The sequence below is a fragment of the Paenarthrobacter sp. AMU7 genome (genome assembly GCF_041200195.1).
GTDB lineage: Bacteria > Actinomycetota > Actinomycetes > Actinomycetales > Micrococcaceae > Arthrobacter.
Genome location: NZ_CP165735.1, coordinates 4744647 through 4787082, shown reverse-complemented (window position 1 = coordinate 4787082; position 42436 = coordinate 4744647). Strand labels below are relative to the sequence as shown.

The window sequence follows — 42436 nt, the reverse complement described above, 5'->3', positions numbered from 1 at the left end:
AGTTGCCTGTGGATAATTACACCGTTGTTGTTCCGGATTGTGGCCTGTGAGCCACTTCATCCACAGGCTGGGAACGAGGGTTGGGCACAGTTGTGGATAGCTCTGCAGCAGGCTCCCGGTTTGACTGTGGGTGCCTTTTTGCCCTAACGTTGTGAAGTCCTTTGTGTCCGCTTTTGAGATCAGTTGTAACTCCGTACGTTCACCGTGCGGAAGGCAACGGCGGCAGGCACATACAAAACTTAGCGTCGGCCAGTTCTTCCCCTTTTTTGATCGGGTGGGCGCACCTTTGATCCACTGGAGTAACTAACGTGAGCAAGCGGACTTTTCAGCCGAATAACCGCCGTCGGGCCAAGAAGCACGGCTTCCGCCTTCGTATGCGCACCCGTGCCGGCCGCGCCATCCTGGCTGCCCGTCGCGGCAAGGGCCGCGTCGAACTGTCGGCGTAAATAACTGACTTGTCGGTCAGGGTCTTTTTGCGGGTTCGAAGGTGCTAGCCACCCCTAACCGTCTGCGGACGTCTACCGACTTTTCAACAACTGTACGTTCCGGCGTCCGCAATGGACGCCGGAACTTAGTGTTATATACGGCCTCTATTGGGGCCGGGGAGCCGAGTCGAATCGGCTTCATTGTCTCCAAAGCCGTCGGGAACGCCGTGACCAGGAACCTCGTTAAGAGGAGACTGAGAGAAGCAGGCGCTCTTTCCTTGCACAAGCATGGAACGGGTCTGGCGGTGGTGGTCCGGGCGTTGCCCGCAGCTGCATCTGCCAGCTGGGAGCAACTGCTCTCGGACTACAACGCCGCACTGGCAGTGACGACGAAGCGATTGAGTGGCTCAGCTCCACGCAACGCTTCGACTGAACACAACGGCACCACAACGGAAGGGACACCGCGTGCATGACATAAGCACCGCCGTCGTTCCTTCCTCAAGCGACCCCTCCGGCAAGGTTCCCCCCAGGAATCTGCCGGCGGCGGTCGGCACGTTCCTCTGGGAGCTGCCCCGCAACATTCTTATCCTCTTGTTGAAGACGTACCGCAAGGTCATCTCGCCCCTGTACGGCCAGGTGTGCCGTTTCTTTCCCTCTTGCTCCGCGTACGCGCTGGAAGCAGTAACGGTGCATGGCGCCGTGAAGGGCAGCTGGCTCGCAGCCAAAAGGCTCGCCAAATGTCACCCTTGGAACGCTGGTGGAGTGGACCATGTCCCCGCCGGCCATCGTCATTGGCCTGAAGGCCGGACGCCCACAATTGTTGTACTGAACAATCCGGACCAGTTCCTGGCTGCTCAGGCTGATGAAGAAGGCCGCTCGGCGGCCTAACGAATAGGGATATCGTATGGACTTCTTTGAAACAATCATGTTTCCGTTCAAGTGGCTGGTGTCAATCATCATGGTTGGCTTCCACGAGGGACTGAGCTTCATTGGCCTGCCCGCCGCGAACGGCTGGACGTGGACTCTGTCCATCATCGGCCTCGTGTTGGTGATCCGTGCCGCCCTGATCCCGGTCTTCGTCAAGCAGATCAAAGCGCAGCGCGGCATGCAGCTGCTGCAGCCGGACCTGAAGAAGCTTCAGACCAAATACAAGGGCAAGACCGATCAGCTGTCCCGCCAGGCAATGGCGCAGGAACAGATGGCCCTGTACAAGAAGCACGGCACCAACCCGTTCTCGGCATGTTTGCCGATGCTGATTCAGATGCCGTTCTTCTTCGCGCTGTTCCAGGTGTTGTCGGGTATCACCGCAGCCCGTAACAGCGGCAAGGGCATTGGGGCCATGAGCGCCGACCAGGTTGTCCAGTTCGATGAATCCAGCATCTTCGGTGCGCCGCTGTCTGCTTCGCTGCTTCACGGTGGTGCCGGTGGCAACGAGGTTGCAGTCTGGATTCTCTCCATCGTGATGATCATTGCCATGACGGCCTCGCAGTTCATCACCCAGAAGCAAATCATGGCCAAGAACATGTCCGAAGAGGCCATGGCCAGCCCGTTCATGCGCCAGCAGAAAATGATGCTTTACATCCTGCCGCTCGTGTTCGGTATTGGTGGCATCAACTTCCCCATCGGTGTCCTCATCTACTGGACCACCACCAACCTGTGGACCATGGGCCAGCAGTTCTTCGTCATCCGCCGCATGCCTACGCCGGGTTCCCCTGCCGCCAAGGCACTGGAGGAGCGCCGTGCCGCCAAGGGCCTGCCGCCGCTGCTGGGTGGCAAGAAGACCGCGGACGCCGCCGCTGAAGCCGAAGCAGCTGCCGCGGCAGCGGCCGAGATCCGGGCACAGCGCGTCCAGCCACAACGTAAGAACAGGAAGAAGAAGTAATGTCTGCCGAGAGCACTGAAGAAGTTATCGCCGCTGTGACTGAAGACCAGGACGAGACCCAGGAAGAGACGCAGTCCAAGACGGCCAGTCGTCTTGAAGAAGAAGGCGACATTGCCGCCGACTACCTCGAGGAACTTCTGGATATTGCCGATATCGACGGCGATATCGACATCGAGGTCCGCAACGGACGCACGTACATCTCTATTGGTGCCGATGAAGAGTCGGCCGCATTGGACAGCCTTGTAGGACGTGACGGCGAGGTTCTGGAGGCCCTGCAGGAGCTGGCCCGCCTCTCGGTCCTTTCCGCTACCGAAAGCCGTTCACGCCTGGTGCTGGACATCAACGGCTACCGTAAGGAGCGCGCCGGCGTGCTTCAGCAGATCGCTGAAGACGCCGTGGCCAAGGTCAAGGCCGACGGCGGTACGGTGGCCCTTGAGCCGATGAGCGCTTACGAGCGAAAGATTGTCCACGACGCCGTCGCTGACCTCGGATTCGTTTCCGAGTCTGAAGGCGAAGGCGCCGGCCGCCACATCGTCGTTTCGGCTGACTAGCAGCTCATGGTCGAAATTACCGCAGCTGAACTTGAAGCGGCAGAGAAGATCTTTGGGGAGCGCTTGGATCTTGCCAAGCGCTACGTGGAACACCTCGCCACCTCCGGAACTGAGCGTGGGCTGATTGGCCCGCGTGAGATTCCGCGTTTGTGGAGTCGCCACGTACTGAACTGTGCAGTCATCGAAACTGCCATTGCCATGGACAGCCACGTCGCCGACGTTGGATCCGGTGCAGGCCTGCCGGGTCTTTGCCTGGCAATTGCACGCCCGGACCTTGAACTGACGTTGATTGAGCCGCTTGAGCGTCGTGTCATCTGGCTCCAGGAAGTCGTAGATGACCTGGGCCTGGACAACGTCACCATCATGAGGACGCGTGCTGAGCTGGCCGTTGGAATGGTGGACGCCGATGTTGTGACGGCGCGGGCTGTTTCTGCGCTCAGCAACCTGGCGGGCCTGACGATTCCCCTTTTGAACGGCCGCGGCGAAGTTGTGGCCATCAAGGGTCGCAGCGCTGCCGAAGAAATTGAGAAAGCCAAGAAGGTCATCCGCAAACTTGGCGGCGTGGAAACGTCGGTTGTGGTTTGTGGACAGGAGCTTTTGGAGGAACCCACCACTGTGGTGAGGATTATCGTCAACAAGCCCGGAAAGACGGCCTGAGACCCGCTCGGTTTCCCGCGTGTCGGCGGCTGAGCAGTTAGGCTAGAGAACGGCAGCAAGCGCCGAATGAGAGTGAGAGTGTGACCAGTGGGCAGTAGTGAAACCTCCACGCAGCGAATCCCCCCGTTTATGTCGTTGGGGTCAGCTCGGGCAATGGCTACACCCTCTGCGTCTCTTCAGTCTGCAATCGTGCGCACTAATTCGGTTGATAATGCCGCTGTTTCACGTGAAACCGTATCTGATGGAGTGCATAACGTGATGGATTCCATTGATGACTCGAGTCCCATCGCCCGTCAGTTGGCACACGAGACCCGTCGGCGTGAACGGCTGGTGGGCAGGGAACTGCCAAAGCCGGATAAAACCCGCATCTTCACGGTTTCCAATCAAAAAGGTGGGGTCGGTAAGACGACCACCACCGTGAACATCGCTGCCGCCCTGGCCTCCGCCGGCCTCAACGTCCTGGTGATTGATATTGATCCACAGGGCAACGCGTCAACGGCTCTGGGCATTGAGCACCACGCCGACGTTGACAGTATCTACGACGTCCTGATCAACGACCTTCCCCTGAAGGACGTTGTGGCCCCTTGCCCAGATATTCCCAACCTGATCTGCGCACCCGCCACCATCCATCTTGCCGGTGCTGAAATCGAGCTGGTTTCATTGGTTGCCCGGGAACAGAGGCTCCGGCGAGCCATCGACGTCTACGCCAAGGAGCGGGAGAAGAACGGCGAGAGCCGCTTGGACTTCATCTTTATTGACTGCCCGCCCAGCCTCGGGCTGCTGACGGTCAACGCCTTCTGTGCCGCAAGTGAAGTCCTAATTCCCATCCAGTGCGAGTACTACGCCTTGGAAGGATTGAGCCAGCTTCTCAAGAACATCGAAATGATCCAGAAGCACCTCAATGCTGACCTGGAGGTGTCCACGATCCTCCTGACCATGTACGACGGCCGAACGAACCTCGCCGCTCAGGTCGCATCCGAGGTACGCCAACACTTCCCCGAACAAGTTCTGGGAGCAGTGGTTCCGCGTTCTGTGCGTATCTCCGAAGCACCCAGCTACCAGCAGACGGTCATGACCTACGATCCTTCGTCGAGCGGCGCGCTCTCCTACATGGAAGCCGCCGCCGAAATCGCTGAACGCTAGAATTCTTGAAACACTGCAACAGCCTGAGCAGTTCCGTGCTCGGCCATTTCATCGGAGGGATGAATCAATGAGCGAAAAGCGAAGGGGCCTCGGTAGGGGTCTTGGGGCTCTCATTCCTAGCTCGGCCGCGGCCCAGGGAAACGGCGGGGCGCCTTCCCGTCCTGTGGATCTTTTCTTCCCGGAAGCCCGGAAGTCCGAAGAGCCGGCAGTAGAAGCTCCGATCCAGGACTCCGCTGCTGTGGAGCCGTCGAAGGAGTCGGCAGCGACGCCGGCCGCTGCCAAGGCTCCAGCGCCCAAAGCGGCAGCTTCCAAGGCGTCAACCAAGTCCGCCACCTCCAAGACATCTGCATCGAAGCCTGCCCCCAAGCGAGCGTCAGTGCCCTCTGATCACACGACGGATGAATCGGAGCCGGCAAAGGCCGCAACAAAGTCCACTACTCGCTCGACACCGGACGTGGAGCTGGTTGAAGTTCCTGGTGCTCGCTTTGCCGAGATTCCGGTCGGTGACATCCATCCGAACCGTAAACAGCCGCGTTCGGTCTTCGATGAAGATGACATGGCCGAGCTGGTTCACTCCGTTCGCGAAATCGGCGTCCTCCAGCCAATTGTTGTACGTACTTCAACCGAAAAGGGTGGAGAACCGTATGAATTGGTCATGGGTGAGCGTCGCTGGCGTGCGGTACAGGCCGCAGGGCTCGAAACCATCCCTGCGATCGTCCGCGATACCACTGATGACGACCTCCTTCGCGACGCTTTGCTGGAAAACCTCCACCGCAGCCAGCTGAACCCTCTGGAAGAGGCTGCTGCCTATCAGCAGCTCTTGGAAGACTTTGGGACCACTCACGAACAGCTTGCAGACCGCATAGGTCGCTCTCGGCCGCAGGTGTCCAACACACTCCGTTTGCTGAAGCTCCCGCCCCTGGTCCAGCGGCGTGTAGCAGCGAGTGTTTTGTCGGCCGGCCATGCGCGGGCACTCTTGGCCCTGCCGGACGCCGCTGCGATGGAACGCCTGGCTCAGAAGATTGTGGCCGAGGGGATGTCTGTGAGGGCAACAGAAGAGGCAGTGGCTCTCTATCAAGATCCTACTGCTCCCGCCAAGAGCAGTATCCCGAAACCCAATGCGCGCCACGAGCGTTTGGACTACTTGGCGTCGTCACTCTCGGACCGCCTGGACACCAATGTGAAGATTACTTTGGGTGCACGCAAAGGCCGAGTCAGCATTGAGTTCGCCAGCGTTGAGGATCTCAACCGCATCATGGATGTGCTTGGCCCCGGCACCGAAGGCTAAATTGTAGTGAACCAACTGAATGGGGCTTACTCGTCGAGTAGGCCCCATTTTGGTTTTCGATCATCCGCAGTTTTCGTACCTTCCCAGTTTTGCTCTACGTAGTGTGTCCAGATAGGCCTCTCCGAATTGGCTACGGGAGTCCTTGCGGAGGGCACTGATTGATTCAGCACCATAAACCAACCAGTCGCGTGGCATCCTCATGGCTTTTGCTACGGATTCCTAGGGCCGTATGAGTCGATTTGGCCTAAAGGGACTCTCTTGGTCGGTGGGTAGAAGCTGTGCTCGGCAAGGTCCTGGATACCGGGATTTGCGGACCTTACGCCTTCGTAGAGCGTTCGCCCCACCGTCAGTGGCTGGGATACGTTCTTCACTCAAGATTCCCCTACACTCACCGTGAAGCGAGACGGACGAAGCATGTTTCACGTGAAACATGCGAGAAGGACTTTTTGGGTGCGCACCTTGCCGGGCTGAGGGGTTCGAAGTGCGCGTGGAGCTGGGTCGAACGTTGGCACTCTGCAGGTCTCCCCGTGGCTTAGGAGGCGGCAGAGGGTGCGGGAGACGGCTTATGGCATACGGTGCCCGCCGCGTCCGATCGCCGTCGACGATTCGCAACGCTTTCCCGAATGCCGGTGGATTCGGGCGCGAAGGGTGCGAAGGGAACCCGCGTGGAGCACGCCCCCGTCAGTGAATTTTCACCACACATGAACACTTACCCCAGTTCTGCGCGGATCCCCAGGCTGCTCTTCTCTAGTAGCCGAGGGCACGCGCGTATCTGAACTTTCGGCGGAAGCTTCTGTTTCACGTGAAACACACTCTTAGTAGCTCGGTGGCATGCAATCGATCTTCGGCTAAGCACTGGTTCGGCGGTCGGCGCATTGGCATTGCGGTTTCTTGGAGATGGTGAAGTCTCATGCAATATCGGATATCCAGCGTCTAGAACCAGGGTTTGCATCTTTGGCATACGGGGGGGAATTGAGCCGGTTCCGGGCACGCTCCTCTCTGGCGCTGTTTCACGTGAAACAACTGAGTCTAAGGTTCGGTTATAAAACCGCAAAAGGTAAGGATTAGCTGGTAGGGACACCGAATCCAATTCGAAGGTATGTGATCTTCTTTCACAACCGACGGTTCAAGGGCGAGTCGACTAGATGGCCACAATTCTCACCGGGGTGCGGTTCTTCCGTCGACCATATCGCCCGAAGGTCGGGGCAAGGCTATTTGGCAGTACGCGGTGCAAGAGTTTGCGTCCCCATAATTGACGATCCTGAAACCAAGAATGCATCAATGCGGAACAGCTGATGCGTAGCTAGCTTGCCTCCTAGCCAAAGCCTGACGGTTCGCGGCCATTGGCTAATAGGCCAGCAGCAGACTCCTCCATGTCCTTAGGGGTTCCGCGTCGTCGCTCTCCAGGACAGCACATCGCGGCCTCTCCTGCTCGCGCTCGAGCCGGCAGTGGTTGCCGGAGGTGCTGCCACGACCACTGGCCTATCGCAGGCGTAACGGATTGCCAGGGCTGAGGCGTTGTGTTCAGCTTTACGCGCGCTACCAAATCCGCTCGGGCTGATGAGAGAGAGACATTGAGGTCTTCGAACAGACTGGCCCTCTCCCAGTGCGGAGCCGGTGAGTCCTTGGCAGCTATATCAGGTAGGCACCCTTCCTTCGGCGTCAATGGGCTTTGGAACCTAGGCTAACCGCCAGGAACTTGGGCAGCTGGTTCCTCCGCAGCGTCGCGAGGAACTTCACATCTGTGGCCCTTGAGCCCGTGTGTCCGGCGCTAACAGGCACCAACGGGCTAATATTGCGTACAGCAGCAGGTGTTGGCGAATCTGGCATGCCTGTCGAAGCTTGTCCCATCCTTAGCTTCGTAGACGGGGGCTGTCGCTGTGCCGGTACCGCCAATGTGGCCGTCGAGCAGACGGAAATAGTCCCCCGACTAATGCCTATGCCCCTCTGTTACAGCATTGACCCTCCAAGTTGGAGTACGGATCCGTCAGGCAACGTTCGGGCGGGAGGCTTTCCGTAATGTCAGAGGATGGTCGTATTCCCCCGGAACGTGTACATGTACCTAACCCCTGGACGCGTTGATGAGACGCTGTGAACCGGATTGGTCAGATGTCGCCCGGGCCGGCGCGTGCTCGTCTCTTTTCATCCTTGTCCTCTTCAGGGAAGACTCCGCTGAGAGTGTCGAGAACTAGACGTGAGCCCTTGGCGACCTATGCTGCTTGCTCCCCCACCGAACATCAACGACTCGTGTTTCACGTGAAACAGGACGTCGACTGGAGCGTCTACACATAGTCGGGAACCTTTAGTTACCTGTGTATATCGTGGTGGATATCATTGTGGATAAGTCTGGGGATAACCTGAGCCGAGCTGCAGTCCCTCTTGAGGCCCAGAGTGTGTTGAGGTGCCGAGGAGTCCTCCTTCCTTCTTTGGTGCTCCTTCTTCAAAAGGGCCCTATCCATGGCGGATTTATCCACCGGCGGCCATAGTCGTAATTCTTCGTGTTTGGCCCCTCGATTCATTGATTTTCCGTATGTACACTCGCGGTGCGTGCCCACTTTTACCTGGTAGGCAGAGAGTAGAAGACTCGACCCTCCTTGGCGGGGTCCCGCCCACTACGGTTCGGCGAAATGATGCCTTGTGAATAATCTCATGTGCGGTGGATAAGCCTGTGGATAAAGCTGTGCACAACTTGCCCCTGTGCGTCGTCCACCGGTGGACAACTGTACCGGGTGAAGCTGCTCCATGACCTCAGCAAGTGCGTCCTGATGCTCTGATGCTTAGCAGTGAATGCCGTACCGGATCGCGCATGAAGAGCGTCAACGAGCCGGGGATCCTACGTCGTCGTAGTTTGCCATGGCACCTAAGCTTTGGGATCAATGGGGCGGTCCAGCTGACCGTCCTACTACGCACCGGAGGCCGTTGACTCCCGGCGATTCATCCGATGTCTTAAGTACGACACTCCGCGTGCTCCCACGCGCTGGCTTATGTGATTGAGTGACCCGCATTCTCCAAGGGACTGAGCCTATACGTGTAGGCGGACGCCGCGGGCGTGGGCTGACCCGAACGGCCTAATCCCCTGGACCCGTCCGCCTCTATGCTGGGGCACAACGGTCACAGACACAAGATCGAGCGGTAAAGGGCTGCTCGCCTTGTGGCGGAATATGAACTGCTCCCAGGAGCCCTGGACCTGTAAGAGTCAGAGCCTGCTGGAGACGACGTCGTCTTATGATCCATGGAGGATCACTGTTATTCAGGCCGGGACTATACGGCGTTTCACGTGAAACATCGCGGCGCCGACGGCTGATTGCCTTTGCCGGCCGCATGTTTGTATTTCCCGACGGTGGACATGTTTCGAGTAGTTGGCACGTCTGTTGGCGTCCTGCAATTCGGCAATCGCAGGACACCTCCGGCCGTCGGTTAGACGACCATCTCTGGACAGCCTGTCTCTTCATTCAGTTCTTTCGATTCATGGTGTCTATTCCCCTAGGGGTCCCCTAGGCCCGACCGTAGGCCGTCCTAGGCTTCGCGCTTTCCCAATGAGGTCGGTCAGTCCCGAACGGCGCGTCGCAGTCGGTGGTGACGGACAACCCTGGACATCGTTGCATTGCAGGTTCACTAGTGCTGGAAAGTTCAGCTCGCCACGACCTGCATTTGATCCATAGCGGGTTTGAGTGTGCTGAAGTACTAAGCCCCTCCGGGAAACCGAGATCAGCACTGAGGTGGCATCTTCTTCCTGCTGCGACAAGTTTAGAGTCGCAGACCAAGAACGCATCTGCGCATGCTTATGGACGCCTCTTTGCCGGTCAAGCCGCTACATCATGGCAAAGCATTCTTGGCATGTGGTCGTGGCCGGGCTGACGTGTTTCACGTGAAACATGCCGTGGTTCAGTGCGCGCATTGTTCCACGTGCTTGTTCCTCATAGACACGTGGCGGCAGCACATTCAACGTGCATTGGCCCAGAGCTTGTTTGTGGAAAGGCACCGGCGAGCAGAGGGTCCCCGCGTGGATCTGATCCATTGAGCGTGCACGCACCCCAATCATGCAGGCCGGCGCCCTAGCTTTGCCGGATAGTCGCGGTAGCCCCTTTCATCGCCCAAGTCATAATGCATCTATAGGGTGATTGCAGAACCGCTGGCGGCCTGGATGCACCTTACTCAGAGTGTTCTCGATGTTTTTGTGGCCACTGGACCCCCAATAGTCGTTGCATCTGTGTATCAAGGGGAGGGTCTCAGGGCACCGATCTGAACAGTCTCAAAGGCGTTTCAGTTTAGGGTAGGTACCCCACTCTTCGTGGTTCTTATGAGGACGTGAGGGTGTGCGATTGGGCGTTGCACGGCTGATGTCCTTCGCAAGGCCCATTCTTCCTCCCTGCTTTGCCGCGCAATGCTCCTCAACAGCGACGTAGGCCCGTCGGAGCGAGGCGCCCACCCACGAGCTGCCCTGACGCGTTCTTCTGTCAGAAAGGCTCAGTGCGATGACCAAGGACTCCGGGGATCGCCGAAACTGACAAGAGTAGCCGGAGGATCCTGCGGTTTATACTCGTCGAGAGCATCTCAATGGCGGGCTTTCGCCACTATTCAGCCGTCACGCCTGGTCGGCCGGTGCCAGAGCCGACCGGCCGGCGCACAATTCATGCGGCCATAACCGAACAATAGAAGCATGTTTCACGTGAAACCTGCGCAAGGTCAATGGACTATGCGCCTAAGGAGGACTAACCGTCGACGTTTCACGCGAAACGACGGATACGAATCACATTCTGCATCCGTGGGAAGAGCGTGCTGCAGTGAACGTATTTACGAACCGGGAGTTCCGGCAGTCGCTGGGTTATGAAGCCAGGCTCGGGCGTAGGAATTGGCCTGGTAGTCAGTTCAACTGAATCTGGGGATAGCCGGACAAGACTCCGTGGAGCAATCAGCATCCCCTTTGCTTCGAGCCTCTTTCTGAGCTCTTCACGCTGATGGGTTGCCCTGGTCGGGCCGGGGGCACAACGACACGCGTTGTGGTGACCTGTACTGCGGGTAGCATCATGCCGAAAACGGACGATCCCACACGCCTACCCCTCAGGCGATATTGAGCTATTTGCCTGATAGGACGAAGCTGCGGCTACTAGTTTCATTCCCGATTCCCGGGTCCTGGCATCGCACGTCTAAGATCCATAGGGCTTTGTTCAAGGGTGCATCCACTTCAGGATGGTGCATTCAGAAACTGAAGTTCTCCAAAGTCTCCGATCACACAGTCCCGACTAATCACTTCGGATCAGCATGTTACCTCGCAGAACGACGGCCCGAGTGGGTGTGAGAGAGGGTGGGGTTCATGGGCGTGGGATGTGAGAGAGGGTGGGGTTCATGGGCGTGGGATGTGAGAGAGGGTCAAAGTTTTGCCTACCCCAGGTAGGGAGAAGTGAAAAGCGCCCCTCGAGCAGACTGCAGGCCCACTACGGTAACGGGACCAGGAAAAGTAAACGGATATGGTTCATAACCCAATAACGACAAAAAAACCGACGGCTCCCGCTCTGTGAAGAGCAGCAACCGCCGGCTTTATTGGATTAAGGTGAGGAATCGACCCTAGGACAGGACGTCCGCGAATTCCTTCTCGAAGAACTGCTTCGGCTTGGCACCGATGACAGTGCTCTTCACTTCTCCCCCACTGAACAGGTACACAGCCGGGATGGACGTGATGCCGTACTCGGCGGCGATGGCAGGGTTGTCGTCGACGTTGAGCTTCACAACATCAACTTTGTCACCGTACTCGACGGAGATCTCGTCAAGGATGGGACCGAGCTTGCGGCAAGGGCCACACCACTCTGCCCAGAAGTCCACGATGACCGGCTTCTCAGAAGCCAGGACATCAGTGCTGAAGCTTGCGTCAGTTACGTCTTTTGCGTTGCTCATAACTTTTCCCTTCGTATGGTTGCTTGGTTGCAGCTTAGGAGTGCAAGTCTGCGAGGTAGTGCTCAACATCGAGGGCCGCTACACAACCGGAGCCCGAAGCCGTGATGGCCTGGCGGTAGGTGGGGTCGATGACGTCGCCCGCGGCGAAGACACCCTTGATGTTGGTCCGGGAGCTGCGGCCTTCCACGGCGATGGTTCCCTCGGGGGTCAGATCAACTTTGCCCTTGATGAGGTCCGTGCGGGGATCGTTGCCGATAGCGACGAAGACTCCGGTGACGGCGAGCTCGGATTCGGTGCCATCCACAAGGTTCTTCAGTTTCAGACCAGTGACCTTGTCTTCACCCAGAACGTCCTCCACCGCGGTGTTCCACACGAAATTGATCTTCTCGTGGGCCTGAGCGCGATCGCCCATGATCTTCGAAGCCTTGAGTGTGTCGCGTCGGTGGACCACCGTGACAGACTTTGCGAATTTGGTGAGGAACAGTGCTTCCTCCATGGCCGAGTCGCCACCACCGATTACAGCGATGTCCTGATCCTTGAAGAAGAAACCATCGCAGGTTGCACACCAGCTAACGCCGTGGCCTGAGAGGCGCTTTTCGTTCGCCAAGCCGAGCTCGCGGTAGGCCGAACCGGTGGACAGGATGATGGCCTTCGCCTGGAAGGTCTCACCCGTACCGATAGTCACGGTCTTGATGTCGCCGTCGAGGTCCAATTCGGTGACGTCCTCGAACTGGATTTCGGTACCGAAACGCGCGGCCTGCTTTTCGAAGTTCTCCATAAGGTCCGGGCCCATGATGCCGTCGGGGAAGCCCGGGTAGTTTTCCACGTCTGTGGTGTTCATGAGTTCGCCACCAGCGGTGACGGAACCGGCAATGAGCAGAGGCTTCATGTTGGCACGGGCGGTGTAAACAGCGGCTGTGTAGCCGGCGGGGCCTGAACCTACGATGATGACGTCACGCACCTGCGATGCGCTGTTTTCTGCAATGCTCACGTGGCGTGAACCTCTTCCTTAGTCGATGCTGCGGCTTTCGGGGCAGCCACCTGACTCAACCCCGGTTGCACCCCAAATATTCCGTTGGGGATGGGGACCCTGAAAGCCACCATTGTTAAGGGTACCGTCTGCGCGCATGCCGATAATAAGCGGTGACGCCACTACGGATGAAAGTAGAGGCCGTTCTGACGAGTCACAACGGCCTCTACTACTACTTGGTTGGGTGGGGCTACTGGACCGTGACCTCTGCCAAACGCAGGCCGAATCCGAAACGGGTCTTCGGTGCAGCCAGCTTGGGCAAGGCCTTGATGTCCACAATGACGTACTGGGTCTGCGTCGGCGCCGCCAAGGGCATGGTCAGCTCCGGGGACGTGAAGCTGTTGGTGCCTACCAGCTTGGCTCCGTCCATGGCAGGGCGGTCGTTGGTGTAAACGCTGATGCTGCCGCCGGATCCACCCAACTGGTTCAGCACGATGGACTTAACCTCAGTCTTTTCCTTGAGCTCGATCACCAGCGGCATGTTGGTGACGAGTCCACCCCAGTCGGCTGTGGCGAATTCCATGTCTGACCAGTAGCTTGCCGCGTTGCCGTCGAAGGCCCTGGCGAGGTCTTTGTCGTACGTGGCCGCGAAGGGGAAGTCACCGAGACGGGAAATGCCCTCGATGGCAGGCGGTGTGGCCGGTGGCGCCGTCTCCGTAGGAGTTGGCTCCTCGGATTGCTGCGTGCTGCTGGTTTGAGGTGCAGAGGTGCTCTGCGTGGCCGCAGGGGCACCGCTGGGAAGGAGGCTGCCCAGGTTGGTGACGGCAAGGACAAGTCCCACGATCAACACAGCAGCAAGCAACCCACCGACGAGCCAACGGAGGGAACGTGGCTCCTTCTCCGGAGCGTCGTCCTCGTACACTTCCTCGTCGTCGTAGTCTTCCTGCACAGCGGCCGACGCCGGGAAGCTGCTGGGGGCACGGTCGTAAGAGGAGTCTGCGGTGCCTCGTGCAGCGGCTGCGGTACCAGCCGCGGCGCCGCCAGCGGCAGCACCTCCAGCAAAGCCGTAGTCCTCTTCGGACCACAACGAAACCTTGGGTTCGACCGGTTCACGCGTTGGTGCCGGCTGGGCATTGACTGCCTGTGTTCGCGGCTGTGTTGGCGGTTGCGCCGGGGCTGCCGGCGGAGCCTGAGGAGGTGTTGGCTGTGATGTCACGGCCTGCGTTGGCGGCTGAGCCGATGCACCCGACCCCGCAGCACCCGATGAAGAAGCGCTTGAAGCAGCGGCACCGGAGCCGGAGTCAGTGGCACTATTGCCGGCGACAGCACCACTGTCGGCGGCAGCACCGGCGTCGTGGTTCTTGGATCCCGAGTTCTTCCACGCGGCCAAACCGGCGGCACCAGCGCCGGCGGCGGCAGCAGCCAGTTTGCCGGCGATGCCGCTCTTGGATGATGACGGGCTGGAAGCTGGTCTCGGAGGCACGTTGCTGCCCTGGGGAGCGGCAGCAGGATCGGCATCGCCCTCACGGTGAATCGGGTAGCCGTTTTCGTCGTACTGGATGTACTCGGCGTCGTGTTCGTCGTCTTCGTACAAGCCGTCGTAGGTCTCAGGCTCATAGGTCCGTGGCTGGCCGAAGATCTCGCTTCCGAGCGTCTCAGTGAAGAACGGCTCGATGTACGGCGGGTTGGTCGCGACCACCAGGTCCAGCAAATCGGGAGCGCTGCTGTGGTTGGTGATGAGGTAGGTGGTGTTGTCGCTGACGCCGAGGTCCAGGATCTGGACATGGCCGGGGCGTTCCCCCGTGGCGACTTCACGGGCGCTCTGGGCAACCTGCTCAGCGTTTCCGGGGCCGGCGACAAGGATGCTCACGGGACGGTTGAGGACCTGGTCCACGCCGTCGAGCACCTGATCTTGGTCATGCGAGGTCAACACATTGGCTGTGACCTTGTAGCGGCCGCCAAGTACTGATCCGACGTCGATCGGGTGGGACACGTGTTCCTCCTAGGCTGTCCGGGAGTTGCGGGCCCTGCACGCGGCCGGCCCGGCGAGCCGGTTCAACCGCTTTTGCAACTACCTGTATTCATTTTCTAGCCTAGCCGATTGATGCCCTGCGCCCACGTTGGCGCCACCGGCTCACTTCCGGTGGTTTCCGCGGGTTGGGAAGTAGGGATTGCGCCCGGCATCGCCTTGGTAGGTGCGTCGGCCTGGCAACGGCACCTGTGGGCGGAACCTGCTGCCCCGGGCTGTGCTCGGGGCGTCCTCTTCCGGAAGGTAGGTTTTGGGGGCGTCCGGAACGTCAGGGGTGGGCTGGGCAGCAATGCGTTCCACAGCTGGGCCTGCACGGTAGGACGCGGCGTCGAACTCTCCCGAGATGCGCGGAATCAAACCGGTATCGTCCGAAACAGTGGCGCGTGCCGCCGTCGTGGGTTCCGCAACGGCGCCGGTCACCGGCGCGGGGGCGCCGCGTCCGAAGCGTCCCATGAGCGGCCGCATGAGGTCGCGGAGTTCGGTGACATGGAAGACGCGGAGCAGGACCAGGTAGGCGAGCAGCATGACGGGCCCGACGACGGCCACCGTCACCAGGGCGGCCGGGCGGCTGCTCCACGCAAAACCGTCGGCACGGTAGCTGCCGAGCAGCCACAGGGCGCCGGCGCCCGCAAGCGCGGAACCGAGGCCGGCGTAGCCCATGCGGATGTACGAATTGGCGATGCGCGGGCCGTCGAGGTGCCCCAGCATCCGGCGCAGGAACATAACGCTGATCACCACGGACAGAATGTTGCCCAATGTGTACAGGATGGCGATCGCGTAAATGATCTGCCCGACAGGGAGGAACTGGATGAAGAACGCGCCCACCACGTAGATCACGGCCAGCCACAGCTGGACGTACAGGGGTGTGCGGGCGTCCTCATTGGCGTAGAAGACGCGGGACATCATGAAATTCGCGCTGAGGAACGGGGTGCTCAGGGCGAGGATGGTGAGTGTTTGGGCCAGCATGACACCGTCCTGCGGCTCGCCACCGGAGAAGAACATGCCCAGCGGACCAGCCAAGGCGAACAGCGCCAGGGCACCGAAAACCGTAGCAACGGCCATAGTGCGGAGGCCGTGGGAAAGGGCGTCGCGGAGTTCGGCTTTGTTGCCGTCCTGCGAAGCGCGTGTCATGCGGTTAAAGAGGACGGTGGCCAAGGACAAAGCGATGATCGAGTGCGGCAGCAGATACAGCTGGCTCGCGACTTCCAGGACGGCGTTACCGGGCAGGACAGCCGCGGCGGCCTTGTCCCCTGCATTGTCCAACCGAAGGCGCTCAGCACCGGGAATGGTGGCGATCCTCATGACGTAAAGGAAGGCCAACTGCCCGACGGCGGCCGTCGCCAGCGTCCAGACGCTCAGCTTGGCTGCCTGGCCCAGTCCAACGCCGCGCCAGCCGAAACGAGGCCGCAGGCCCAGGCGCAACCGGAAGACGGGAATGAGCAGGATAGCCGTCTGCGCGACTACGCCGAAAGTAGAGAAACCGGCAATCAGGAGCGTCTGGGTGGGCCCCCAATTGTCCAGAGTGTGGGGGTTATAAACGTTCTCGCCAAGGATCCAGATGAACATGCCCAAGCCGGCAATGGCCACCAGGTTATTAAGGATGGGGGCCCACATTGCGGGCCCGAATGCTCCATGGGCGTTCAGCACCTGGGTGAGGAGGGCGTAGAGCCCGTAGAAGAAGATCTGAGGCAGGCACCAGAACGCGAACGTGACTGCGAGGGCCTTTTGCTGCTCGGAGTAGCCCTGGGTGGTGAGGTCAATGACCAGCGGCGCCGCGAGGGTGACCAACGCCGTCAACGCCAAAAGGACCAGTACCGCCAGGGTCAGGAGGCGGCTGATGTAGTCCGCGCCGCGGTCCGGGGCCTTGCTGGCTTTGATGATTTGCGGAACCAGGACGGCATTGAAAACGCCGCCGGCAACCAACAGGAAGATCAGGTTGGGCAGGTTGTTGGCGTTGATAAAGGTGTCATTGACCGTGGAACCCAGGCCGAGTGCTGCGCCCAGCATCCATGTTTTGGCGAAGCCAAGGAACCGGGAAACCAGCGTCCCTGCAGCCATGATGGCGCTGGAACGGGCTTCTCCGGACTGAACGGACTGGGTGGTTTTGGCTTCAGACATCGCCTTTATCGTCCCACGTACCGGGCTCAGAGGTGTTCCGGCAGCACTTCCCGTGCCAGGTCGGCGATGCGGCGTTCGTTAGGGAAGGACAGTTTGCGTGCCAGTTCCTGGATGGGAACCCACGCAGCGTCCACGGCTTCCTGATCGGGATCATTCTCGATGGTCAGTTCGCCACCCGTTGCCCGGAGCAGGAAATGGTGCACTGTTTTGTGAACCCGGTGGCCGCTCACAGTGAACCAGTAGTCGATGCTGCCCAAGGGCGCCAGGATGCTGCCTTCGATGCCGGTTTCCTCGGCAATCTCACGGACAGCAGCTTCCTCATTGTTCTCGCGGCCTTCAGGGTGGCCCTTCGGCAGGCACCACTCCAGCCGGCCACCCCTATTAAGGCGGGCAATAATCGCAACCCGGAGTTCGCCATCGGACGTGTCTACTACAACACCGCCCGCTGACACTTCCTCCACAGTGGGAAGGGAGGCCTGGACCGGGTGCTGCTGGGCAGGCGCGACGTGCGCGCCGATTGCCGACGGCAACGGTGCGTTTGTCCTCCTGCCAGGAGCGCTCGGGATCGGGTTGGCCATGAGGTCCACTCTAACGACTCTTGCCCTCGAGTGATGACCGGGACATGGCCACAAGATGGACTGCAGGAGATGCTCCGCGGACACATGCCTGATTTCGCATGGAACAGTGGCCCAATGCCGAGCAAAAATCTGCCAAGCTTAAGGAACTATGGCGCACGTATTGGACAGCTCTTCAGTTAACTTCACCATCGATCCGGTGGTGCTCGACCTCGGGCAGCGCTTTGTCGATGCCGGCTTTGAGCTGTCCCTGGTGGGTGGACCTGTGCGCGACCTCTTCCTGGGGAGGACATCCCCGGACCTCGACTTCACCACCGATGCCACGCCGGACCAGACAATCGCCGTCATCAAGAAGTGGGCAGACAACTTCTGGGAAATCGGACGCGCCTTCGGCACCATCGGGATGAAGAAGAGCGGCTTCCAGATCGAGATCACCACCTACCGCGCGGAGGCTTACGACCCCGATTCACGCAAGCCGGTGGTGGCGTTCGGCAACTCCCTGACCGATGACCTGCTGCGGCGCGACTTCACCATCAATGCCATGGCACTGCGGTTGCCCAGCCTGGAACTCGTGGACCCGTTTGGCGGTGTCCGCGACCTCCACGCCTCCGAGCTCGCCACACCCGGTGCGCCCGAGGCATCCTTCTCCGACGATCCCCTGCGCATGATGCGTGCGGCACGTTTCGCGTCCCAGCTGGGCGTGTCGGTCCACGACGACGTCCGTCTGGCGATGTCACAAATGGCCGACCGTATCAAGATCATCTCCGCCGAGCGCGTCCGTGAAGAGCTGGTCAAGCTCATCAACGGAGCGCACCCGCGTGTAGGCATCGACCTCCTGGTGGACACAGGGCTCGCAGAGTTCGTGCTTCCGGAGGTGTCAGCCCTGAGGCTCGAAGCCGACGAACACCACCGCCATAAGGACGTGTACCAGCACTCCCTGCAGGTACTGGAGCAGGCCGCTGCCTTGGAAACGGGACCTGACGGTCCAGTGCCCGGCCCGGACTTCGTGCTGAGGTTCGCTGCGCTGATGCACGACGTCGGCAAGCCGGCGACGCGTCGTTTTGAACCGGGCGGTGCGGTCAGCTTCCGTCATCACGATGTTGTGGGGTCCAAGCTGACGGCGAAGAGAATGAAGGCACTGCGTTTTGACAACGAGTCGATCAAAGCAGTGTCCCGCCTGGTGGAACTCCACATGCGCTTCTACGGCTACGGCGACGCGGGCTGGAGCGATTCCGCGGTCCGCCGGTACGTGACCGACGCCGGTCCCCTGTTGGAGCGCCTGCACCGCCTCACACGTTCCGACGTCACCACGCGTAACCAGCGCAAGGCCGACCGCCTGTCCTTCGCCTACGATGACCTTGAGCAACGCATCACGACGCTCTTGGAGCAGGAGTCGCTGGCGGCTGTGCGGCCCGACCTTGATGGAGCGCAGATCATGGCACTCCTGGGGCTCAAGCCCGGTCCCGTGGTGGGGAGGGCCTACAAGTTCCTTCTCGAAGAACGTATGGAACACGGACCACTGTCCCCCGAGGAAGCCGAGCAGAAGCTTTTGGCTTGGTGGGAAGCGCAACCCGAGTCCGCCGTCGTCGAGCCTTTGACCGAAACTGAGGAGCCTTCATGAACGCTGCGACTTCCCCACGTCCGCAACTTTGGATCCTTCGCCACGGCGAGACGGAATGGTCCAAGAGCGGCCAGTACACCGGCCTGACGGACCTTCCCCTCACTGTTGAGGGTGAGCAGCAGGCTGTGGAGGCCCGCAAGGTCCTGGAGGGCATCGACTTCGACCTCGTCCTGACCTCGCCGCTGCGCCGTGCCCGTCGCACGGCGGAACTGGCCGGCTACCCGGAAGCCGTGCACGAGCCCCTTGCGGTCGAATGGAACTACGGCGACTACGAAGGCATCAGCTCCGACCTCATCCGCAAGGACAACCCGGACTACCTCATCTGGACCGATGGCGTGCCCAACGGTGAAACCCTGGACGAAGTAGCCGCCCGGGCAGACAAGATCATTGGACGCGTCCTGGAATCCGGAATGGACAATGTCCTGGTGGTGGCACACGGGCATTTCTCCAGGATCCTCACCGCGCGATGGCTGGAAATGGATGCCCGCGAAGGCCGGCACTTCATTCTCGGAACTGCAAAAGTCTGCACTCTCGGGTGGGATAAGCGGACGCCGGCAATTGTGCGTTGGGGCCTCTAGAACACGAATTTAGAAAACTTTTGGCGAATTAGCCATTTGTGCTGGTCAAATCCCCGGTTCATGGGGTAGCTTATATCTTGTTCCCAGAGCGACCCGCCGGGAACCAGGCGCGCATTCTCCGGTTCAGTCAGCCGGAACAATGCCACAGCAGGCTGGTTATCAGCCAGAAAAGGAGGTTGGGAAAAATGATTACTTTGACTAGCGGACGGAAGTTGACCGTCACTGCTACCCCGGCCTCCGCTGATGATCGACGCCATTTTTGCTCTCTGACCCACTCCTGAACAATCCGGACCGGCCCTGACGCCGGCGGAGTTTCGTGGTCGGCCACTCTCTGTGGTTGGCCTTCTGAGTAGTCAGTTGTAGGCGCGGACCCACGCAGCATGCCGCGGGTGCGCAGTTTCCCCAAAGTTCGGAACCAGCTTCTTGTTGGGTCGACTGCCGGAAGCACGCGCAATTGTGCACGACGATTCGGGTTTTCCTGATTCGGTCCGCTTTTATCCCCTTATTAGCCTCGGCTGTTTATGCCCTTTTCTTGCCATGAATTCATTGAGTTCATAAGGCTCTAATTGCTGTGCCTAAATTCCGATGATTTACCTTGGAAGGAGGTGAACCATGCGAAAACGCCCGGAAGACATGCGCTTCTTCAAGAGCACCAATGCTCCCAAGGACCGCACGCTGTTCAACGGCCAACTGCTGGACCAGCGCCGTGAAGACGTCTACGTTGTCCTGCACCAGATGGGACTCATCCGTTGATGCCCTGCAACCGCCACTAAGGAGTTCAGGTGCCACACCTTCATGCTGAACCTCAAGGAGCCCACGCGGCTACGCGTGGGCTCCCCCCTTTTAACGGCTTTAACGGCGCTGGTTCGGGATGATGTTGGCTGCGTGTGATGCTGCAGCCAAGGCGTGACTGTAAGCTCGATCCATGCAGGAGACGAAGCCGCACCGGCAGCAAAAACGTGCCCGCTTTGTGGTTCCCAGCCGCAGCGACTCCCTGCTTCGGAACTTCACGGAGCTCATTGGCGGGCCCTTGGGGAAGCACTCGTCTCCGGGACAGCTCTCCTCCGGGCCGTACACCGTTGAACGGGTCCTCATCGTCCTGACCGTGGTGGCCGCGATACTGGCAGTTCTCGCCAAGGAGTACTGCCGCGTTAATGGGTGGCAAACGCCCGGGCAGTTCTACGCCACCTGCTACTCCGACTTCCCTGAGCTCTTCAAGAACCGCGGCCTCGGCGATGGCATCTTCCCCTTCTTCACCCAGGGCAGCCTGTTCGAGTACCCCGTCCTCATGGGAATCATCGCCGGTATCACGGCGTTGATGGTCCCTGGCCAGGGGGTGGGCAGCGAACGCATCCTGGGCTATTTCGATATCAACGCGACATTGATCGTGGCCGTCTGGATGATCACCGTGCTGCTGACGGCACGAATCAACAAGCGTCGCCCGTGGGACGCCGCCATGGTAGCCGTCGCGCCCGGGATCATCCTTGCCGGCTTCATCAACTGGGATATGTGGGCCGTGGGGCTGCTGGCCCTGGGAATGTACTTCTTCTCACGGGACAAACTGTTGCTTGCCGGGGTGTTCATTGGACTGGGCACGGCCACCAAGCTTTACCCCGTCCTGATCCTTGGCGCTGTACTGGTCCTGGCACTGCGCAGCGGCAAGCTGCGGGCCTTCTTCGTCACCGCCGGTGCCGCCTTGGCTTCGTGGCTCGCAGTTAACCTGCCGATCGCCGCCATGAATCCCTCCGGCTGGCGCTACTTCTTTGAGTTCACCCAGGAACGCCCGGCCGGGTACAGCTCTCCGTGGTTTGCTTACAACCTGGTGGCCGACCGGGTCCAGTGGACGCAAATGAATGCGGCCACCATCAATTCGCTGGCGCTGTACCTGTTCATCCTGGCGTGTGCACTTATTGGGGCCCTGGCGTTGTGTGCGCCGCGGCGCCCCCGGATCGCCCAGCTCGTGTTCCTCATAGTTGCTGCGTTCATCCTCACCAACAAGGTGTACTCACCACAATTTGTCATCTGGCTCATCCCGCTCCTGGCTCTGGCCCGGCCGCGTTGGCGCGACTTCCTCATCTGGCAGGCAGCCGAGGGGCTGCATTGGGCTGCAATTTGGATGTACCTGGGCCAGGCGACCAGTGGCGGCTCCGTCCAGCACAACATCGATATGTCCTACTACGTGCTGGCAGTCGGCCTGCACATGACGGTGACCGCCTACCTTATGGCACGGGTGGTCATGGATATTTGGGATCCCGCACAGGACCCTTTGCGCATCCACGGTGAGGACGATCCCCATGGAGGGCCCTTTAACGGGGCCCCGGATTGGCTCCGGATAGACCTTTTCCGGCCGTCGCGGTCCTTGTTGCCGTGGAGCGCTGCCCACCGAGCCGTCGAATCCCAGCAGTCCAGCGAGCGGAGGTAACCGGCCATGGGTGATGTCGCCGTCGTCGGAGCCGGTCCCAACGGTCTGGCCGCCGCAGTGGTCATGGCGCGCGCCGGCCTGGATGTTCGCCTTTACGAGGCCGCGGAGGCAATCGGCGGTGGCTCGCGTACCAGTGAACTCCTGGAACCGGGCTACCTCTACGATGTCTGCTCCGCTGTCCATCCCATGGCCCTGGCGTCACCGTTCTTCCGCGCTTTCGAGCTTTCCCGGCGGATAGACCTACGGGTTCCGGAAGTCCAGCACGGCACTCCCCTGGACACAGGCGGCGCGGCGCTGGCGTACCAGTCGCTGGAACGGACGGTCCTGGAACTGGGCGTGGACGGTGCGGCGTACCGACGGCTTCTGGGGCCTCTGGTGGATCGTGTCAACGGAGTGGTGGACTTTACCTCCAACCAGCTGTTGCGTATGCCGAAGGACCCCTTGGCGGCTGCCCTGTTCGGGCTTGCCACCCTTGACCAGGGGACGCCACTCTGGAGCCGCCGTTTCCGGGAAGATGCGGCTCCTGCGCTGTTGACGGGAGTCATGTCGCACGCCCTCGGTTCGCAGCCGTCCCTCAGTTCCACCGGCGCCGGCCTCCTCCTCAGCGTGCTGGCCCACGCGGAAGGCTGGGCCATTCCCGTCGGAGGTTCGATGTCCATCGCGAGGGCCATGGCAGACGACCTGACGGACCACGGCGGGACAATCCACGTGGGTGAACGCGTGGACTCGCTGGATCAAGTCCGGCCCGCGAAGGCCATCCTGCTGGACGTCGCTCCGCCCACCTTGGCCAGGCTCGGCGGAACTGAAGTCCCCGACCGCTACCGGCGTGCACTTGAAACATTCCGATTCGGGAATGCGGCCTGCAAAGTGGATTTCATTCTGTCGGGACCCGTTCCTTGGCTGGATCCCGGATTGGCGAAGGCAGGAACCGTCCATGTGGGTGGTTCGCGGCTTGCCATGGCCGAATCCGAGAACCTGGTGGATCTGGGCAAGCATCCCACCGAGCCGTACGTCCTGGTGTCCCAGCCATCGGTAATAGACCCCACCCGGGCACCGGAGGGCCGCCAGGTTCTCTGGTCATACTGCCATGTGCCTGCCCATTCCACGGTGGACATGGCTGAGGCCGTGACGGCGCGGATTGAGAAGTACGCCCCCGGTTTCCGGGACGTCGTGGTCGCTTCACAAACCACGACGGCGGCGGAATTGGCTGCGTACAACGAGAACTATGTTGGGGGCGACTTCAGTGCCGGACTCCTGGACCTGCGCGGCTTGGTGCAGCGGCCCGTGGTGTCCAACGTGCCGTGGAGGACACCGATGCCGGGTGTATATCTGTGTTCGTCGTCCACACCGCCCGGGCCCGGTGTGACAGGAATGCCCGGGTACCACGCAGCGAAACATGCCCTCAAAGACATCTTTGGTGCGCGCGTACCCGGGCTGGGCCTGGGGCTTTAGCTTGGGTTAGTTGGCGGCCGTGAAACGGGCGCGCCGGTGGGCCGGGGTTTCGATCTCGTCCAGCATGGCTACGGCGTAGTCCTGTGAAGAGATGCTGTTGCCGGCAGGGGAATCCTTGGCCACGGTGTACTCGCCGGTGCGTTCGCCCGGCTGAATGACCGGAGCGGGGGCAAGGACGGTCCAGTCAACGGATTCCGGGGTCTGCTTGACGGCTTCGAGGGCCTTGGCTGCGGTGGTCGCCTCAGCTTTGTAGGCCTCCGGGAAGTCCGGGGAATCGAGCAGGCGGACACCATCGATTTCCAGGGTGCCGGCACCGCCGACGATCATGAGTCGCGTTCCTTCGGCGTTGCTGTAGGCGGTAGCCATGGCATCGAGCCATTCGCCATGGTCGCCGCCGGTGCGGCTGGGACCCGTAGCCAGCACGACGACGTCGTGCTCTTTTGCGATGGAGGCGAATGCCTGGCCGTCAGCCAGATCCGCCGCCTGGGCGGCGGCGCCGGGAACCTCTGCGCCCTTGCGGGATATGGCTGTCACCTCATGGCCGCGGGTGATGGACTCATTGACAATCTGGCTGCCGACCATGCCCGTTGCGCCGTAGACTGCGATTTTCATAGCTCTCCTTGGGGTTGGTATCCTTGCAATGACACGACGGTATCCACCGGATACTGATAGCTTCAAAGGAACTGGGTTACCTGATGGATACTAAAGACCTGGCCGGCAATGTCCTGGATCCCAACTGTCCGTCGCGGGTGGTTTTCCAGCGCATCGGCGATAAGTGGGCCTCATTGGTGATTCAAGTGCTTGGCGACGGGCCGGTCCGTTTTTCGGAACTGCGCAAAATGGTGAACGTCGTGACTCCAAAGGTCTTGACGCAAACCCTGCGCGCCTTGGAGCGCGACGGCCTCATTACGCGGACCGTCTACGCGCAGGTACCGCCTCGGGTTGACTACGAACTGACGGCCTTGGGCGAGTCCCTGCTGCCCCCGCTGACGATGTTGCGCCATTGGGCCGAGACCCATGTGCCCACCATCCTCGAAGCCCGCGACGCCTATGACGACGCCCAGGACGAGGCCCTCCTCCGTTCACCCAACTGATCAACTGCTACTTACTTGGGCTGCGCGGCGGGGACCAGTGCGGGGCTGATTCGCCCGTCGCGCATGGTGGCGACGGCGTCGGTGAGGGGCAGGAACTCCGTGTCGTGGGTGACCATGACAGTGGCCGTGGAGAACTCATCCGTCACCCGTCGCAGCAGCCGGACGATGGATTCGCTGCGCTCGTGATCCAATGCAGCAGTTGGTTCATCCACCAGCAGGACGGTGGGGTTGCCCATGAGCGCCCGGGCAATGTTCACCCGCTGACGCTGTCCCCCTGACAACTGATGGGGCCTTTTGTGTGCCGCTGTGGACAGGCCCACAACGTCCAGCAGCCCCTCGGCCGTGCGGCGGGCTTCTTTCAGCGGATTGCCCCGCAAGTGCTCGCGGATCAGCAATTGCTCGACGGCGGTCAGCGAGGGAAGCAGGTTTGGTTGCTGGAAGATGATGCCCACCTTGTCCCGGCGAAGCGCCGTGCGGTCGGCCTCCTTGAGGGCGGAGACGTCCTGCCCATCGATGACGACCAGCCCGGCGGTGGGTGTCACGAGAGTAGCGGCGACGGCGAGCAGCGAGGACTTGCCGGATCCTGAAGGACCTACCAAGGAGAGAAATTCACCCCTGCGAACGCTGAGGTTGACGGCGTCGAGTGCTTTGAGGGTTGAGCCGCCATCAGGGTATTCGAGGGAGACGTTGACGAGGTTCAATGCTGTAGTCACGATGTATGCCTTTCGGGGTATGTTTTAGTTGCCGCCGAGGGCAAGCAAAGGATCGACCTTGGTGACTTTGCGGACTGCGAGGACGGCACCGCCCAGGCCAAGGATGACGATTCCGGCAATGGGTACCAGCGTGGTCAAGGGAGTGATGAGGAACGGCGCGGCCTGGGCCGCGAGCAATCCGCCGGCAAGTCCCAACGAGCCGCCCACGGCTGCTCCGGCCAGCAGTACCAAAGCTGCCTGCGCCAACGCATCCCGCAACACGTAGCCTGAGGACGCACCCAGCGCCTTGAGCACGGCAATATCGCGGGTACGTTGCACGGTCCAGACGGTCAGGAATGCCACAATCACCAACGCGGAGATCCCATAGAGAAATGCCTGCATCAGCATGAGTGATCCGTTCTCACTCTTGTATGAGGCCAACGCCTGGAAGGACCCAACGGGATCCGCGCTCACTGTGCCGGCCGCCGCATTGGCGGCATCGATGTCCAAGGAGGTTCCGGCGTCGTGCGTTACCGCCAGGATTGTGGCAGTGCCTGGCGTCGCGTGTGCGACGGACCTCCAGGTTTCCAGCGTCGTCCAGACCACTCCAGTGTGTGAATACCACTGGTCCTCAACAACCGCCGAGACGGTGAGATCTTTTCCGCCAACCCGGACCCGGCTTCCGGCCTGCAGCGACAGGTCCTTTGCCAAGGATTCACCGATCACAACCGTTCCGTCCTCCACTGCTGAGGGAGCCACAGAGCCGCCGAAAACTGCGACGTTCGCCGTTCCGCTCGGTGTGCCGCCATCACCAAGTGACTGGAACCGCGTCTGGCTGATTCCCAGTGCCTGCACCGACGTAACGCCCGGCTGTTCCCGCCAAGCCTCGAGCTGCTGGCTGGAGACTTCCGACTCCGTATATGAGGCCTTGGGCTCACCTCCGGCAGGAGCGCCGAACACGATCTGCTGCACGGGCAGCGCGGCAATGGCCGACGTTGATTGGTTACCCAGGCCTGCCGTCAGCCCGGAAAGCATGACGAGCAGTAAGGTGATCAGCGCGACCACGCTGCCCATGAGCGCGAAGCGGCCCTTGGCGAAACGGATGTCGCGGATGGCGAGAAACATCGGATTCCTTCGGTTCTGTGCGGGCTTGGTCCCGGCACAATCAACCTTTCCCGCGATGCCTCGCGGAGACATCGGGAACCGGATGGATTCGTTCACGCCAAGGGGTTGAAAGGGCGATCATCCAAATGGTTGATTCAGCTGCGGGGACACGGAATCCGGCCCGGTTCGCACATCGCCGGGGATACGCTGGGAGGCATGCAGTCCACCGGCGCCGCCACCATCCTCCGCGTGCTGCGGGTGTGCCTGCACGTCGGCTTCGCGGTGCTGCTGCTGGTGGCGGTCGTACGTTTGCTGACAGGTGTAGGAGTTGCCGGGTCGCCTCCAACACCCGTGGCCATGGCAGCGGGTCTGGGACTCTCGGCACTACTGGCCGCGGTGTATCTGGCTGGCACAATCCTTGAGAAGCGCTACGCCAGCGATGCCTCCCGCTTCGACCCCACGCCGTATGCGCGGTGGTGGCTAGGCGCTGTGATGATCCTGTGGCTGCTGCTCCTTTTGGTCAGCGGTGACTTCGCCTGGGTAGCCTTTCCCCTGTTCTTCGTCCAACTCCACCTTCTCCCCCGGCGGCTGGCACTCCCGGCGATTGCGCTCAGCACCATCCTGCTGATCGGAGCATTGTGGTTCCATAGCCGGGGGTCGGTTGACGGTGGCCTGCAGCTGGCGATGGTTCTGGGGCCGGTGTTCGGGGCTGGCTTCGCCGTGGTTACCGGGCTGGCGTACCGTGCGTTGTTCCTGGAAGCCGAGAACCAGCGCACTGTTGCCGACGACCTTCGCCGTACACGCGCTGAACTCGCGCAAACCCAGCACGACGCCGGCATGCTTGCTGAACGTGAACGGCTGGCCCGCGAAATACACGACACCCTGGCCCAGGGATTTTCCAGCATCATCCTGATGGGCAGGTCCGCGGAGAAAGCCCTTGATGACGGGGATCCGCAGGCAGCCAAGGAACGGTTGAGGATTGTCCAGGACACAGCGTCCACCAACCTTGCCGAAGCACGGAGTTTTGTCCGCGGCCTGCGGTCGCCCGATCTGGAGCAGTCCGGCCTGGTGGACACCCTGCGCCGGCTCTGCGACAAGACCGAGACCGAGGCCGCTGCCCGGGGTACGGCGTTGCGCTGCCGCTTCGAGCTGGTGGGTACGCCTGTGGAGCTGCCCAACACCTACCAGACCACCCTGCTCCGGGCCGCCCAGGCTTCCCTCGCGAACGTGTGGGCACACGCCCACGCACGTGCCGCCGTCGTGACTCTGTCCTTTCTTGGCGCTGAGGTGACCTTGGACGTTTTCGACGACGGCAAAGGTTTCGAACCGTCGACGGCGGCCGGTACAGTGCGTGGCGACGGCACCGGCGTCGGGCTTCAAAGTTTGCGCGAGAGACTGGCCGCGCTGAACGGCAGACTGGAAATTGAGTCGGCGCCTGGCGAGGGGACTGTAGTGGCCGTTCGGGTGCCGCTTCCGGCAGACGAAGGTGTTTCATGAGTGACATCCGCATCCTCTTGGTGGACGACCATCCCGTGGTCAGGGCCGGCCTCCGCGCCATGCTGGCGGACTTCCCGGGAGTGACGGTGGTTGCGGAGGCATCCGACGGTGATGCTGCCCTGGTGGAACTCAGCAAGCTCAACACCCTCGGAGAGCCTGTGGACCTGGTGCTCATGGACCTGCAGATGGGCAGCGGCATGGATGGCGTGACGGCTACGGAGAAGATCAAGGCGGGTGAGGCCGGGAGTCCCCCGCCTCCCGTTCTGATTCTGACGACTTACGACACCGACGCGGACATCCTGGCCGCGGTGGAAGCCGGCGCCAGCGGTTACATGCTGAAGGATGCCCCGCCGGAGCAGATCCGGCAGGCCGTCCTGTCCGCGGCTGCCGGGCAGACCGCGCTGGCACCGGAGGTTGCGGCGCGGCTCATGGGGCGTATCCGGAACCCGTCGCCGGCGCTCAGCGGCAGGGAAGTCCAATTACTGGAACTGCTGGCGACCGGCATGAGCAACAGGGCTATGGCCAAGCAACTCTTCATTTCCGAGGCCACTGTGAAGACACATTTGGTGCACATCTACTCCAAGCTCGGGGTGGATAACCGCACGGCTGCCATCGCCGTTGCGACGCAGCGCAGGATCATCCGCGGGCACTGAGTCCCGCCGCTCTGCCGGGCCCTCCCTGACCTGGTTGGGTGGGCAATTTTGGTGAAACGGTTGACCTTTGGGCTTTTTGCAGTGACGATTAGTGCACGTTTCGCTATGAGTTAGATCACAAAAAGTCACTCGTCGAAAGTTGGCCCCACATGTCCGCACCCTCCTTGGGTCTGTCCGGAGCTGTCCCCAACAGCTCCGGACGCACCACCAAAGGTTCGCTAACCAGGAAGGCCGCTGCACTCGGCCTCGCATCGTTACTCCTCGCGGGAGCCATTCCCGCACTGTCCTTCGCCACTGCTGCCAATGCCGCTCCCGGCGATCCCGCTGCCATCAAATCCGTCACTCCCGAAGTACCAGTCGACGCCGCCGGAGTACCTCTCGGCGCGGTGACGGGCTTTACCCAAGCCGGCAACGTCGTAGACCTTTCCACCGAGAAGGGCGCCATTCGCGTCACGTTCCTGGACGACGGCAACTTCCGCTTGGAAGCTGACCCCAGTGGGACGTTCACGGACCCTGCCAACACGGACCAAGGCGACCCGGCCAGGACCGCCAACATCGTGGTGGGCAAAGACAAGTTCCCAGGCGTCACGCCTGCTGTCACTGACGGTGATTGGCTGGTCCTGAAGACCGCAAAGATCAGCGTCGGGATCAACAAAGCCACCACCCAACTCCGCGTTGTCCGGGCTGACGGCTCACTGGTCCTTGAAGAATCCGCACCCATCACCTTCGGCTCCAACTCCGCCACCCAGCACCTCGCCCAGCAGGATGGGGAGCAGTTCATCGGTGGCGGTATGCAGAACGGCCGTTCCGTGCACACCGGCGCCCTGATCAACATCGCCAAGAACTTCGACTGGGACGACGACGGCTACCCCAACGCCGTGCCGTACTACATGTCCTCCAACGGCTATGGCGTCCTGCGTGACACCTTTGCCCGCGGCTCCTACAACTTCGGCGGCCAGCCCACCACCACGCATGAGGAAAGGCGATTTGACGCCTACTACTTCGTGGGCGACTACAAGCAGTCGTTGGGTGCGTACACCACGCTGACCGGCAAGCCGATGATGCCTCCGGTCTACGCTCTGGAATACGGCGATGCTGACTGCTACAACCGGTCCAATCCCGGCTATTCCTCCTCTGGCTACGGCGATCCCGACGGCGCCAAGCAGCGCACCCCGGACGCCATCAAGACTGCGCGGAAGTTCGTTGAGAACGACATGCCCGCCGGCTGGATGCTGGTCAACGACGGCTACGGCTGCGAGTACCAGCAGCTCCCGGAAACCGTCAGCAACATCGAGGAAGAAACAGATCTCAAAGTTGGCCTGTGGACCCAGCGTTCCCTGACCAACCAGGAATACGAAGTGGGCGAAGCCGGGGTTCGGCTCCGGAAGCTCGATGTCGCCTGGGTGGGCCAAGGCTACCGCCAAGCGCTCACCGGGTGCGAAGCTGCGCATGGCGGAATCGAGCAGTACTCCAACGCCCGCGGCACCTCGCTGATGGTTGAGGGCTGGGCCGGCTCCCAGCGTTGCGGCATGCAGTGGACGGGTGACCATTCAGGAAACCTCGACGCCGTCCGCTGGCAGGTCTCCGCCCTCACCGGCGCCGGCAACTCGGGTCTGGCGTTCACCACGGGCGACGTTGACGGCATCTTTGGCGGATCCGCAGAGTCCTATGTGCGTGACCTTCAGTGGAAGGCTTTTGCCCCCGCGCTCTATTCCATGTCCGGCTGGGCCGCTACGGACAAGCGTCCATGGCTCTACGGCGACGAGGCCACGGCCATCAACCGCCAGTACCTGCAGCTCCGCCAGCAGTTGATGCCCTTCATCTACACGCTGGCCCAGGAATCCTCCACCACCGGCGTTTCGATGATGCGCTCCATGGCCCTCGAGTTCCCTGACCAGCAGTGGTCCTACGGAGCCGAGGCCAACAACCAGTTCATGCTCGGCTCCGATTTCCTGGTGGCTCCGGTCTTTACCCAGACCGATGTCCGCAACGGAATCTTCCTTCCCGAAGGCCAGCAGTGGGTGGATTATTGGACGGGCAAGCTCTACCAGGGCGGCCAGATCCTCAACGGCTACAACGCGCCGCTGGATAGGCTTCCGGTCTTCGTTCGTGCAGGAGCGGTGATCCCGCAAGGCATCGTGGCCCGTAATGCATCCTTGGTTCCCGAAGATTCCATGATCACTTTGGATGTCTACGCCAAGGGCCAGGACACGTTTACCCTCTACGAAGACGACAAGGTCACCCGCGAATTCAAGGATGGGAAATCCTCCAGCCAGGTCTTCACCGTGGACGCTCCGGGTACGGGCAACAGCAGCGTGAAGGTCTCCATCGGAGAGCGGAAGGGAGACTACACCGGCAAGGCAGCGGCCCGCCCGTACGAGCTCAAGGTCCACGCGGGCGCAGCACCCAAGGATGTGAAGATCGGCGGCACCAAGCTTGCCCAACACTCCACCCAGGCCGCCTATGCTGCAGCAACCACAGGCTGGTACTTCGATGAAGCCAACAACGGCATCATCTGGGTAAAGACGGGCTCACTTGCCTCCAACCAGTCGGCCACCGTGCAACTCCAGCAGGCCGGACCATTGGGCGGCAAGAGCCAGGAAGACAGTGCCGCTGAGGTCCGGGTGACCACCGGCGAACAGGTCTTCCAGGATCAGGAAACCACTGTCACGGCGGCGTTCGTGAACACCGGAACCAAGGCCAAGACCAATGTGGTCCTGACGCCGGTGCTCCCGGAAGGTTGGACCGTGGTCTCTTCCTCCGGTGCCACTGCCGCCAAGGTCGAAGGTGGCGCGACAACCACGGCAACGTTCGTCATCAAACCCGGCTCCAGCGCCAAGGCGGGCCAACAGACCGTGCGGGTGTCGGCGTCGTACGCTGCTTCTGACTCCAGCACGCAAACGGTGACGGGCGGCAACCAAATCTACGTCGCGTACGGATCGCTTGCCGCCGCGTACAACACCGTTTCGGTCACCACCGTTGCGGGCAAGGCGCTCGGAAACTTCGACGGCGGCGGGGCCACCTTCGCTGCCGAGCAGCTGGCGGCCGCGACGGTTCCTGCGGGTGGCGTCCGTCCGGGGAGCACAGTAACGGTGGATGCCGGAAAGCCGACGCAGGTCGACTACACCTGGCCCGCAGTCGGACCGGACGTCCCCAACTCGGTGGCGCTGTCCGCACAGACGATCGCCGTCAAGGGCAAGGGAACGCACTTGGCCGTCCTCGGATCCGCCGCGGTGGGCAACGGCACCAGCCCAACTCTGACCCTGAAATATGCCGATGGGAGCATGGAAAAGCAATCCATCTTCTTCCCCAACTGGCTGCAGCCGTCGGTCCTCAACGGGGCTGTCCTGGCAGTGTCCGAACAGGGTCGCAACAACGCCAACGGTCCCTCGCCGGAGTACACGCAGTACAAGTATCAGGCGTTCTCCAATACCGTCCGCTTGAACCCCACCAAAGAGCTGGCATCTGTCACGTTGCCGACAGACACCCGGGTGAAGTTCTTCGACTGGAAGGTGACCACACAGCCCTTGCCGGCTGTTCCGGTGGGCTCCGTTTACGCCTCCGAAACCCCGTGGGTGCAGGCCTTGAACGGTTACGGCGTGATCGGCAAGAACGTGGCCAACAAGGACTCGGCATCCTCCCCGGACAAGCCGCTGGCCATCAACTACACCGACCCCGCAACCGGGCAGCAGCCCGTGTTCACCAAGGGTCTTGGGGTCCACGCTGCCTCGAAGATCACGTATTACCTTGGCGGCAAGTGCACCTCGTTTACCTCGCAGGTGGGGCTCGAGAGCGGCTTCGGTGGCAACATCATCTTCAAGGTCAATGCCGACGGCGTGAACAAGTACCAGTCGCGCACCTACACTCCCGGATTCGCTCCGGAATCGGTGTCTGTTGACCTTACAGGAGTGGCGTACGTGGAACTCGTGGTGGACCCGTCCGGCTCCGTCAACGGTGCGCACGGTGTCTGGGGTGATGCCAAGTTCACCTGTGCTCCGTAGTTGGATGTTCCAGGCAGCCGTCGCTTGCCGCTCTTTCCAGGGCTGGCAGGCGGCGGCTGTCCGCTTCCCGGGCACAACAAGAAACTGTCAGGGGAACGGGGCATAATGTGCCAAATGGGGAAACTGAAAATGCAGCAGGGTCTTGTCCTTGGTCTCGCAACGCTCGTGATGGTTGGTTCATTGACGGCCTGTGACGATGGCCGCGCCGGCGCTGAGGGAGCAGCCAAGCAGCTCGCGTCCTCGTTGGCGGCGCTCGACGTCGGCTCGCTCGCCGTAGAGGGCAAGGACTCTGCCACGGCCAACGATGAACTTAAAGCCGTCTTTGAGGGCTTGGGCGCTAAGCCCTCGGTTGCTTCCGGCGACGTCAAGCTCGAAGGTGACACCGCAACTTTCCCCCTTAACTACAGTTGGAACATTGGCTCGGCACAATGGGAGTACACCTCCGATGCCACGCTGAAGAAGTCCGGCGACAAATGGGCGGTTCAGTGGAGCCCGGCCCTGCTGGCGCCGCAACTCTCCGATGGCGAGACGTTGTCGGTCAAGACCGTTGCCGCCCAGCGCGGGCAGATCCTTGGCGCTGGGGACGCTCCGATTGTTGAGGACCGCCCGGTTTTCCGGGTGGGCATCGACAAGACCAAGGTTCCTGCTGAGCAGGCCGACGCATCGGCCCGTGCCATGGCGGCGCTGCTCGGCCTGGATGCCGAAGAGTACGCCAAGCAGGTTGCTGCCTCCGGGCCACAGGCTTTCGTGGAGGGCCTCGTCCTCCGTGCGTACACAGCAGACATTACCGAGGCCAAAATCGAGGCGATACCCGGGGGCGTCAGCATCCTGGACTCCATGGCGCTGGCACCCACACGCACCTTTGCCCGCGCCCTGTTGGGGAGCGTAGGCCAAGCCAACGCAGAGCAGATCGAGAAATCCAATGGCGCACTGCGCGCCGGAGACACCACGGGGACGGGCGGCCTGCAGCAAAAGTACGACTCCCTGTTGCGCGGCAAGGATGGCGTGGAAGTGGTGGCCACCCCGGCTGAGAAGACCGACGGCGAGACCCCCGGCACCAAGGTGTTCTTCTCGTCCCTTCCTGCACCGGGCACTTCTCTCAAGACCACCCTGGACCTGAAGCTTCAGCAGTTGGCTGAAGCAACGTTGGCAGGAATCGAACCGGCTTCCGCCATCGTGGCCATCAGGCCCTCCACAGGAGCCGTTCTTGCCGCGGCCTCCGGTCCGGGCAGCAACGGCTACAACACTGCGCTCCTGGGACAGTACGCACCCGGATCCACCTTCAAGATGGTTGATTCGCTGGCGATGTTCCGGAATGGTGCCACCCCGGATTCCAAGGTGGAGTGCCCCTCAACGCTGGTTGTCGACGGCCGCACCTTCAAGAACGCTGAGGGCTACCCCGAAACATCATTGGGCTCGGTCGCCCTCAGGGACGCGTTTGCGCACTCCTGCAACACTGCGTTCATCAACGCCCGGGAAACCGTCAGCCAAGGTCAACTTGAATCGGCTGCACAGGCTTTGGGCGTGGCCGTTGAAGCTCCCAAGCTGGGCGCGGATGCCTTCCTTGGCTCGGTGCCCGGGGCTGCAGAAGGAACCGAGCACGCCGCCTCCATGATCGGCCAGGGCAAGGTCCTCTTCTCGCCACTTTCGGCCGCTGTTATGGCCGCTTCCGTCGCCAACGGGGCCCCGGTTTCACCTCAGCTCGTGCTGAATGCCGACGCCGCGCAGGACCCCGGCGCCACTCCTGCCCCCACGGAAGGCGGCTCCGCCCCGACGACGTCCGCTTCCGCTGCGGCAAGCGCTGCACCGGCATCCACCCAGCCGATTACCAAGGAAGAGGCCGCGTCCCTGGCCGACATGATGCGCGCCGTGGTCACGTCCGGGCACGCTGGGTTCCTGGCCGAAGTGCCCGGCGCGCCCGTGGGAGCAAAGACCGGAACCGCGGAATTCGGCAACGACAACCCGCCCAAGACCCACGCCTGGATCGTGGCGACTCACGGGGACCTGGCCGTCTCAGTTTTTGTTGAAGACGGCGGGCTGGGTGCCACCACCAGCGGGCCGTTGTTGAAGTCGTTCCTGACCGCGGCGGGCTGAACAGGAGGCTGATCATGGCAGCAGAAACCCAGTGTGTGGTGGCGGGCGGAGGGCCGGCCGGAATCGTGCTGGGACTGCTGCTTGCCCGCGCCGGCGTGAAGGTGACTGTGCTTGAGAAACACGCCGATTTCCTGCGTGATTTCAGGGGCGATACGGTGCACGCCTCGACGATCCGGCTCTTGGACGAGCTGGGGCTCGGTGAGGGCTTTCGGGCCCTCCCCCAAAGTAGACTGGGCAATTTCCGGCTACCCGCAGGATCCGGTGATTCCGTGGTCCTCGCGGATTTCGAACGACTTAAGGACCCCTACAACTACGTGGCCATGGTCCCGCAATGGGATTTTCTGAACTTCCTGGTGGAAGCGGCCCGGCAGGAACCCACCTTTAGGCTGTTGATGAATACGGAGGCGACGGACCTGCTGACTGACGCTTCGGGCACTGTGGTCGGAGTGACGTACGGAACCCGTGATCCGCGGACTGGTTCTGTTGTGGCGAGCGGCGAACTACGGGCTCCTTTGACGGTGGCCTGTGATGGCCGCGGCTCGATTCTCCGGAAGAAGGCCGGACTGGTCCCCCGCGAATTTCCGGTGCCGTTTGATACCTGGTGGTTCCGGCTCCCGCGTACCGCAAGCGAGGACCAACCGGTGGCCTCCATTGCGCCGCGCTTTGGCAGTTCAGCTGTCCTGCTGACCCTGACCCGCAAGGATTATCACCAGATAGCGTACTTGGCGGCCAAGGGCTCGGATCCTCAGTTGAGGGCTGAAGGCGTGGAGGCTTTCCGGACTAAGATAGCCAGTTTGCGACCGGACCTTGCGGACCGTGTGGACACCATTGCCTCCATGGACGACCTCCACCTCCTGGACGTAAAACTCAACAGGCTGTCCCGGTGGCACAAGCCTGGGTTGTTGCTGATTGGGGATGCCGCCCATGCGATGTCGCCCGCCGGCGGTGTGGGCATCAACCTCGCGGTGCAGGACGCTGTGGCAGCCGCGCGTGTGCTCGCCGCGCCGTTGCTGAGGGAAACGCTCGACGACGGCCACCTCGCCGCCGTCCAGAAGCGGCGTTGGCTTCCCACGGTCGTGATCCAGTCCTTCCAGAGGGTGCTGCATCGTGTGGTGTTCGCGCAGGTCATGGCGGGTAAGCAGCCGAAACCTCCCAAACCGTTGCTCTTTGTTGCGCGGAATTTCCCGGGGTTTGGGAAGCTGCCCGCTCGGATGATCGCCTTCGGTCCGCGCCCCGAGCGTGCGCCGGAGTTTGCCCGGCGGAAGCCCTAGCCGGGTGGCCCGACCCGCCCAACTGCCGTCGTCGAGCATTGCCCACTGTCGCCGTCGAGCGTTAATACCGTGCCGTGGGAGGATTGAAACGTGGCCCATATTGACGTTTCCGGCATCGACTACTTCCTCTCCGACGGCACCCAGCTGCTCAACGGGGTGACCTTCAAGGTCCCCGACGGCACCAAGACTGCCCTGATCGGACCCAACGGAACCGGCAAGACGACGCTGTTCAAGATAATCTCCGGCGACCTCACGCCGGACGAAGGTGTTGTGGGCCGCTCAGGCAACATGGGAATCATGCGGCAGTTCGTGGGCCAGGTCCGTGACGAATCAACAGTTCGCGACCTCCTCGTCTCCACTGCCCAGGCTGGCCTCGCAGCTGCTGCCAAGGCGGTTGAGGACGCCGAGATGGCCATGATGGAGCACGACGACGAGCCCACCCAGATGAAGTACGCCCAGGCGATAGTGGACTGGGGAGATGCCGGTGGGTACGACGTAGAGACCGTCTGGGATGAAGTGTGCATGGCTGCGTTGGGGATTTCCTTCGACAAGGCGCAGTTCCGCCGCGCCTCGACGCTCTCGGGTGGCGAGCAGAAGCGTTTGGTGCTCGAAGCCCTGTTTGCCGGCCCGGATGAGCTGCTGCTCCTCGACGAACCGGACAACTACTTGGATGTGCCCGGCAAGCGTTGGCTGGAGGGCAAGCTCAATGAGTCCAAGAAGACCGTGCTGTTCATCAGCCACGACCGTGAACTGCTGAATAATGCGGCAGGTCGCATCGTGACGCTCGAGCCGGGCATCAACGGTGCCTCGGCGTGGATCCATGGCGGCGGTTTCGGATCCTACGTGGAGGCACGTGCGGACCGTAACGCCCGGTTCGAGGAACTCCGCAAACGCTGGGACGAGGAGCACGTGAAGCTCAAAGAACTCGTCAACATGTACAAGAACAAGGCCGCTTTCCGCTCCGACATGGCCAACCGATACCAAGCTGCGCAAACCCGCCTCGCAAAGTTCCTGGAAGCCGGGCCCCCCGAGGCCTTGCCGATCGAGCAGAACGTCAAGATGCGCCTCAAAGGTGGGCGAACGGCCAAGCGTGCCGTAGTAGCTGAGAAGCTCGAACTGACCGGACTCATGAAGCCGTTTTCCACGGAGATCTGGTTCGGTGACCGTGTGGGCGTGCTCGGCTCCAACGGTTCCGGCAAGAGCCACTTCCTGCGGCTCCTTGCCACCGGCGGCACCGATCCGGAGCGTGAGCACCTGCCGGTGTCCGACGTCGTGATTGCGGAAGTGCCGCACGAAGGAACCGTGAAGCTGGGCGCCCGCATCCGCCCCGTATTCTTTGCACAGACACATGTTCGTCCGGATCTCCTGGGGCGCACATTGCTGGAGATCCTGCACCGTGGTGACGAGCACCGCTCCGGACTCGCCCGCGAGGCCGCGGCCGGCGCCCTGGATTCGTACGGCTTGGCTGGCCAGTCTGAGCAGAAGTACGAATCCTTGTCCGGTGGCCAACAGGCACGCTTCCAGATTCTGCTTCTGCAGCTTTCCGGCGCCACCCTGTTGTTGCTGGACGAGCCCACCGACAACCTTGACCTGCACTCCGGTGAGGCCTTGGAGCGTGCCATCGACTCTTTCGAAGGCACCGTCCTTGCGGTCACGCACGACCGCTGGTTCGCCAAGTCCTTTGACCGGTTCATGATCTTTGGGTCCGATGGAAAGGTCTACGAATCCGAAGAACCCGTCTGGGATGAGAAGCGCGTGGAGCGCGCCCGGTAACTCTCACCTGCCGCCTGTTTTATGCGAACGCTCTTGCACTTGCTGCAGGAGCGTTCCGCTTTCAGCCATGGGATGTGAGAGAGCGTTGGTGAGCAAATGATCAGCAATGATGATTAAGTGAGCAATCATTGCTACCGTTGATGCATGGGAACTGCTGACCGCCACCGGCTCATTGGCGAGCTGCTGCGCACGCGCGAACAAGCCACCGTGGATGAGCTCGTGGACGCCACAGGAGCATCGGGCGCCACGATCCGCCGTGACCTGGAGATCCTTGCTGCCAACGGAGTGCTAAAACGCATCCACGGTGGCGCCCGCAGCTTGCTGGCACGCGGAGACAACCCCGGCTACGGCCAACGTGAATTGGAAGACCACCAAGCCAAGACGCGCATTGCTGAGGCTGTTGACGGACTCATCAACGACCGCGAGCATGTGTGGCTGGACAGTGGATCCACTGCCACGGAGATCGCGCGCCGGTTGGGCAAGCGGGAACTGACGGTGATGCCCATGTCCCTCCACGGCGTCGAGGCCATGACAGGGCCCCATTCCGGCCGGACGCCGCAGCTCATCCTTCCCGGCGGCAGCCTGATCCCGGGCGAGCAGTCTTTCCGGGGACCCATGGCCGAAGCCAACATCCGCTCGCTCAGGTTCGACACCGCCGTCGTGACCCCGTGTGCCCTCAACCTCAAGGACGGACTGCTGGCCCACGACCTTGATGATGCGGCCGTGAAACGCGCCGGCCTTGAATCCGCAGCGCGCGTGATCGTGGCCTCCGCAGGCAGCAAATGGAATGCCAGTGCAGTAGCTTTGGTCGCAGCCATGGACGCCGTGGACGTGATCGTGACCGACCAAAAACCCTCCCCAGAAGATCTCGCCCGGCTCAATAAACTCTCCGTGGAAGTTGTGATTGCATGACCACCAACACCAGAAGCAGCACCAACGTCAATGCCGCGGCGGTGGCGACGTTCCTGATCTTCGGCATGAACGGGTTGGTATTTGCCAGCTGGGCTGCACGCATTCCGGCAGTGACGGAGGCGCTCAGCCTGACGTCCGGTCAGATGGGCACCCTGCTGCTCTGCACCGCCGTCGGATCCTTGCTGGCGCTGCCGTCGGCCGGCTGGGTTGTGGGCAGGATCGGCACGGCGAATACGGTTCGTGTGGCGGGCATCGTGGCGGGAGCTGCGGGCGCAGGAATTGCTTTCTCCCTGATGGCCGCCTCAGTGCCGGCCACGGCAATTGCCCTGTTCTTCTTCGGTATCGGCATCGGTTTGTGGGACGTTGCCCAGAACATTGAAGGCGCCGACGTTGAGCACCGGCTCAAGCGCACCATCATGCCCCAGTTCCACGCTGCCTTCTCCGGCGGTGCTTTCCTTGGCGCACTGATTGGCGCTGGCCTCTCACAGCTTGGCGTCGGTCTCCCCCAACACTTGCTGGTTATCGCAGCCATTGCCGTTGCCTTGGCGCTGACGGTCCCTAAGTACTTCCTTCCGCATGAAGCCGCAGAAGTTCACGACGACGGCGGTCCGGTTGCGAAGGGACCTTCGGCTTGGCGGGATGGCAGGACGCTGCTGATCGGCGTCGTAGTCCTGGGTGCCACCTTGACCGAAGGCGCGGGCAACGACTGGATCGCGAAGGCTGCCGTGGACGGGCTTGGTGCTTCGGAATCCACGGGTGCGCTGCTGTTCGCACTCTTCGTCCTGGCGATGACCATCATGCGGTTCTTCGGTGGCAAAGCGATCGACACGTTTGGCCGCGTGAGCGTCCTGCGGGCCAGCATGGCGGCAGCGGCCGTGGGCCTGGCGCTGTTTGTCTTCGCCGGCAACGTCATCCTGGCCGGCGTTGGTGCGGCTTTGTGGGGCATCGGTGCGGCGCTGGCCTTCCCCATGGGCATGTCAGCCGCTGCGGACGACCCCAAGCATGCCGCTGCACGGGTTTCCGTGGTTTCCACCATCGGCTATGTCGCCTTCCTGGCTGGTCCACCCCTCTTGGGTTACTTGGGCGACCACACCGGAATCCACTTGGCATTGCTGGCCATCGGAGCGCCTATTCTGCTCGCTCTCCTGCTTGCCGGCGTCGCGAAGCCTTTGCCGCCCAAATAGTCCGGCCATCTGCCAGTTCATTCTCTTTGACGCATATTTCCCTGAAGCGCCACCACATAATGAGGACGACGCCGGCCGCAAGGCAGGCGCCGCCAAGGACATCGCTGAGCCAATGTGCCGAGAGGTACGTGCGGCTGACCATCATGGCGATGACACCCATGGCCGCCAGCAAGGTCATCCACCAGCGGCCCACGAGGATGGCCAGCACCATAAGGAACGTGGTGGTGGTCGATACATGCCCTGAGGGGTATGAACCGGTATCCGTGAGGACCTGGGCGTCCTGGGGCCTGTCCCGACCCACCACCGCTTTGGCCAGCTGGGTGAGGGCCAGTGCGGTAATGCCGGAGGTGGCGGCAAAGACTGCCCCCATGGGGCGTTGCCAGACAAGGAGCGAAAGGGCGAGCACCACGTGGAACACCAGGATCCCGGCGTAACCCGCCCAGTTGAGCACCGCGTTCACACCGTCCCAGAAGGGTGACTGGAGAGTAAAGGTGAAGGCCTGCCACGTGGTGTCAACGCCATTGAACGCAGGCTCGCCCTGTCCTGCCAGGATCATGATGCCCGGGACCATGAAGGCACAGAGAAGCAGCACGCCCGGGACAACCAATTGCCACCCGGGCTGTTGACGGGGAAGCAGGACACGAATCATCCATTCATCGTAGCCACGGCAGGCGTATGGCATGGGCAGCCCTCCGGTGGGGGTGTGCAGGCGATACTGTGAAGTAATGCGAGGCTTCGTGGGCAAGGCCCCCAAACGAGTTGCAGGATTCGACCACTTTCTGGTCAGGGCTGTCTCCAGGCAGCCCCAAGGTGACCACGATGTCTTCTTCAGGAGGCTTTCGTCCGCGGCCACCAAGGGAAAGCTGTGGTTCGGGATTGCGGGAATCATGTCCGCGTTCCCGGGAACGCCGCGCAGGGCGGCCCTTCATGGCGTGTTGGCCTTGGGTGTTGCTTCGGGCGTCACCAACGTCATCTTTAAGCGCTTACTCCCCCGGCGACGCCCGCTTCCTGAGCACCTGCCGCTGTTTCGCTTCGTCAACCCGCAGCCAACCAGCTCATCAATGCCCTCCGGGCATTCTGCCTCTGCGGTAGCTTTCGCAGTGGGTGCCGGGATGGTTTCCCCGGCTCTCGGCGCAGTGCTGGCGCCCCTGGCCGCAGGTGTGGCCTATTCCCGTGTTCACACGGGAGCCCATTGGCCTTCCGATGTGGTCTTCGGTTCGGCCCTCGGAGCAGGCGCGGCGCTCCTGACGCGCAGGTGGTGGCCTGCCAAGCCCGCAGAACCAACACCCCGCCGAACGCCTGCGGAGGCGCCCGCCATCGCCGACGGCGAGGGGCTGAGTATTGCGGTCAACGTCCTTGGAGGGTCCTACTCCCCCGAAACCGGGGAGCTTCTCAGGGTTATATTCCCTAAAGCGTATATACGGGAAATCGCGGAGGGGGACGACGTCGCCGCGGAAATTGACGCCGCAGCCACGCGGCCTGGCACCGTTGCCTTGGGCGTGTGGGGTGGAGACGGAACCGTTGGCACCGCAGCCGCGGCCGCCGTCGAATATTCACTGCCGCTGCTTGTGCTGCCCGGCGGAACCCTCAACCACTTTGCCCGCGACCTCGGCACCAGCTCGATCGACGACGCCATCGAGGCGGTAACCAAGGGGCAGGCAGCCGCGGTTGACCTGGGGCATGTAGTGGTGCAGCGTGGCCTGCCCGAGGCCCCGGAAACTACGGAGCTGGCCATGTTGAACACCGCCAGCGTAGGCGTGTATCCGAACCTGGTTCGTCGCCGGGAACGTCTGCAGCCGGCTATGGGTAAGCCGCTGGCCAGCGTGGTGGCATCGCTGCGCACCTTCGGAGTGAATTCGCCCACCACGCTTACCGTGGACGGGGTTAAGCACAAGCTCTGGATCCTCTATATGGGACGGGGAAGGTTCTATCCCAGCGACCACGCACCGCTTCGCCGGCCTGTGCTGGACGACGGTGTTTTCGATCTGCGGATGATCACAGCGGATGAGCCGTTCGCCCGTGCACGTCTGTTGTGGGCGGTAGTGACCGGCACGGTGGCCGCCTCCAAAGTCACCCATTTGACCGAGGCCACCACCATCACCGTGGAGGCGATCGGGCAGCCGCTGGTCCTGGCGGTGGACGGCGAACCGAAGCCCGGGGTTCGCAGTGCCACCTTCACCGTGAAACCGCGCGAGCTGCGCGTGTACTCGCCGCTCCCGGTCGGCTGAAGCGGCGCGGGTCATCCGCGAGGACTACCCTGACTGAACCCTGAATCATCCCTGAGACCGGCGATTTTCGTTCCCTCCATGAGTAGCGTGGTGAGTACATTCAAAACTCATCCGCACACTCATGTGCTCCGAGGAGGGAACGCTTCCATGATCGAAGCAAAAGGCCTGACCAAGGTCTACGGCGAGAAGACCGCCGTCGGCGGTGTCAGTTTCACTGTCCAGGCTGGACGGGTGACCGGCTTCCTGGGTCCGAACGGTGCCGGCAAGTCCACCACCATGCGCATGATCATGGGGCTGGACGCTCCGTCGTCGGGCTCTGTGACAGTGAAC

General features: G+C 61.7%; 34 protein-coding genes (1 of these 34 running past the window's edge). 24 read left to right on the top strand and 10 right to left on the bottom strand.

The window, feature by feature from the left end:
* Window positions 1–308 precede the first annotated feature (308 nt).
* The 8 genes from rpmH to ABQM86_RS22075 all read left to right on the top strand — a co-directional run bounded on the left by rpmH (window position 309) and on the right by ABQM86_RS22075 (window position 5946).
* On the top strand, window positions 309–446 hold the full coding sequence (gene rpmH / locus ABQM86_RS22110; protein WP_011776797.1) for a 50S ribosomal protein L34: 138 nt from the start codon (window positions 309–311) through the stop codon (window positions 444–446).
* 41 nt (window positions 447–487) lie between these two features.
* On the top strand, window positions 488–898 hold the full coding sequence (gene rnpA, locus ABQM86_RS22105; RefSeq protein WP_207595583.1) for a ribonuclease P protein component: 411 nt from the start codon (window positions 488–490) through the stop codon (window positions 896–898).
* Window positions 828–1313, top strand: a complete 486-nt coding sequence (gene yidD, locus ABQM86_RS22100) for a membrane protein insertion efficiency factor YidD (RefSeq protein WP_207595582.1) — start codon at window positions 828–830, stop codon at window positions 1311–1313. The genes rnpA and yidD overlap by 71 nt, the downstream gene beginning before the upstream one ends.
* Window positions 1314–1329: 16 nt before the next feature.
* The gene (gene yidC / locus ABQM86_RS22095) at window positions 1330–2307 is read left to right on the top strand and encodes a membrane protein insertase YidC (RefSeq protein WP_207595581.1); all 978 of its coding nucleotides are present in this window, start codon (window positions 1330–1332) and stop codon (window positions 2305–2307) included.
* Complete coding sequence (locus ABQM86_RS22090; protein ID WP_089597070.1) at window positions 2307–2858, top strand: R3H domain-containing nucleic acid-binding protein; 552 nt, start codon at window positions 2307–2309, stop codon at window positions 2856–2858. The genes yidC and ABQM86_RS22090 overlap by 1 nt, the downstream gene beginning before the upstream one ends.
* A gap of 6 nt (window positions 2859–2864) precedes the next feature.
* Window positions 2865–3515, top strand: a complete 651-nt coding sequence (gene rsmG, locus ABQM86_RS22085) for a 16S rRNA (guanine(527)-N(7))-methyltransferase RsmG (RefSeq protein WP_207595580.1) — start codon at window positions 2865–2867, stop codon at window positions 3513–3515.
* An 87-nt stretch (window positions 3516–3602) separates the two neighbouring features.
* Complete coding sequence (locus tag ABQM86_RS22080; RefSeq protein WP_280625212.1) at window positions 3603–4658, top strand: ParA family protein; 1056 nt, start codon at window positions 3603–3605, stop codon at window positions 4656–4658.
* 67 nt (window positions 4659–4725) lie between these two features.
* Window positions 4726–5946 carry a ParB/RepB/Spo0J family partition protein gene (locus ABQM86_RS22075; RefSeq protein ID WP_369745594.1) on the top strand — a complete coding sequence of 407 codons (1221 nt, stop codon included), beginning with the start codon at window positions 4726–4728 and terminating at the stop codon, window positions 5944–5946.
* A 5565-nt stretch (window positions 5947–11511) separates the two neighbouring features.
* Here ABQM86_RS22075 and trxA read toward each other — a convergent pair.
* From trxA to ABQM86_RS22050, 5 genes are all read right to left on the bottom strand, one after another.
* Window positions 11512–11838 (bottom strand): thioredoxin, encoded by a 327-nt coding sequence (trxA, locus tag ABQM86_RS22070; RefSeq protein WP_021473158.1) that lies wholly within the window; start codon window positions 11836–11838, stop codon window positions 11512–11514.
* Between the two features lie 34 nt (window positions 11839–11872).
* Window positions 11873–12829: a thioredoxin-disulfide reductase gene (gene trxB, locus ABQM86_RS22065; RefSeq protein ID WP_207595578.1), complete on the bottom strand. Its 957-nt coding sequence runs from the start codon at window positions 12827–12829 to the stop codon at window positions 11873–11875.
* 229 nt (window positions 12830–13058) lie between these two features.
* On the bottom strand, window positions 13059–14801 hold the full coding sequence (locus ABQM86_RS22060) for an ABC transporter substrate-binding protein (RefSeq protein ID WP_369745593.1): 1743 nt from the start codon (window positions 14799–14801) through the stop codon (window positions 13059–13061).
* A 141-nt stretch (window positions 14802–14942) separates the two neighbouring features.
* Complete coding sequence (murJ, locus tag ABQM86_RS22055) at window positions 14943–16955, bottom strand: murein biosynthesis integral membrane protein MurJ (protein ID WP_369745592.1); 2013 nt, start codon at window positions 16953–16955, stop codon at window positions 14943–14945.
* A gap of 26 nt (window positions 16956–16981) precedes the next feature.
* Window positions 16982–17485, bottom strand: a complete 504-nt coding sequence (locus ABQM86_RS22050) for an NUDIX hydrolase (protein ID WP_026005276.1) — start codon at window positions 17483–17485, stop codon at window positions 16982–16984.
* Window positions 17486–17681: 196 nt separating this feature from the next.
* On the opposite strand from ABQM86_RS22050, the gene ABQM86_RS22045 reads away from it, so the two are divergent.
* Both ABQM86_RS22045 and ABQM86_RS22040 read left to right on the top strand, forming a co-directional pair.
* Window positions 17682–19151 (top strand): CCA tRNA nucleotidyltransferase, encoded by a 1470-nt coding sequence (locus ABQM86_RS22045; protein ID WP_207595575.1) that lies wholly within the window; start codon window positions 17682–17684, stop codon window positions 19149–19151.
* Entirely contained in the window at window positions 19148–19729 is a 582-nt protein-coding gene (locus ABQM86_RS22040; protein WP_089597061.1) for a histidine phosphatase family protein, read from the top strand. Before ABQM86_RS22045 ends, ABQM86_RS22040 begins: the two co-directional genes overlap by 4 nt.
* On the opposite strand, the gene ABQM86_RS22035 is transcribed toward ABQM86_RS22040, so the two are convergent.
* Complete coding sequence (locus ABQM86_RS22035) at window positions 19726–19986, bottom strand: hypothetical protein (RefSeq protein ID WP_369745591.1); 261 nt, start codon at window positions 19984–19986, stop codon at window positions 19726–19728. The genes ABQM86_RS22040 and ABQM86_RS22035 overlap by 4 nt on opposite strands.
* Window positions 19987–20341: 355 nt before the next feature.
* Here ABQM86_RS22035 and ABQM86_RS22030 point away from each other — a divergent pair, with 355 nt between their 5' ends.
* From ABQM86_RS22030 to ABQM86_RS22020, 3 genes are all read left to right on the top strand, one after another.
* A complete protein-coding gene (locus ABQM86_RS22030) occupies window positions 20342–20482 on the top strand; it encodes a hypothetical protein (protein ID WP_181151794.1) in 141 nt (46 codons plus the stop codon).
* A gap of 172 nt (window positions 20483–20654) precedes the next feature.
* On the top strand, window positions 20655–22151 hold the full coding sequence (locus ABQM86_RS22025; protein ID WP_280625189.1) for a glycosyltransferase family 87 protein: 1497 nt from the start codon (window positions 20655–20657) through the stop codon (window positions 22149–22151).
* 6 nt (window positions 22152–22157) lie between these two features.
* Complete coding sequence (locus ABQM86_RS22020) at window positions 22158–23603, top strand: phytoene desaturase family protein (RefSeq protein WP_369745590.1); 1446 nt, start codon at window positions 22158–22160, stop codon at window positions 23601–23603.
* Between the two features lie 6 nt (window positions 23604–23609).
* On the opposite strand, the gene ABQM86_RS22015 is transcribed toward ABQM86_RS22020, so the two are convergent.
* The gene (locus ABQM86_RS22015; protein WP_207595571.1) at window positions 23610–24215 is read right to left on the bottom strand and encodes an NAD(P)-dependent oxidoreductase; all 606 of its coding nucleotides are present in this window, start codon (window positions 24213–24215) and stop codon (window positions 23610–23612) included.
* Window positions 24216–24298: 83 nt separating this feature from the next.
* Between ABQM86_RS22015 and ABQM86_RS22010 the strand changes: the two genes are divergently transcribed.
* Complete coding sequence (locus ABQM86_RS22010) at window positions 24299–24697, top strand: helix-turn-helix domain-containing protein (protein WP_207595570.1); 399 nt, start codon at window positions 24299–24301, stop codon at window positions 24695–24697.
* An 11-nt stretch (window positions 24698–24708) separates the two neighbouring features.
* Here the strand turns inward: ABQM86_RS22010 and ABQM86_RS22005 are convergent, their stop codons facing one another.
* Together ABQM86_RS22005 and ABQM86_RS22000 are read right to left on the bottom strand one after the other, a co-directional pair.
* The gene (locus ABQM86_RS22005; protein WP_207595569.1) at window positions 24709–25410 is read right to left on the bottom strand and encodes an ABC transporter ATP-binding protein; all 702 of its coding nucleotides are present in this window, start codon (window positions 25408–25410) and stop codon (window positions 24709–24711) included.
* 24 nt (window positions 25411–25434) lie between these two features.
* Complete coding sequence (locus tag ABQM86_RS22000) at window positions 25435–26514, bottom strand: ABC transporter permease (RefSeq protein WP_369745589.1); 1080 nt, start codon at window positions 26512–26514, stop codon at window positions 25435–25437.
* Window positions 26515–26709: 195 nt separating this feature from the next.
* On the opposite strand from ABQM86_RS22000, the gene ABQM86_RS21995 reads away from it, so the two are divergent.
* The 8 genes from ABQM86_RS21995 to ABQM86_RS21960 all read left to right on the top strand — a co-directional run bounded on the left by ABQM86_RS21995 (window position 26710) and on the right by ABQM86_RS21960 (window position 39878).
* Window positions 26710–27990 (top strand): sensor histidine kinase, encoded by a 1281-nt coding sequence (locus tag ABQM86_RS21995; protein ID WP_369745588.1) that lies wholly within the window; start codon window positions 26710–26712, stop codon window positions 27988–27990.
* Window positions 27987–28643, top strand: a complete 657-nt coding sequence (locus ABQM86_RS21990; RefSeq protein ID WP_369745587.1) for a response regulator — start codon at window positions 27987–27989, stop codon at window positions 28641–28643. The genes ABQM86_RS21995 and ABQM86_RS21990 overlap by 4 nt, the downstream gene beginning before the upstream one ends.
* Before the next feature lie 149 nt (window positions 28644–28792).
* Window positions 28793–32644, top strand: a complete 3852-nt coding sequence (locus ABQM86_RS21985) for an NPCBM/NEW2 domain-containing protein (protein ID WP_369745586.1) — start codon at window positions 28793–28795, stop codon at window positions 32642–32644.
* 114 nt (window positions 32645–32758) lie between these two features.
* A complete protein-coding gene (locus ABQM86_RS21980; protein ID WP_369745585.1) occupies window positions 32759–34738 on the top strand; it encodes a penicillin-binding transpeptidase domain-containing protein in 1980 nt (659 codons plus the stop codon).
* Between the two features lie 14 nt (window positions 34739–34752).
* Window positions 34753–36009 (top strand): FAD-dependent oxidoreductase, encoded by a 1257-nt coding sequence (locus tag ABQM86_RS21975; protein WP_369745584.1) that lies wholly within the window; start codon window positions 34753–34755, stop codon window positions 36007–36009.
* Window positions 36010–36099: 90 nt separating this feature from the next.
* Window positions 36100–37782, top strand: coding sequence for an ABC-F family ATP-binding cassette domain-containing protein (locus tag ABQM86_RS21970; RefSeq protein ID WP_369745583.1), 1683 nt, complete (start codon window positions 36100–36102; stop codon window positions 37780–37782).
* A gap of 144 nt (window positions 37783–37926) precedes the next feature.
* Window positions 37927–38694, top strand: coding sequence for a DeoR/GlpR family DNA-binding transcription regulator (locus ABQM86_RS21965; protein WP_280625167.1), 768 nt, complete (start codon window positions 37927–37929; stop codon window positions 38692–38694).
* A complete protein-coding gene (locus ABQM86_RS21960) occupies window positions 38691–39878 on the top strand; it encodes an MFS transporter (protein WP_369745582.1) in 1188 nt (395 codons plus the stop codon). Before ABQM86_RS21965 ends, ABQM86_RS21960 begins: the two co-directional genes overlap by 4 nt.
* Here ABQM86_RS21960 and ABQM86_RS21955 read toward each other — a convergent pair.
* A complete protein-coding gene (locus tag ABQM86_RS21955) occupies window positions 39823–40527 on the bottom strand; it encodes a phosphatase PAP2 family protein (RefSeq protein ID WP_369745581.1) in 705 nt (234 codons plus the stop codon). The genes ABQM86_RS21960 and ABQM86_RS21955 overlap by 56 nt on opposite strands.
* A gap of 76 nt (window positions 40528–40603) precedes the next feature.
* Here ABQM86_RS21955 and ABQM86_RS21950 point away from each other — a divergent pair, with 76 nt between their 5' ends.
* Together ABQM86_RS21950 and ABQM86_RS21945 are read left to right on the top strand one after the other, a co-directional pair.
* Window positions 40604–42106: a bifunctional phosphatase PAP2/diacylglycerol kinase family protein gene (locus ABQM86_RS21950; RefSeq protein WP_369745580.1), complete on the top strand. Its 1503-nt coding sequence runs from the start codon at window positions 40604–40606 to the stop codon at window positions 42104–42106.
* Window positions 42107–42253: 147 nt separating this feature from the next.
* Window positions 42254–42436: the beginning of an ABC transporter ATP-binding protein gene (locus ABQM86_RS21945; protein ID WP_280625159.1), read on the top strand. The gene runs 762 nt beyond the window's last position; the window shows 183 of its 945 coding nt (coding positions 1–183); its start codon is at window positions 42254–42256; the stop codon falls past the right edge of the window.

Coding starts and splice junctions, on each gene's coding strand:
- yidC (WP_207595581.1), top strand. CDS start 1,330: ATGGACTTCTTTGAAACAATCATGTTTCCGTTCAAGTGGCTGGTGTCA.
- ABQM86_RS22090 (WP_089597070.1), top strand. CDS start 2,307: ATGTCTGCCGAGAGCACTGAAGAAGTTATCGCCGCTGTGACTGAAGAC.
- rsmG (WP_207595580.1), top strand. CDS start 2,865: ATGGTCGAAATTACCGCAGCTGAACTTGAAGCGGCAGAGAAGATCTTT.
- ABQM86_RS22075 (WP_369745594.1), top strand. CDS start 4,726: ATGAGCGAAAAGCGAAGGGGCCTCGGTAGGGGTCTTGGGGCTCTCATT.
- trxA (WP_021473158.1), bottom strand. CDS start 11,838: ATGAGCAACGCAAAAGACGTAACTGACGCAAGCTTCAGCACTGATGTC.
- murJ (WP_369745592.1), bottom strand. CDS start 16,955: ATGTCTGAAGCCAAAACCACCCAGTCCGTTCAGTCCGGAGAAGCCCGT.
- ABQM86_RS22045 (WP_207595575.1), top strand. CDS start 17,682: ATGGCGCACGTATTGGACAGCTCTTCAGTTAACTTCACCATCGATCCG.
- ABQM86_RS22040 (WP_089597061.1), top strand. CDS start 19,148: ATGAACGCTGCGACTTCCCCACGTCCGCAACTTTGGATCCTTCGCCAC.
- ABQM86_RS22035 (WP_369745591.1), bottom strand. CDS start 19,986: ATGGCGTCGATCATCAGCGGAGGCCGGGGTAGCAGTGACGGTCAACTT.
- ABQM86_RS22030 (WP_181151794.1), top strand. CDS start 20,342: ATGCGAAAACGCCCGGAAGACATGCGCTTCTTCAAGAGCACCAATGCT.
- ABQM86_RS22025 (WP_280625189.1), top strand. CDS start 20,655: ATGCAGGAGACGAAGCCGCACCGGCAGCAAAAACGTGCCCGCTTTGTG.
- ABQM86_RS22020 (WP_369745590.1), top strand. CDS start 22,158: ATGGGTGATGTCGCCGTCGTCGGAGCCGGTCCCAACGGTCTGGCCGCC.
- ABQM86_RS22015 (WP_207595571.1), bottom strand. CDS start 24,215: ATGAAAATCGCAGTCTACGGCGCAACGGGCATGGTCGGCAGCCAGATT.
- ABQM86_RS22010 (WP_207595570.1), top strand. CDS start 24,299: ATGGATACTAAAGACCTGGCCGGCAATGTCCTGGATCCCAACTGTCCG.
- ABQM86_RS22000 (WP_369745589.1), bottom strand. CDS start 26,514: ATGTTTCTCGCCATCCGCGACATCCGTTTCGCCAAGGGCCGCTTCGCG.
- ABQM86_RS21995 (WP_369745588.1), top strand. CDS start 26,710: ATGCAGTCCACCGGCGCCGCCACCATCCTCCGCGTGCTGCGGGTGTGC.
- ABQM86_RS21990 (WP_369745587.1), top strand. CDS start 27,987: ATGAGTGACATCCGCATCCTCTTGGTGGACGACCATCCCGTGGTCAGG.
- ABQM86_RS21985 (WP_369745586.1), top strand. CDS start 28,793: ATGTCCGCACCCTCCTTGGGTCTGTCCGGAGCTGTCCCCAACAGCTCC.
- ABQM86_RS21980 (WP_369745585.1), top strand. CDS start 32,759: ATGGGGAAACTGAAAATGCAGCAGGGTCTTGTCCTTGGTCTCGCAACG.
- ABQM86_RS21975 (WP_369745584.1), top strand. CDS start 34,753: ATGGCAGCAGAAACCCAGTGTGTGGTGGCGGGCGGAGGGCCGGCCGGA.
- ABQM86_RS21965 (WP_280625167.1), top strand. CDS start 37,927: ATGGGAACTGCTGACCGCCACCGGCTCATTGGCGAGCTGCTGCGCACG.
- ABQM86_RS21960 (WP_369745582.1), top strand. CDS start 38,691: ATGACCACCAACACCAGAAGCAGCACCAACGTCAATGCCGCGGCGGTG.
- ABQM86_RS21955 (WP_369745581.1), bottom strand. CDS start 40,527: ATGATTCGTGTCCTGCTTCCCCGTCAACAGCCCGGGTGGCAATTGGTT.
- ABQM86_RS21950 (WP_369745580.1), top strand. CDS start 40,604: ATGCGAGGCTTCGTGGGCAAGGCCCCCAAACGAGTTGCAGGATTCGAC.